At 39.8% G+C, this 56,973-nt stretch carries 60 protein-coding genes and 3 tRNA genes (1 of these 63 running past the window's edge); 11 read left to right on the forward strand and 52 right to left on the reverse strand.

What is annotated here, in order from left to right:
• The 6 genes from secA to ACYSNO_RS02940 all read right to left on the reverse strand — a co-directional run.
• Positions 1-991 carry the start of a preprotein translocase subunit SecA gene (secA, locus tag ACYSNO_RS02915; protein WP_461729559.1) on the reverse strand. Its footprint begins 1,502 nt before the window's first position, so only the first 991 of its 2,493 coding nucleotides appear in the window; it begins with the start codon at positions 989-991; its stop codon lies beyond the left edge, outside the window.
• A 170-nt stretch (positions 992-1,161) separates the two neighbouring features.
• Positions 1,162-1,716 (reverse strand): ribosome hibernation-promoting factor, HPF/YfiA family, encoded by a 555-nt coding sequence (gene hpf / locus ACYSNO_RS02920; RefSeq protein WP_461729560.1) that lies wholly within the window; start codon positions 1,714-1,716, stop codon positions 1,162-1,164.
• Positions 1,717-1,849: 133 nt separating this feature from the next.
• On the reverse strand, positions 1,850-2,530 hold the full coding sequence (locus tag ACYSNO_RS02925; RefSeq protein ID WP_461729561.1) for a ComF family protein: 681 nt from the start codon (positions 2,528-2,530) through the stop codon (positions 1,850-1,852).
• Positions 2,527-3,843, reverse strand: a complete 1,317-nt coding sequence (locus ACYSNO_RS02930) for a DEAD/DEAH box helicase (protein WP_461729562.1) — start codon at positions 3,841-3,843, stop codon at positions 2,527-2,529. The genes ACYSNO_RS02925 and ACYSNO_RS02930 overlap by 4 nt, the downstream gene beginning before the upstream one ends.
• A gap of 67 nt (positions 3,844-3,910) precedes the next feature.
• Positions 3,911-4,237, reverse strand: coding sequence for a PTS sugar transporter subunit IIB (locus ACYSNO_RS02935; protein ID WP_461729563.1), 327 nt, complete (start codon positions 4,235-4,237; stop codon positions 3,911-3,913).
• 94 nt (positions 4,238-4,331) lie between these two features.
• Positions 4,332-4,613: a DUF7662 domain-containing protein gene (locus tag ACYSNO_RS02940; protein ID WP_461729564.1), complete on the reverse strand. Its 282-nt coding sequence runs from the start codon at positions 4,611-4,613 to the stop codon at positions 4,332-4,334.
• Between the two features lie 122 nt (positions 4,614-4,735).
• On the opposite strand from ACYSNO_RS02940, the gene ACYSNO_RS02945 reads away from it, so the two are divergent.
• On the forward strand, positions 4,736-5,374 hold the full coding sequence (locus ACYSNO_RS02945) for a YigZ family protein (protein ID WP_461729565.1): 639 nt from the start codon (positions 4,736-4,738) through the stop codon (positions 5,372-5,374).
• A gap of 53 nt (positions 5,375-5,427) precedes the next feature.
• Here ACYSNO_RS02945 and ACYSNO_RS02950 read toward each other — a convergent pair whose 3' ends face one another.
• The 29 genes from ACYSNO_RS02950 to ACYSNO_RS03090 form a co-directional block, all read right to left on the reverse strand.
• Positions 5,428-5,592 carry a hypothetical protein gene (locus ACYSNO_RS02950; RefSeq protein WP_461729566.1) on the reverse strand — a complete coding sequence of 55 codons (165 nt, stop codon included), beginning with the start codon at positions 5,590-5,592 and terminating at the stop codon, positions 5,428-5,430.
• A 98-nt stretch (positions 5,593-5,690) separates the two neighbouring features.
• Positions 5,691-5,762, reverse strand: a tRNA-Gln gene (locus ACYSNO_RS02955).
• A 1-nt stretch (position 5,763) separates the two neighbouring features.
• A tRNA-Tyr gene (locus ACYSNO_RS02960) sits at positions 5,764-5,847 on the reverse strand.
• 84 nt (positions 5,848-5,931) lie between these two features.
• Positions 5,932-6,162: a DUF2969 domain-containing protein gene (locus ACYSNO_RS02965; RefSeq protein WP_461729567.1), complete on the reverse strand. Its 231-nt coding sequence runs from the start codon at positions 6,160-6,162 to the stop codon at positions 5,932-5,934.
• Positions 6,163-6,237: 75 nt separating this feature from the next.
• The gene (locus ACYSNO_RS02970) at positions 6,238-6,741 is read right to left on the reverse strand and encodes a GNAT family N-acetyltransferase (RefSeq protein WP_461729568.1); all 504 of its coding nucleotides are present in this window, start codon (positions 6,739-6,741) and stop codon (positions 6,238-6,240) included.
• A gap of 58 nt (positions 6,742-6,799) precedes the next feature.
• Positions 6,800-7,444, reverse strand: coding sequence for a CBS and ACT domain-containing protein (locus tag ACYSNO_RS02975; RefSeq protein ID WP_461729569.1), 645 nt, complete (start codon positions 7,442-7,444; stop codon positions 6,800-6,802).
• Positions 7,445-7,447: 3 nt separating this feature from the next.
• Positions 7,448-8,149 carry an ABC transporter ATP-binding protein gene (locus tag ACYSNO_RS02980; RefSeq protein ID WP_461729570.1) on the reverse strand — a complete coding sequence of 234 codons (702 nt, stop codon included), beginning with the start codon at positions 8,147-8,149 and terminating at the stop codon, positions 7,448-7,450.
• Positions 8,149-8,925 (reverse strand): ABC transporter ATP-binding protein, encoded by a 777-nt coding sequence (locus tag ACYSNO_RS02985; RefSeq protein ID WP_461729571.1) that lies wholly within the window; start codon positions 8,923-8,925, stop codon positions 8,149-8,151. Before ACYSNO_RS02985 ends, ACYSNO_RS02980 begins: the two co-directional genes overlap by 1 nt.
• On the reverse strand, positions 8,906-9,883 hold the full coding sequence (locus tag ACYSNO_RS02990) for a branched-chain amino acid ABC transporter permease (RefSeq protein WP_461729572.1): 978 nt from the start codon (positions 9,881-9,883) through the stop codon (positions 8,906-8,908). Before ACYSNO_RS02990 ends, ACYSNO_RS02985 begins: the two co-directional genes overlap by 20 nt.
• 10 nt (positions 9,884-9,893) lie before the next feature.
• A complete protein-coding gene (locus ACYSNO_RS02995) occupies positions 9,894-10,796 on the reverse strand; it encodes a branched-chain amino acid ABC transporter permease (protein WP_461729573.1) in 903 nt (300 codons plus the stop codon).
• 88 nt (positions 10,797-10,884) lie between these two features.
• The gene (locus tag ACYSNO_RS03000) at positions 10,885-12,069 is read right to left on the reverse strand and encodes an ABC transporter substrate-binding protein (RefSeq protein WP_461729574.1); all 1,185 of its coding nucleotides are present in this window, start codon (positions 12,067-12,069) and stop codon (positions 10,885-10,887) included.
• 230 nt (positions 12,070-12,299) lie between these two features.
• Entirely contained in the window at positions 12,300-12,587 is a 288-nt protein-coding gene (gene yidD / locus ACYSNO_RS03005) for a membrane protein insertion efficiency factor YidD (RefSeq protein WP_461729575.1), read from the reverse strand.
• 121 nt (positions 12,588-12,708) lie between these two features.
• On the reverse strand, positions 12,709-13,392 hold the full coding sequence (locus tag ACYSNO_RS03010) for a 3D domain-containing protein (RefSeq protein WP_461729576.1): 684 nt from the start codon (positions 13,390-13,392) through the stop codon (positions 12,709-12,711).
• 339 nt (positions 13,393-13,731) lie between these two features.
• Positions 13,732-13,908 (reverse strand): DNA-directed RNA polymerase subunit beta, encoded by a 177-nt coding sequence (locus ACYSNO_RS03015; RefSeq protein ID WP_461729577.1) that lies wholly within the window; start codon positions 13,906-13,908, stop codon positions 13,732-13,734.
• A gap of 16 nt (positions 13,909-13,924) precedes the next feature.
• Positions 13,925-15,226 (reverse strand): UDP-N-acetylglucosamine 1-carboxyvinyltransferase, encoded by a 1,302-nt coding sequence (gene murA / locus ACYSNO_RS03020; RefSeq protein WP_461729578.1) that lies wholly within the window; start codon positions 15,224-15,226, stop codon positions 13,925-13,927.
• Between the two features lie 92 nt (positions 15,227-15,318).
• Positions 15,319-15,552 carry a DUF1146 family protein gene (locus ACYSNO_RS03025; protein ID WP_461729579.1) on the reverse strand — a complete coding sequence of 78 codons (234 nt, stop codon included), beginning with the start codon at positions 15,550-15,552 and terminating at the stop codon, positions 15,319-15,321.
• A gap of 168 nt (positions 15,553-15,720) precedes the next feature.
• The gene (locus ACYSNO_RS03030; protein ID WP_461729580.1) at positions 15,721-16,143 is read right to left on the reverse strand and encodes a F0F1 ATP synthase subunit epsilon; all 423 of its coding nucleotides are present in this window, start codon (positions 16,141-16,143) and stop codon (positions 15,721-15,723) included.
• Between the two features lie 14 nt (positions 16,144-16,157).
• Complete coding sequence (gene atpD / locus ACYSNO_RS03035; RefSeq protein ID WP_461729581.1) at positions 16,158-17,564, reverse strand: F0F1 ATP synthase subunit beta; 1,407 nt, start codon at positions 17,562-17,564, stop codon at positions 16,158-16,160.
• Between the two features lie 26 nt (positions 17,565-17,590).
• Entirely contained in the window at positions 17,591-18,502 is a 912-nt protein-coding gene (locus ACYSNO_RS03040; RefSeq protein WP_461729582.1) for a F0F1 ATP synthase subunit gamma, read from the reverse strand.
• A gap of 16 nt (positions 18,503-18,518) precedes the next feature.
• Positions 18,519-20,075 carry a F0F1 ATP synthase subunit alpha gene (gene atpA, locus ACYSNO_RS03045; protein ID WP_461729583.1) on the reverse strand — a complete coding sequence of 519 codons (1,557 nt, stop codon included), beginning with the start codon at positions 20,073-20,075 and terminating at the stop codon, positions 18,519-18,521.
• Positions 20,076-20,099: 24 nt separating this feature from the next.
• A complete protein-coding gene (gene atpH / locus ACYSNO_RS03050; RefSeq protein ID WP_461729584.1) occupies positions 20,100-20,642 on the reverse strand; it encodes an ATP synthase F1 subunit delta in 543 nt (180 codons plus the stop codon).
• The gene (atpF, locus tag ACYSNO_RS03055; protein WP_461729585.1) at positions 20,632-21,159 is read right to left on the reverse strand and encodes a F0F1 ATP synthase subunit B; all 528 of its coding nucleotides are present in this window, start codon (positions 21,157-21,159) and stop codon (positions 20,632-20,634) included. Before atpF ends, atpH begins: the two co-directional genes overlap by 11 nt.
• A 126-nt stretch (positions 21,160-21,285) precedes the next feature.
• A complete protein-coding gene (gene atpE, locus ACYSNO_RS03060) occupies positions 21,286-21,498 on the reverse strand; it encodes an ATP synthase F0 subunit C (RefSeq protein ID WP_461729586.1) in 213 nt (70 codons plus the stop codon).
• A 33-nt stretch (positions 21,499-21,531) separates the two neighbouring features.
• Positions 21,532-22,254: a F0F1 ATP synthase subunit A gene (gene atpB, locus ACYSNO_RS03065; protein ID WP_461729587.1), complete on the reverse strand. Its 723-nt coding sequence runs from the start codon at positions 22,252-22,254 to the stop codon at positions 21,532-21,534.
• Positions 22,255-22,522: 268 nt separating this feature from the next.
• On the reverse strand, positions 22,523-22,981 hold the full coding sequence (smpB, locus tag ACYSNO_RS03070; protein ID WP_461729588.1) for an SsrA-binding protein SmpB: 459 nt from the start codon (positions 22,979-22,981) through the stop codon (positions 22,523-22,525).
• 29 nt (positions 22,982-23,010) lie between these two features.
• Positions 23,011-25,392, reverse strand: coding sequence for a ribonuclease R (gene rnr, locus ACYSNO_RS03075; RefSeq protein WP_461729589.1), 2,382 nt, complete (start codon positions 25,390-25,392; stop codon positions 23,011-23,013).
• A complete protein-coding gene (locus ACYSNO_RS03080; protein WP_461729590.1) occupies positions 25,393-26,136 on the reverse strand; it encodes an alpha/beta hydrolase in 744 nt (247 codons plus the stop codon). It lies immediately after the preceding gene.
• 111 nt (positions 26,137-26,247) lie between these two features.
• Entirely contained in the window at positions 26,248-26,487 is a 240-nt protein-coding gene (gene secG / locus ACYSNO_RS03085; RefSeq protein ID WP_461729591.1) for a preprotein translocase subunit SecG, read from the reverse strand.
• A gap of 100 nt (positions 26,488-26,587) precedes the next feature.
• A complete protein-coding gene (locus ACYSNO_RS03090) occupies positions 26,588-27,607 on the reverse strand; it encodes a Gfo/Idh/MocA family oxidoreductase (protein ID WP_461729592.1) in 1,020 nt (339 codons plus the stop codon).
• A 397-nt stretch (positions 27,608-28,004) separates the two neighbouring features.
• Here ACYSNO_RS03090 and ACYSNO_RS03095 point away from each other — a divergent pair, with 397 nt between their 5' ends.
• Together ACYSNO_RS03095 and ACYSNO_RS03100 are read left to right on the forward strand one after the other, a co-directional pair.
• Entirely contained in the window at positions 28,005-29,501 is a 1,497-nt protein-coding gene (locus ACYSNO_RS03095) for a YfcC family protein (protein ID WP_461729593.1), read from the forward strand.
• A 29-nt stretch (positions 29,502-29,530) separates the two neighbouring features.
• On the forward strand, positions 29,531-30,868 hold the full coding sequence (locus tag ACYSNO_RS03100) for a M20 family metallopeptidase (protein WP_461729594.1): 1,338 nt from the start codon (positions 29,531-29,533) through the stop codon (positions 30,866-30,868).
• Positions 30,869-31,602: 734 nt separating this feature from the next.
• Here ACYSNO_RS03100 and eno read toward each other — a convergent pair.
• The 6 genes from eno to rpoN all read right to left on the reverse strand — a co-directional run bounded on the left by eno (position 31,603) and on the right by rpoN (position 38,670).
• On the reverse strand, positions 31,603-32,904 hold the full coding sequence (gene eno, locus ACYSNO_RS03105; protein WP_461729595.1) for a phosphopyruvate hydratase: 1,302 nt from the start codon (positions 32,902-32,904) through the stop codon (positions 31,603-31,605).
• A gap of 101 nt (positions 32,905-33,005) precedes the next feature.
• Positions 33,006-33,761 (reverse strand): triose-phosphate isomerase, encoded by a 756-nt coding sequence (tpiA, locus tag ACYSNO_RS03110; protein ID WP_461729596.1) that lies wholly within the window; start codon positions 33,759-33,761, stop codon positions 33,006-33,008.
• A 19-nt stretch (positions 33,762-33,780) separates the two neighbouring features.
• Positions 33,781-34,971 carry a phosphoglycerate kinase gene (locus ACYSNO_RS03115; protein ID WP_461729597.1) on the reverse strand — a complete coding sequence of 397 codons (1,191 nt, stop codon included), beginning with the start codon at positions 34,969-34,971 and terminating at the stop codon, positions 33,781-33,783.
• A 100-nt stretch (positions 34,972-35,071) separates the two neighbouring features.
• The gene (gene gap, locus ACYSNO_RS03120) at positions 35,072-36,073 is read right to left on the reverse strand and encodes a type I glyceraldehyde-3-phosphate dehydrogenase (RefSeq protein ID WP_461729598.1); all 1,002 of its coding nucleotides are present in this window, start codon (positions 36,071-36,073) and stop codon (positions 35,072-35,074) included.
• Between the two features lie 40 nt (positions 36,074-36,113).
• Positions 36,114-37,151, reverse strand: a complete 1,038-nt coding sequence (locus ACYSNO_RS03125) for a sugar-binding transcriptional regulator (protein ID WP_461729599.1) — start codon at positions 37,149-37,151, stop codon at positions 36,114-36,116.
• Between the two features lie 193 nt (positions 37,152-37,344).
• Positions 37,345-38,670 carry an RNA polymerase factor sigma-54 gene (gene rpoN, locus ACYSNO_RS03130; RefSeq protein ID WP_461729600.1) on the reverse strand — a complete coding sequence of 442 codons (1,326 nt, stop codon included), beginning with the start codon at positions 38,668-38,670 and terminating at the stop codon, positions 37,345-37,347.
• A 55-nt stretch (positions 38,671-38,725) separates the two neighbouring features.
• Between rpoN and ACYSNO_RS03135 the strand changes: the two genes are divergently transcribed.
• Positions 38,726-38,797, forward strand: a tRNA-Arg gene (locus tag ACYSNO_RS03135).
• Between the two features lie 194 nt (positions 38,798-38,991).
• Here ACYSNO_RS03135 and rpoE read toward each other — a convergent pair.
• Together rpoE and ACYSNO_RS03145 are read right to left on the reverse strand one after the other, a co-directional pair.
• Positions 38,992-39,606 carry a DNA-directed RNA polymerase subunit delta gene (gene rpoE, locus ACYSNO_RS03140; protein ID WP_461729601.1) on the reverse strand — a complete coding sequence of 205 codons (615 nt, stop codon included), beginning with the start codon at positions 39,604-39,606 and terminating at the stop codon, positions 38,992-38,994.
• Between the two features lie 83 nt (positions 39,607-39,689).
• Positions 39,690-40,130, reverse strand: a complete 441-nt coding sequence (locus ACYSNO_RS03145; RefSeq protein ID WP_461729602.1) for a YwiB family protein — start codon at positions 40,128-40,130, stop codon at positions 39,690-39,692.
• Positions 40,131-40,238: 108 nt separating this feature from the next.
• Between ACYSNO_RS03145 and ACYSNO_RS03150 the strand changes: the two genes are divergently transcribed.
• The 3 genes from ACYSNO_RS03150 to yidA are packed head-to-tail and all read left to right on the forward strand — an operon-like array spanning position 40,239 to position 43,243.
• Positions 40,239-41,081, forward strand: coding sequence for a lipoate--protein ligase family protein (locus ACYSNO_RS03150; protein ID WP_461729603.1), 843 nt, complete (start codon positions 40,239-40,241; stop codon positions 41,079-41,081).
• The gene (locus ACYSNO_RS03155; RefSeq protein WP_461729604.1) at positions 41,044-42,405 is read left to right on the forward strand and encodes an HD domain-containing protein; all 1,362 of its coding nucleotides are present in this window, start codon (positions 41,044-41,046) and stop codon (positions 42,403-42,405) included. Before ACYSNO_RS03150 ends, ACYSNO_RS03155 begins: the two co-directional genes overlap by 38 nt.
• Before the next feature lie 22 nt (positions 42,406-42,427).
• Positions 42,428-43,243 (forward strand): sugar-phosphatase, encoded by an 816-nt coding sequence (gene yidA, locus ACYSNO_RS03160; RefSeq protein WP_461729605.1) that lies wholly within the window; start codon positions 42,428-42,430, stop codon positions 43,241-43,243.
• A gap of 180 nt (positions 43,244-43,423) precedes the next feature.
• On the opposite strand, the gene ACYSNO_RS03165 is transcribed toward yidA, so the two are convergent.
• Positions 43,424-43,879 (reverse strand): NUDIX hydrolase, encoded by a 456-nt coding sequence (locus ACYSNO_RS03165; protein ID WP_461729606.1) that lies wholly within the window; start codon positions 43,877-43,879, stop codon positions 43,424-43,426.
• A gap of 163 nt (positions 43,880-44,042) precedes the next feature.
• On the opposite strand from ACYSNO_RS03165, the gene gloA reads away from it, so the two are divergent.
• Positions 44,043-44,417 (forward strand): lactoylglutathione lyase, encoded by a 375-nt coding sequence (gene gloA, locus ACYSNO_RS03170; protein WP_461729607.1) that lies wholly within the window; start codon positions 44,043-44,045, stop codon positions 44,415-44,417.
• A gap of 66 nt (positions 44,418-44,483) precedes the next feature.
• A complete protein-coding gene (locus ACYSNO_RS03175) occupies positions 44,484-45,194 on the forward strand; it encodes a gamma-glutamyl-gamma-aminobutyrate hydrolase family protein (RefSeq protein WP_461729608.1) in 711 nt (236 codons plus the stop codon).
• A gap of 96 nt (positions 45,195-45,290) precedes the next feature.
• Here ACYSNO_RS03175 and ACYSNO_RS03180 read toward each other — a convergent pair whose 3' ends face one another.
• The 8 genes from ACYSNO_RS03180 to zapA form a co-directional block, all read right to left on the reverse strand.
• Positions 45,291-46,322 carry an alpha/beta fold hydrolase gene (locus tag ACYSNO_RS03180; RefSeq protein WP_461729609.1) on the reverse strand — a complete coding sequence of 344 codons (1,032 nt, stop codon included), beginning with the start codon at positions 46,320-46,322 and terminating at the stop codon, positions 45,291-45,293.
• 12 nt (positions 46,323-46,334) lie between these two features.
• Positions 46,335-47,600, reverse strand: coding sequence for an ABC transporter permease (locus ACYSNO_RS03185; protein WP_461729610.1), 1,266 nt, complete (start codon positions 47,598-47,600; stop codon positions 46,335-46,337).
• On the reverse strand, positions 47,593-48,492 hold the full coding sequence (locus ACYSNO_RS03190; RefSeq protein ID WP_461729611.1) for an ABC transporter ATP-binding protein: 900 nt from the start codon (positions 48,490-48,492) through the stop codon (positions 47,593-47,595). The genes ACYSNO_RS03185 and ACYSNO_RS03190 overlap by 8 nt, the downstream gene beginning before the upstream one ends.
• A gap of 60 nt (positions 48,493-48,552) precedes the next feature.
• Positions 48,553-50,367, reverse strand: coding sequence for an excinuclease ABC subunit UvrC (uvrC, locus tag ACYSNO_RS03195; protein ID WP_461729612.1), 1,815 nt, complete (start codon positions 50,365-50,367; stop codon positions 48,553-48,555).
• A gap of 112 nt (positions 50,368-50,479) precedes the next feature.
• Entirely contained in the window at positions 50,480-50,794 is a 315-nt protein-coding gene (gene trxA, locus ACYSNO_RS03200; RefSeq protein WP_461729613.1) for a thioredoxin, read from the reverse strand.
• A gap of 77 nt (positions 50,795-50,871) precedes the next feature.
• A complete protein-coding gene (locus tag ACYSNO_RS03205; protein WP_461729614.1) occupies positions 50,872-53,235 on the reverse strand; it encodes an endonuclease MutS2 in 2,364 nt (787 codons plus the stop codon).
• A gap of 76 nt (positions 53,236-53,311) precedes the next feature.
• Positions 53,312-53,860: a CvpA family protein gene (locus ACYSNO_RS03210; RefSeq protein WP_461729615.1), complete on the reverse strand. Its 549-nt coding sequence runs from the start codon at positions 53,858-53,860 to the stop codon at positions 53,312-53,314.
• Positions 53,861-53,880: 20 nt separating this feature from the next.
• Positions 53,881-54,321, reverse strand: coding sequence for a cell division protein ZapA (zapA, locus tag ACYSNO_RS03215; protein WP_461729616.1), 441 nt, complete (start codon positions 54,319-54,321; stop codon positions 53,881-53,883).
• Between the two features lie 438 nt (positions 54,322-54,759).
• On the opposite strand from zapA, the gene rnhC reads away from it, so the two are divergent.
• Positions 54,760-55,686, forward strand: a complete 927-nt coding sequence (gene rnhC / locus ACYSNO_RS03220; RefSeq protein ID WP_461729617.1) for a ribonuclease HIII — start codon at positions 54,760-54,762, stop codon at positions 55,684-55,686.
• The gene (locus ACYSNO_RS03225; RefSeq protein ID WP_461729618.1) at positions 55,683-56,789 is read left to right on the forward strand and encodes an NAD(P)/FAD-dependent oxidoreductase; all 1,107 of its coding nucleotides are present in this window, start codon (positions 55,683-55,685) and stop codon (positions 56,787-56,789) included. The genes rnhC and ACYSNO_RS03225 overlap by 4 nt, the downstream gene beginning before the upstream one ends.
• Positions 56,790-56,973 lie beyond the last annotated feature (184 nt).

A 56,973-nucleotide genomic window follows, 5' to 3' on the forward strand; every position in this document is an offset into this window, starting at 1 on the left:
CAGAGTAACGACGACCATCCATAATCCGACCCGTAAACTGGTCCACGATCAATACTTTACCTTCTTGAATCACATAATCGATATCGCGTAACATAATATAATTCGCACGTAAGGATTGATCTAAGTGATGTGTTAACGCCGTATTTTCAATATCATATAAGTTTTCTAAAGAGAATGTTTCTTCTGCTTTTTCAATTCCAGCTTCCGTTAACGTAATTGTTTTTGATTGCACATCAATCTTATAATCTTCTTCTGCTTTCAAACGTTTAACAAAGTTATCCGCTCGAGTATAAAGAGCCGTCGACTTTTCTGCTTGGCCTGAAATAATTAAGGGTGTTCTTGCCTCATCAATTAAAATAGAATCGACCTCATCGACAATCGCATAATTCAACGGGCGTTGCACCATTTGATTGCGGTAGACTACCATGTTGTCTCTCAAATAGTCAAAGCCTAACTCATTATTTGTGCTATAAGTAATATCAGCAGCATACGCTTCACGTTTTTCCTCAGAAGATTTTGAGTTTATATTCAAACCAACTGTTAAACCTAAAAATTCATATAAATCGCCCATCTCTGTCGAGTCACGTGTCGCTAAGTACTCATTCACCGTTACAACGTGAACACCCAATCCTGTAATTGCGTTTAAATAAACAGGCATTGTCGCTGTCAAGGTTTTTCCTTCCCCTGTCCGCATTTCGGGAATGTTTCCGTCATGTAAAACAATTCCGCCCATTAATTGGACATGGTAAGGATAGAGACCTAAGACCCGTTTCGCTGCTTCACGAACCACCGCAAAGGCTTCCGTTAATAACTCATCTAAAGTTTCACCATTTTTATAACGACGACGAAATTCTTCTGTCTTTCCTTGAAGTTCCGCATCCGATAACGCACTCATTTGATCAGCTAACAAATCAATTTTCTTTGCCATTTGATCTAGACGTTTTAATTCTTTTTTATCATTTTCAATTAAGTTCTTTAAAAAATTCGCCATTACAACGCTAGTCTCCTTTTATTTCAATTCTTCTTAAGTTTAAGTATTCAAAAAGTCTTCAATCCATTTTATCATTTGTTCTCGTTGATTGCTACATTTTATAGTGAAACTATTGAAGAAAACAAAAGAGACAAAAGCCTCCAAGGACCCTTGTCTCTTTTGTTTTCTTTTTAGTTGGTTTCAATTAGACCATATTTTCCATCTTTACGACGGTAAACGATGCTCGTGCCGTTTGTTTCACCGTCTTCAAAAATGAAGAAGTTATGCCCTAGCATATTCATTTGTAAAACTGCTTCTTCACTATCCATTGGTTTCAACGATAAACGTTTCGTACGAACGATTTCTAATTCTGAACCATTCTCTTCTTCTGTTTCATCATGAATGAAGATTGAGCCTGCGTTCAAATCAGGAATTGCCGTTTCACGAGATTTTCGGTTAATTTTTGTTTTAAATTTGCGAATTTGACGTTCTAACTTATCAACAACCAAATCAACACTTGCGTATAAATCTGGTGAAGTCTCTTCAGCTCGCAACACAAGGTACGGTAGCGGGATTGTCACTTCTACTTTCGCAGTTTTTTCCGTATACACTTTTAAGTTGATATGTGCAGTTGCATCTGGAACATCTGTAAAGTAACGTTCTAGTTTACCAACTTTCTTTTCTACATAGTTACGAATTGCTTCTGTGACCTCGATATTTTCTCCACGTACATTATATCTAAACATAACAATTGCCCCTTTCGTCTACCAATTAAAGAGAGAGAAGGACCACTCTTTCCCTCTTCTTACTTCTATTATATCGAACTTTATGAGAAATGCAAAAGAAATCGTTACCATTCTTCATTTATTTTCCAGTCTTTTATCTGGCCAATGAGACCGTGCAAATTTCTTTGGCTCCATGCGCTTTCAATAATATCGCGGCATGAAACAAGGTGCGCCCGGTCGTATACACGTCATCGACAAGTATCACTTTCTGTCCTCTTATTTGTTCTATCGCAATTGTCGCTTGAAAAGGTTGCTTTGTCGCCAGTCGTTCATGGCGCTTTTTTTGAGCTTGCGGTGTCGTATCTTGCTCCTTTTTCAACAATGAAACCCAAGGTATATTCGCTGCACTTAAGAAGGCTTCCGTTTGATTAAATCCTCGGGAAGCCAATCGCTCCTCAGAAAGCGGGATGGGGCAAATGAAATCTGCCCGCTGCCTCTTCAAATAATTGCGAATTTCTGGGACAAACGTTTGACGTAAACGGTAGTCACCTAAAAATTTGTACTGATGAATCCACTCTTGAAAGGCCTCATCATACACAAAAAAGGCATGGTGAGAAAAAGAATAGTCGGGAAATATTCGCTGCCAGCGTAAACAATCTTGACATTGCTTGTTCCCTCCAATTTTGCAACAAGTCGGACAAGCCTGATCTAAAGGAATCTTTTGCAATCGCGCTTGACAAAATGAACAACGATTGTTTCTGACCGTTAAGGGAAAGAGTATTTCCTTCATACTTAAATTATGAATCATTGACTTTTGACACCAGGTACATCTCATTTTTCCAACCACCTCACAGCCAAGTGATTCATCGTCTGAACTTCTTGACAAGCTTGTTTCATCGCTTTGGTCATTTGACTGTAAAAAAAGAGCACCCGCCCTTTCGAGTAAGGTCCCTTTCGATCGACTCGACCCGCAATTTGAACGAGTGCCGATTTCGTAAAAACAGGATGGTTTGCTCCCATAACAATCACAGATACCTTTTCAAAAGTCACCCCACGCTCTAAAATCGTGCTGGTTAATAAAATCCGATATTGTTTGGCACGCATGTTTTCGATTTTCACTTTGCGATTTACGTCTTCTGAATGCACGCTTGCCATCACCTTTTCTGGAAAATAATGAATCAATTGATGATAAAGTCTTTCCATATAAAGAATACTCGGACAAAAAACAAGAACATCATTATCAATTAACAAGGCATTCAAGTACTTCACGAGTTTTCTTAACAAATGTTTGCTTTTCGCGCATTTTTCCCAAGAACCATACCAAAGACATTCAGGTACAATCAAGGGTCTTTGATGAAAACGCAAAGGGGATTTTTCAATCATGAAGCTGGATCCGAGTTCTTTGAGCAATTGATTCGATGGGGTGGCTGTCAAATAAACTTGGCGACCATTCAAGCGTCGCGCTTGTTTTAGGGCATGGCGTAACATCGGATTTCCTTCATAAGGAAAGGCATCAATTTCATCAACAATAATTAAATCAAACGCCTGATAAAAATGCAGCAATTGATGCGTCGTACAAACCAACAATGGACAATAACGATACTTTTCCTCTGATTCACCGTAGAGTAATAAGACTGGTTCAGAGGAAAAGGCAGCTTGAATCCGCGGATGCAACTCTCGACAGACGTCAATTCGTGGAGAGGTGACACAAACTCTCCCACCATTTTTTAAAACATGATGGATTAAGGGGAAAATCATTTCCGTTTTCCCCGAACCTGTGACGGCCCATAAAAGGCAATCTTTTTCCTGTTCGAAATGATGAAGCAAACGTTCGGCAATTTCCCTTTGTAAAGAAGTCAACACGCCATTCCAACTGAAACAGACCTCTCTTGGAAGACGGCCATTTTTCGTTTCATGTTTAGAAACGAGGAAATCCGCACTGGTTAAACGACCGTAATGCAAGCAGACCGAACAAAAATAAGCCCCATTTGGTAAACAGTGTGATTCTTTTTCCAGTACACTCGAACACCTTTGGCAATCGATGTTTTCTGCAAGCAATAAAGCAGGGCGGACTAAAAAATCTGGAGAAGCATAAGTTTTCATTTTTTGACTAGACATCACGACTTGACGACCGATTAATTCTTCCACTCTCCTCACCTCAATGAGAAGATACGAAAAAAGAGCGGGGGATTTTCCTCGCTCCTTACTAAAATGATTATTGATTTTCTTCAATTAAACGCAATGCTTGTTCTAAAACTTTGTCGCCCTTCATCATTCCATAATCGGCCATGTTGATGATCTCTAATGGGATTTTTTTTGATTCTAGCCGCTTTTCAAAATCCGCCTTCATAAAACGAACTTGTGGGCCCAGTAATAAAACGTTCACATCTTTTGTTGCAAGATGATGATCGGCTTCTGAGGCAGACACTGCAAAAATATCAGTATCTAATCCTTGTACCTCTGCTGATTTTTGCATTTTTGAAACAAGTAAACTGGTACTCATACCAGCAGAACAAACTAACATGATTGTTTTTTTTGCCATCAATTTTTCCCCCATACATTAAAATAATTGTTGTTTCCATGATTTTTCCACTCAATTAAATTATAAAACAATTGAACGCTTTGTCAATTAATGATTACGAAAGCCATGTTTCTTTTAGTAACGGTCGAAAAACAACGTATTCCTTTTTTAAATCAACATGGATAACTTCATAATTGGCATTCAACCAAGCATAAGCCCCTTTTTCAGGGTACAAATAATCGTTCGCCCACCAATCCAAACTCGTTCTGGCTGTCTTTGGTAAACCGCTAGCAGGAAAAAGCAACTCGTCCATTTGAGTAAAAGTCAAAGTCACTTGTGTTCCCCCATTATTTCGAAGGTATGTGGTAATAATATCGTATTTTTTTCTACGCCCCACTCGCTTTCACCCTTTTCTTCTTATTATCTAGCTTCTTACCCAAAAAAGCAACTAACATGAAATTGCTATCTGATGATTTATTGCCTATACTAGGAGAAGTATCACATGGAAAGGAGCCGTTTATGTTAGCCAGTTATCGAACAATCAGCCAAAACGGGCAAGTTGAAATTGAAATAAAAAAATCACGGTTTATTTGCTTTTTGCAACGTGTCAAAACAGAAGAGGAAGCAAGAGATTTTATTCAAACGATCAAAAAAGAACATTGGAAGGCCAATCATAACTGTAGCGCCTTCATTATTGGAACAGATGGTCATGTCTTGCGTTCCAGCGATGACGGCGAACCTAGTGGCACTGCTGGCGTTCCCATGCTTGAAGTCCTAAAACAAAATGCATTAGTTGATGTTGTAGCCGTCGTTACTCGTTACTTTGGTGGAGTCAAACTAGGTGCCGGAGGACTAATTCGAGCATATTCCTCTTGCGTTTCCGCTGCCGTTAAAGAAATTGGCATCGTTGATGTGAAACCTCAACAAGAAATTTTTGTCAGCATTGATTACGCTTTGCTTGGAAAAATGCAACATTTCTTAGAGCACAATCACTACCATATCAAAGAAACGGTTTTTACTGATTCCGTCAACCTGTGTGTGATGGTTGATCAAGCAAACAGCGAGCCATTTAAAAACGAGGTGATCGAGCACTTAAACAATCAAGTCACATTCCAAGAAGGGAACGTACTTCCTATTGAAATGCCAGTCATCGACTAAAAAGCGCCAATGAAAGGACTTTTCTTCGAGTCCTTTCATTGGCGTTTCTTCCATTATCGATTCTTCATCCGCCATTTAATCGTTTGTTTCGTTGGACGTTTTTCTGTTACTCGGATTCCTTTTTTAGTGATGTTCACAATGACATCTTTTTTAGAAATATCATAAAGATGTTCGACTGCTTCAATGACTTGTTCTTTTATACGAAAATCAAATTTCATCTTTTCCACTCCTGTCTTTGTTGATACTTTTAGATTAGCGCAAACGCTTGGAATTTTCAAATAAAAAAAGAGCAACGAATGCATCGCTGCTCTAAAAACTGGGGTAGCTGGATTCGAACCAACGCATGAGGGAGTCAAAGTCCCTTGCCTTACCGCTTGGCTATACCCCAATGGTGGAGGAGAGTGGATTCGAACCACTGAACCCGAAGGAACGGATTTACAGTCCGTCGCGTTTAGCCACTTCGCTACTCCTCCCAAAGGTTGAATAAGTTATGTTTAACAACTCAACTTCTTTATAATACACAACTTTTCAAGAAAAGGCAAGCCTTTTTTCAAAAATTATTCATGTAAATTCCATTGACGAATAATTGCTTCAACCGCTAGCTCAAAAGTCTTATTTGAACCGATGGATTCGTCGTCCATAAAAGCTTGAAAGTCTTTCGGGCCATACTCTAAGATCTCGCCCATCTTCTTTTTACCGATAAAAAGAGCCGTCACATCGTAGGACTTTCCTTGAAGCGTCCGCTTGGATTCTTCCAGCTGGATTTGAATCTCTTTGTTCTTTTTCATCCTTTTTCACCTCGAGTTCTATCTTACCACATTTTTTAAAATTTACGAGTACTTTTTGTTATTAAATCATTTTTTTTAGACTGCTCGAATCATTTGTAGTGAATCGTATTTTTCATCAATTGTTTCAAAAGAAACCTTCTTCTTTCCAATCTGTTTAAACCCGTGTTTTTGATAAAAAGGCAAACCCATTTCATTTTTTTCGGTGACCGAAACCTTTTGTTTCTTTATTTGATACATTTTTTTTTGCCAACTCGTAAATTCAGCCAACAAGATCGAGCCGTAGCCTTTGTTCTTTTTTTTAGGATCTAAGTATAAAACGTAGATTGCGCCTATTTCGCTTTCTTCGATTCCACCACCAATACAACCAACTAATTGTCCATCCTCTTCTAATACATAATAACCTGACCACGCTTGCGAAATTTCCGTTACTTCATTGATTAATCGTTCTTGATTGTAAAACGCTTGAATCACGTGGTTGATATAGCCTGATGTATACAGATTTTTATAGGTAACTTGCCAAGCTTCCGTTAAGATGGCTTGTAGCTTAGGGACGTCCTCTACTTGCGCTCGACGAAACATTTTGGTCCTCCTCCTTAAAAAAAGCTAGAAAGGAAATCTTGCCTTCTAGCTTTTTTCCTTATTGATTTGTTAGTACAGCACTCACCACGGCAAACCCTGCTGCAGTTAAAATAGCTTTCACTTTCTCTGTTTCTTTTGTTTCTACTTGAATTTCAACAATCGTTTGAGTCGCTTGACGATCGACAACGACCGTCAAAATACTCAGTTCTTTCTCTGCTAACACTTTTGTAATTTCAGCTAAGATACCTGGATGATCCTTTTCGACTGCTAGTGAGATCCGGGTTCCTCCGGCATAGTAACCTGTAATTTTTAAGAAAGCATCAAAAATATCATTATTAGTAATAATCCCAACGAGTTTTTCGCCCTCAATCACAGGTAGCACACCGACATTGTTTTTACGCATTTGGGCGATCGCATCTTCGAGGAGCGCTTTTGGACCAATGGTTTCTACTTTTTTAATCATAATGTCTTTGACAATGGTTTTATTCAGTAAATAATTTACTTCATAAACACTTAAACTCGTGGCTTTTGAAGGAAGAGCCTCTTGAATAACTCCTTCCGTAATCAACCCCACCAACTGATCCCCTTCAACCACAGGTAAGCGGTGAATTTTATGTTGCTTCATTAGGTCAACTGCATCAAAAATTGGTGTTGTGGGACTCACCGTAATTAACTGGGTTGACATAAAATCTTTTACACTCATGGTTTACCCTCCTAAGTATGCTTTCTTCACAGATTCACTCGTTAACAGTTCTTGACCGGTACCTTCTAAAACGATTTTCCCTGTTTCTAAAACATAGCCGCGATCTGCAATTGATAGTGCCATGTTTGCATTTTGTTCAATGAGTAAGACCGTCGTCCCTTGAGATTTTATCTCTTCGATAATTGAAAAAATCTCACGAATAAAAATCGGGGCTAGCCCCATCGATGGCTCATCAAGTAATAATAGTTTGGGACGAGACATCAAGGCACGACCCATCGCTAACATTTGTTGTTCTCCGCCCGATAAGGTGGCAGAATCTTGTTTTTTCCGTTCTTTTAAAACAGGGAAACGCTGATACACGGCTTCATAGTCTTGCTTTAATTCGCTATCCTTTCTTAAAAAGGCGCCCATTTCTAAATTTTCTTGAACCGTTAAACCTGAGAAAACATGACGGCCCTCGGGAACTTGCGAAAGGCCTTGCATCACGATTTTTTGAGGGGCTTCTTTTTCAATTGCCTTTCCTTCAAAAGTAATCGTACCACTTGCTGGGCGAACCAAGCCTGAAATCGTACGTAAAATGGACGTCTTTCCAGCACCATTTGCTCCAATTAAAGACACAATTTCTCCTTGATTGACGTGGAAAGAAACATCATGAATCGCTTCAATTAATCCGTATTTTACGAATAAGTTTTCAACTTTTAACATTAGAGTTCCCCTCCTAAATAAGCTTCAATCACCCGAGGATTCCCCTTAATCTCTTCTGGTGTTCCTTCTGCAATGACTTGTCCATATTCTAACACATAAATTCGTTCACACACATCCATGACTAAATTCATATCATGTTCAATCAAGATAATGGTTATTTGAAACTCTTTTTGAATGCGGTAAATGAGATCCGTCAACTCGGTAGTTTCTTGAGGATTCATACCAGCTGCCGGCTCATCTAAGAAAAGAATTTTAGGTTGAGTCGCCAAAGCCCGGACAATTTCAAGTCGTCGCTGTTCACCATAAGGAAGATTGCGAGCCAATGTCTCCAACTTGTCTTCTAATTGGAAAATAGCCAACAGTTTTGTTGCTTCTTCCTTTAATTTTGCTTCCGTTTGATAAAATTGAGGCAGGCGAAAAATATTGGCCACAAAAGAAGCTTGCTCTTCTTCTCTCATAGCAATTAACACATTTTCTAAAACGGTGAGCTCTTTAAATAGACGAATGTTTTGAAACGTACGCCCCAAACCAATTTCCGCAATTTTATAAGGTTTCATCCCATTTAAACGGGTCATTTTCGTGCCTTCATTAAATAAAACATCGCCAGAAGTCGGCTCATAGACACCCGTTAGTAAGTTAAACAAGGTTGTTTTTCCCGCACCATTTGGTCCGATTAAACCAACAAGCTCATTCTCCTTAAGTTCGAGGTTCACATGTGAGACAGCGGTTAACCCACCAAAGTTTTTTGTTAATTTATTAACGGTTAGTAGTGCCATCTTTTGCGCCTCCTTTTTTTCCAAATCGTTGATAAAGTCGTTTCACTGAAATCTCTCTACTTCCAAGTAATCCGCTTGGTTTAAAAATCATAATTAAGATGATTGCTAGAGCGTAGAATATCATCCGTAAGTTCCCCAAATCTTGTAAATACATATTTAAGAATCCCAAAACAACGGCTGAAACGACGGCACCTGTTGTACTACCAATTCCACCAAAAACAACAATGATTAAAATATCAATCGATTTCATAAAGGTAAAGTCGCTTGGAAAAACAGATTGTTGATAGCTCGCATAGAGGCTTCCACCGACACTTGCAAAGATCCCACCAATCACAAAGGCCAAAACTTTAAACTTCGTCGTATTCACACCCATTGCTTCCGCTGCAATTTCATCTTCTCGCACTGACAAGGTTCGACGTCCATAACTACTATTCATATAGTTTGAAATAAAGACAATCGTAATCACCATAAAAATAAAGATTACTTGCCAGTTACTAAAAAGTGGTAACCCAAAGATACCTGAAGGACCATTCGTTAGATCGCTAAAATTAATAATCAAAATTCGAATAATTTCAGATACGCCCAAGGTTGCTATCGCTAAGTAATCGCCTTTTAAACGAAGGGTTGGAATCCCAACGATTAATGCAATCACACCTGAGAGCAGCATCCCCACAAACATACTTAAGAAAAAACTACCAATTGTTGGACTTTTCGCTGTCATAATCGCTGTCGCATAAGCGCCGATAGCCATAAAACCTGCATGACCTAAAGAAAATTGACCACCAAACCCAATAATCAAATTCAAACTGACCGCCAAAATAATATTAATGCCGATATTTGCAATGATGGCATCGGTAAAAATATTGATTTTGCCTGAGTGATAGAGGAAGAATAAGATGAAATAGAAAATCACCGTGCTAGCAGTCCAAGTTAAATGATATTTAAGATTTTTTTTCATTTGTTTCCACCTACACTTTCTCTTTCACATTTTTGCCTAAAATACCTGCTGGTCGAATAATTAAAATTACAATTAACACGCCGTAAACAAGTGCGTCTTTGTAATCAGAAAACCCGAGTGCCGTTGACAAGGTTTCAATTAGTCCAATAACAAAGCCACCCAAAGCTGCACCTGGAATAATACCAATTCCCCCTAAAACCGCGGCTACAAAGGATTTTAATCCCGGAGCAACACCCATCATTGGATCAATCGAATTGTAATATAGCCCAATTAACATCCCACCAGCGGCAGCCAAAGCAGAGCCTAAAGCAAAGGTGAATGAAATCGTACGATTCACGTTAATTCCCATTAATTGCGCAGCGTCTGGATCGACACTTACCGCACGCATGGCTTTTCCCATTTTTGTTCCTTTAACAATTAATTGTAAGAGCAACATCAGGCTTACCGAAACACCTAAAATTAACAGTTGAATGTTACTTACGCTTATTCCCCCAAGTGTATAAAGTTGACGTTCAATCGCTTGCGGAAAAGGTCTGGTATCTGGTGTAAAGAAATAAATCATCAAATTTTGCAGCAAATAGGACACACCGATTGCTGTAATTAATGCAGAGATACGCGTCGCACCTCGTAAGGGCCGATAGGCAAAAATCTCAATCATAACACCTAAGGCCGCACTTACTACCATTGAGATAAGCATTGAAATAAAGAATCCCCAGCCACCTGGAAAGATGCCTAAGTCATTGAATTGATGAATGAAAAAATACCCGATAAAACTACCGATCATATAAATTTCCCCGTGGGCGAAGTTGATTAATTTAATTATTCCATAGACCATTGTATAGCCTAAAGCCATCAAGGCATAAATACTTCCTAGAAATAACCCGTTAATCAACTGTTGGATAATCATTTCCATATAATATCACTTCCGAATCATTGATTTTCTGAAAAAAACTGCGGCAAAACCTCTAATTGATTTTGCCACAGCCTCGGTTTCCTTAAAATTAAGGATTAATTACTTCTGCAGAGCTTTCTTTTCCATCGGTAAATCCAACAACCACCAATGATTTTTCTGGGTTATGTTGGGCATCCATTGTAATATTACCTGTTACGCCTACAAAATCTTTTAACTCTGATAATCCTTTTGTGATTGCTGCAGAATCTGCAGCACCTTCCGCCTCGATCGCATGTTTAATCATGTACATTGCATCATAAGCCAAAGCATTAAAGGTCGAAGGTTCTTTGCTAAATTTCTCTTTGAAATCAGCAATAAATGGTTCAACGGTTTCATTTGATGGTGCTAAAGTCGAAAAGTGTCCCGTATAAAAGACATTCGAAACATTTTCAGCACCTGCTAATTGAACCATCTTCTCATCGCCAAAACCATCTGCTCCAATAATTGGTTGCTCAATACCCAATTCTCTGGCTTGTTTAATGATTAAGCCTGCTTCTTCATAATAACCTGGGATATATAGAACATCAAAATCAGCATTTTTAACCTTTGTTAAAATCGCTTGGAAATCTTTGTCGCCTTTTGTAAAGTTTTCTTCTAACACAACTTCTCCTTGATACTCACTCTTAAAGGCTTTCGTTAAACCCTTCGCATAGTCACTTGAGTTGTCACCTAGAATGACTGCTTTTTCTGCTGCTAATTGTTCTTGAGCGTATTTGGCTAAAATAACTCCTTGGAAACTATCCTGGAAACAAGAACGGAATAAAAACTCTTGGACTTTGTCGCCATTCATTGTAACCGAATCATCGGTTGCAGACGGCGTAATAACTGGAACTTGAGCCTTTGTCACATTTGGAATCGTTGCCTTGGTCGCACCTGATGTTGCGGGTCCAATAATCGCAACGACCTGATCATTCGTTGCTAAGTTAGCTGCTGCTGTTGCAGCTTCGCTCGTTTCTGATTTATTATCTTTAACGACTAATTCTACTTGTTTGCCTAAAATACCACCATCGGCATTGATTTTTTCAACCGCTAGCTCTACGCCATCTCGTTCTTGTGTACCATAACCGGCTACGGCACCAGATAGCTCTAAGTTTAAACCAATTTTAATTGTGTCCGCATCCGAACCCCCTGCTGCACTCGAACCTTTCGTCGCATTTCCGCCACCAGTCGGCCCTGCACTACAGGCTCCTAATAAAAAGACACTTGCAAATAAAAAGACCATTTTTTTTCTCATTTTATTTCCCCCTCTTCAACTAACTGCTTGAATATGTTTCTCAATATACCCAATTTTTGTTTCTTTGTCAATGAATTTTCTGAATATTTCATCAATTCGGACGATTTTGGATATATTTCGAATCAAACCTTTGATTTTAAAGGGATTTCCTGCTAAAAGATTGAGCAATACTCCTCCTAAATCGATTCAAAAAACAAAAAAAGAACTGGCACATTTGACTGTCCAGTCCCTTAAAATTCTTGTGATTTTTTTCGATAAGTATAAATCGGTTCCTCTTTATCTATTTTATTTCGTGTCAAACGAAATTTTTTTGGAACATAATCGAGACCACCTGGAGTAAAAGGATGGCAACGTAAAATACGCATGATTCCCATCAGACTCCCTTTAAGCCCTCCGTGTACCTGTAGCGCACGAATCGTATAACTCGAACAAGTGGGATAATAGCGACAACTTGGTGGAAACAACGGAGAGATAAACTTTTGATAACCTCGTACGAATTTAATTAAGATTCCTTGCATTTCAACCCCTCACTTTACACTGTAAATATACCTTTGATTTGGTTGAATGACAAGTAAAAAAGATGAAAGAAAAGGATTTTAAAAAGTGATTCCCTTATACTTTCATCTTATGCTTGATTCTTTAACCTAAAATCGTTACTTTCACTTGACGGCGTCCCCATTGAACACATTGCTCATATGTTGGAAAATGCACATCAACGATATTCCCCTTAATTGCACCACCGGTATCACTTGCAATCGCTTCACCATATCCTTCGACATATAAGCGTGTGCCTAACGGAATCACATTGGGATCGACTGCGACAGCCATAGGGTTAGTTAAAAGATTTTGACCCGTTGCTGTTACCGTTCCACCACCTAGTGCATCTGCTGGATCAGAGCTGTAAGCTGTTGATTCCATGATAAAGGTTTGTCCTGCAGGTTGACTGCTTGCTGCAGCCGCTTCTTGTTCTGCTTGTTCTTGGGCTGCTTGCTCAGCAGCTGCTCTTTCCGCTGCTTCTTTTTCCGCTTGTTCTTTGGCTGCCTTTTCTTTTGCTGCTTTTTCTGCTGCTTCTTTCGCTGCCTTTTCTTTTGCTGCCTGAATGGCTTTTTCCTTAGCTTCAATTTTTTCTTTCGCTGACTGAATGGCATCGCCTTTCGTTGCGAGTGTTAAAAATGAACTTGAAATATCCTGAACTGATTCCTCAGTCATCACTTCTTGGCTGATCGTTACTTCTTCTTGATTTTCCGCCGCATAAACAGGCAGTACCGCTCCAATCAACAGCATCGTTGTTATCATCGCGACAGGTAAAAAATGAATCTTCATTAATTAAATTCCTCCTATTTGTTACAAACCGTATCTTAGCACGTAGCCAAACCAATTAGGTTACGAGTTTGTTAAGGAAAGGGGGAAAAAAGAGACGTTTCCTTCTTTTTTGTTACATTCGCAATATACTTTACATAAAATAAGGAACGAAGCTTCATTTAATAACCTTTTAAAAAAGACACTTTGAACAAAAAAAGAGTTTCTTTTCGAATCTAAAAGAAAAGAAAACACTTTCTTAGTCGTTTGTTACGCCAAAAAACGGGATACTTTACAGCTGTGTAACAATTACGACAAAAAAAACGCCCTTTTCCTTAGTTGAAAAAGGGACGTTTTGACTACTTATTTCAAAAAACGTAAAAGATTTCCCCACAAATCACTGTGGAAAACAGCCATTGGTGAACCATCACCGATCACGCCGTACCCAATCATCAGACCTACAAAGAATAAAATAAACGCAATGAAAAAAACCGCCATAATTTTGAGGAGTGTATATAAAATATAGTGACTTGTTTTCATTCGATTCAATCCTTTCTTAGCTCTTCACCGTTTGTATTTCTTTCGTTGAAACGGCTGAATCAGAGCTTCGTTCAATGTCTGCTCCTAATGCTTGCAGCTTTTCATGGAATTTATAATAACCACGATCTAAGTATTTCAAGTTACGTACGCGTGTTCTTCCATTTGCTCGAAGTCCAACTAAAATAAGGGCTGCTGCAGCTCGTAGATCCGTTGCATGGACAATCGCTCCTTGAAGTGCTTTGCCGCCTTCAATCATCGCGACGTTCCCTTCAATTTTAACTTGTGCATTCATTCGGCGCATCTCTTCTAAATGTTGAAACCGATTTTCAAAAACCGTTTCATTGACTAGGTTAACCCCTGGTGCCATCGCTTGAATCGCCGTCATTTGTGCTTGTAAATCGGTTGGGAATCCAGGGTGTGGCATGGTTTTAATGTCTGTTGGTTTTAGATGCTCTGGACCAATCACACGAAGTCCCTCTTCTTCTTCAATAATTTCTGCGCCCATTTCAACCAATTTAGAAATTAATGGGCGATTATGTTCAGATATCGCATCTTGGATAAGCACATTCCCTTGTGTCATCGCGGCAGCTACCATAAAGGTTCCTGCCTCAATACGGTCTTGTACAATATTGTGTGCGACACCAAAGAGCCTTTTCACCCCTTCAATTCGCATGGTTTCCGTCCCTGCGCCGTAAATACGCGCACCCATTTTATTCAAAACGTTCGCAAGGTCAACAATTTCCGGTTCTCTTGCAACGTTATCAATGGTTGTCGTGCCTTTTGCTTTGACTGCAGCCATCATAATATTTTGTGTTGCACCAACACTTGGAAAATCTAAGTAAATATGGCTACCAATTAATTCCTCTGCGATTGCTTCAATATAGCCATCTTTTTGAATAATCTTCGCTCCTAGTGCTTGGAAACCTTTCAAATGCAAATCAATAGGACGCTTGCCAATGGCACAGCCTCCTGGCATTGCCACTTTTGCATGCCCATTACGAGCCAATAACGGCCCCATCACAACGATAGAAGCCCGCATTTTACTGACATATTCATAAGGTGCTTCAATTTCTAAATCTTTTTGCGCATCAATAGTAACCGTATTTTCTTCTTGATTAAAGTCAATTTCTACATTTAAATGATGAATCACTTGGTTCATCGTAAAAACATCCGACAAAATAGGAACATTCTTTAAAACTGAAGTTCCCTCTTCTGCTAATAAACTGGCTGCTAAAATTGGTAATACTGCATTTTTTGCCCCTTCAATTTTAACCGAACCTTGTAGTTTATTACCGCTTCGAACGATAATTTCTTCCATTATGTACCCTCCAAATAGAACGATAAGTGCTTTTTAAAAATCTTTTTTATTATACCACAGTTTTCAACGAGATAGTTTAAAGTTTCCTTAAGCTAAAATCCAACGAGGAAAAGATTCTTAGATAAAACGATTAGCTCTAAGAAAAAAGTGCTTGCCAAGTAGCCAATTCCTATCGAAAAAAGCGTTAGTAACATTCGAATTTGTGGCACATGGTTGGTTTTAAAAAACATTTCTAAACGCAAAGCATTTAGCGACCAAAAAGCAAGATAAATAAAGAGAAAATGTGTGACGATGCGAATGACTGCATCTACGCCATATACATTCATTAAAAACGCCTCAATCCTTTATTTTTATACTCTTATCATAGCATAAATGAACAGACTTTTAAAAAGTTTTCTTGTCGCAAGCCTTCTTCCTTTTCGTTTGTAGAAAGAAAAAAGTGCCGAGGACAAGAGTCTCAGGCACTTCTTTCTCTTTTTTATAGGCATCTTTACTTACAGATGTTTGGCAACGTTGATTCGATTAATTGCACGGTGTAACGCAACCGTCGCACGTCTTAATTCATCAATATCTTCATGTTCTTTTGCCTCTTGAATCAAGGCTTCCGCTCGACGTTTCGCACGTTCTGCTCGGGGTACGTCAATGTCTCTTTCACGCTCCGCACTATCTGCAATAATCGTTACCACATTATCGCGCACCTCAATCACACCACCGTTAATTGCAATCCAATCTACGTGTTCATCGGAATCCGTTCGTTTAATTCGAACTTCATCAATCGCTAATGGCGCAATAATTGGCGCATGTCGTGGCAAGATACCTAAATCGCCTTCTGGTGTTTTTGCTACCACCATCTCGGCATGATGCTCATAGACGACGCCATTTGGTGTGACAACCTTTACCTCTAAATATCGAGTCATAAGCTCCCTCTTTTCTAGTAGCCTAATTGTTTCGCTTTCGCTACAACATCCTCAATTGTTCCTACACTACGAAATGCTTCTTCTGGCACATGATCGTGTAAGCCGTCTAAAATTTCTTGGAAACCTCGAATGGTCTCTTGAACTGGCACGTAAGACCCTGGCTGCCCAGTGAATTGTTCAGCAACATTGAAGTTTTGTGACAAGAAGAACTGAATTCTTCTTGCACGAGCAACCAATACTTTTTCTTGATCGGATAATTCATCCATCCCTAAAATGGCAATAATGTCTTGGAGTTCACGATAACGTTGTAACGTGCGCTGTACTTCTGTCGCCACCTGGTAATGTGCTTCACCAACGATTTCAGGTGCAAGCGCACTGGATGAAGACGCTAGTGGATCAACTGCAGGGTAGATTCCTTGTTCCGTTAATTTACGCTCTAAGTTCGTCGTTGCATCCAAATGGGCAAAAGCCGTAGCTGGCGCTGGATCGGTATAGTCATCTGCTGGCACATAGATGGCTTGAATGGATGTAATCGAGCCTTTCTTGGTTGAAGTGATACGTTCTTGCAGTTGTCCCATTTCTGTTGCAAGCGTTGGTTGGTAACCAACTGCTGAAGGCATTCGTCCAAGCAAGGCAGAAACTTCAGAACCCGCTTGCGTGAATCGGAAAATATTGTCAATAAACAACAAGACATCTTGACCTTCCACGTCACGGAAATATTCTGCAATGGTCAATCCCGTCAAAGCGACACGCATCCGAGCACCGGGTGGTTCATTCATTTGACCAAAAACCATCGCCGTTTTTTCAATTACCCCGGAATCTTTCATTTCAAAATACAAGTCGTTCCCTTCACGTGTTCGCTCCCCAACACCGGTAAAGACTGAAATCCCCCCATGTTCTTGTGCGATATTATGAATCAGCTCTTGAATTAAAACCGTTTTTCCGACACCGGCTCCTCCAAATAATCCAACTTTCCCACCCTTTAAATAAGGTGCTAAAAGATCAATCACTTTGATACCTGTTTCCAAAATTTCTGTACTGGTACTTAGCTCATCAAATTTTGGTGCATTTTTATGGATACCTTCCCGAACCGCGTCTTCAGGAAAAGGAGCTTCTAGATCAATTGTCTCTCCTAAAACGTTAAAAACACGACCAAGTGTCTCTTTTCCCACTGGAACAGTGATTGCTTGCCCAGTGTCGATGACTTCCATCCCACGTTGCAAGCCATCTGTTGACTCCATGGCAATTGCTCGAATGACGCCATCACCTAATTCTAGCGCCACCTCAAGTACCACTTTTGTTTTTGCTTCGTTATTTTTGTAAACAATCAAGGCATTATTTATATCGGGTAATGTTTGATCGGATGCAAATCCCACATCGACTACAGGACCGACAACTTGAACAATTTTGCCTGCGCTCATTTGTTTTCCTCCATTCATTCAAGAAATTATTCGAGAGCAGCTGCTCCTCCAACAATTTCGGTAATCTCTTGTGTAATCGCTCCTTGCCTTGCGCGATTATATGAGATCGTTAAATCATCAATCATTGTTTTTGCGTTATCTGTTGCCATTTTCATCGCCGACATTCCCGCCGCATGTTCCGCTGTTTTCGCGTCAACAATCGCACCATAGATCAAACTCTCAGCATACTGCGGTAACAATTGCTGTAGAATTTCTTCTCTAGAAGGTTCAAAGATATATTCTTGTTCATAAGTAACGGCTTCATTATAGTTAATATCATTGATTGGCAACATTTTTTCTACACGAAATTGACTCGTCAATGAATTTACATGATGATTATAGCAAACGTATAATTCATCAAAGACTTCATTTTGAAACATGGAAGTCGTTAAAGAGACAATTTTACGAACTTCATCAAAACTCGGCTGATCTGAAAGGTGTCGTAATTCATAAGCAACATGTATTCCTCGGTTTTTAAAAAATTCGGCACCTGTGCCACCAATCGCTAAGATGACGTACTCTTCTGGTGAAGGATGATCTTCTTCAATAATGGTCATCACTTGCTTTAAAATGGCACTATTGTAACCACCCACCAGACCTCCATCCGAAGTAATAACAATGTAAGCCGTCCGTTTGATTGGACGACGAATCAACATACTTTTATAGTTGATTTCCGTCTCATCCCCACTATTGGGTTTTAGTTCTAAATCTTCAGGAAGTGTCGCAGTAATATGGGTAACTAACTCACGAACTTTCGAGGCATAAATCTGAAAACTATTGGAATGTTCCTCAGAGCGAGAAAGTTTTGAGGCAGAAACCATTTGCATGGCACGTGTAATCTGACTTGTTTTTTTCGTAGAAACAATCCGTTGTTTAATCTCATTCAGGGATGCTCCCATGTCTACTCACCTCTTCTTACGCATTTTCCAATGCAGCTAATTTCGCTTGCGTGGATCCTGCATTTTCACTGGTTGCTAAAAATTGCGTCCGGTACGTTTCAATTGCTTGATCCATTAATTCTGGTGCGGGTAAATCTTTGGTTGTCCGAATTGTTTCAAGTAAATCTGCATGCATGCCTTCAACAAATTCAAATAAACCTGCCTCAAACTCTAATACCCGATTAACCGGTACGGTATCTAGAAAACCGTGCGTCAAAGCATATAGTATCAGTACTTGTTTTTCTACGGGTAAAGGTGCATGTAATTTTTGTTTTAAAATTTCAACCGTTCGACGGCCTCGATTTAGTTTCGCCTGGGTGGCAGTGTCTAAGTCTGACCCAAATTGCGTAAAGGCTTCGAGTTCTCGATAACTCGCCAAATCCAGACGCAAAGTACCGGCCACTTTTTTCATCGCTTTAATTTGCGCCGATCCACCTACACGTGACACGGAAAGCCCCGCGGCAACAGCTGGACGCACACCGGAATAAAACAAATCGCTTTCTAAGAAAATTTGACCGTCCGTAATGGAAATAACGTTTGTTGGAATATAAGCGGAAATATCACCCGCTTGCGTTTCAACAAAAGGCAAGGCTGTCATTGAGCCACCACCTAATTCGTCACTTAATTTCGCTGCTCGTTCCAATAAACGAGAGTGCAAGTAAAAGACATCACCAGGATACGCCTCACGACCCGGTGGACGACGTAAAAGTAACGACAGTTCACGATAAGCCACCGCTTGTTTGGATAAATCATCAAAAACAATGAGCACGTGTTTCCCATTATACATAAATTCTTCCCCCATTGCTGTTCCAGCGTAAGGAGCAATGTACAAGAGTGGTGCTGGCTGTGAAGCACCGGCAGAAACAATAATTGTATAGTCTAGAGCTCCATGTGCGCGTAATGTCTCTACTTGGGTACGAACAGTAGAATCTTTTTGTCCAATCGCTACGTAAATACAAATCATGTCTTGCCCTTTTTGATTAATAATCGTGTCAATCGCAATCGATGTTTTCCCTGTTTTTCGATCGCCGATGACTAATTCCCGTTGACCACGACCGATTGGAACAAGTGCATCGATTGCTTTTGAACCTGTTTGCATCGGTTCAGAGACTGATTGACGCTCCATGACTCCAGGAGCTGCCGCTTCAACTGGACGATATTTATCCGTTTTGATTGGCCCCAGTCCATCAATCGGTTGGCCTAACGGATTGACCACGCGACCGATTAACGCTTCACCAACGGGTACATCCATAATTTTCCCCGTTCTTTTCACTTGGTCGCCTTCACGAATCGTTTCAAAATCACCTAAAACGATAATCCCTACATCATTTGCTTCTAAGTTTTGAGCCATCCCAAAGGCACCGTTTGAAAATTCAAGGAGTTCCCCACTCATTGCATTTTCAAGCCCATATGCCCGTGCAATACCATCACCGACATAAGTGACGGTCCCTGTTTCTTCTACCGTTATTTTGTTTTTATAATTTTTAATTTGCTCTTTAATTAAGGTACTGATTTCATCTGCCTTAATGGACATTCGTTTCACCTCTTCTACCAAGTCCTATTTACTTAATGCTCTTCGAATGGATTCTAAGCGTTTCTTGACACTGCCATCCATGATTTGATTATGCGTCTCTAAAATGACACCACCTAAAATACTTGGATCGATGACCTCATCTAATTCGACTTCTTTATAGTGAAATTGTTTTTGTAATTTCTTCGCTAATTGTTCCTTTTGCTGTACCGTTAACGGAACAACCGTCGTCGCGGTTGCTTTTAAGATGCTTTTTTCTTCGTAATATGCTTCTTCAAAGGATTTTAAAATGATTTGTAGTTCCGTTAGGCGATGATTGCTCATCACGACGAACACCGTTTGTTGTAGGATTTCTTCCATCCCTTGTAAAAGCGTCCCTAGCAATGCTTCTTTTTCAACTAGTGGCACTTTGGGATTACTCAATATCCCCTCTAACTCAGGCGTCGCTTGATACCTTTCACCTAGTTTTACGACATCTTGAAAAACGTTATCTAGAATCTGCTCTTCCTCCGCCAATTCAAACAGCGCTCTACCATAACGTCTTCCAACGGTATACTTATTACTTGCCATCTTCAGAACCTAAATCTTCAATGTATTGATTAATAAGCAATTCTTGATTTTCCAGCGAAAGTTCGTGGGCTAAGATTTTTTCAGCTAACTGAATCGATAATTTCGCCACTTCTTCTTTCACTTCAACAAGGGCTTGCTCTTTTTCTGTCAGAAGTGTTTCTTCTGCCTTCGCTTTCATTCGAGCCACTTCTTCTTTCGTCTGATCGAGTAATGCTTGGCGGTTTGACTCTCCGACTTGCTTCGCATCTTTCACAATAGCTGTTGCTTCTTCTCTGGAATTTGCTAAACGTTGGATAATCGCTTCTTCGTGTTTTTTTGCATTGATTCGTGCTTCTTCTGCGGAGTCTAAATCATGATTGATTTGATCTTCTCTTTTTTGAAAGACTTCGACGATTTGGCCCCAAGCAAAATGCTTAATTAAAACAAGTAACAAAACGAAGGACCCTGTGACCACCACAATACTACTAATTGTCGTTTGGTATCCTCCAGCATTTAATAATATTAAGTGATTTAGCATCTGCTAGACACTCCTATCTCTTTTATTCTACATCTTTATCAATGGATAAAAAAAAGAACCTACTATTTTTTATTGAAAAAAAGCAGAAGGATTCTTAGCTTTAATCACTTCTGCTTTTCTTGTTTATTAATTTAAAACAAGCAGTAATGCGACAACTACCCCTAAAATCGGCACAGCCTCGATAAACGCCATCCCAATGATCATTGTTGAACGTAATTCACCTGAAATTTCTGGTTGACGAGCCATTGACTCCAATGTTTTTGAAACAACTTTTGAGTTACCATATGCTGCTCCTAAAGCGGAACCGACAATTGCTAATCCTGCTGCGATAAAATTCATAATAAAATTCCTCCTATATAATGACAATTATTTTTAATGATCGACTTCAATTTTGTGACTTAAAAATACCATAGTTAGTGTAACAAAAACATAGGCTTGGATTCCGCCAATAAAGAGTGAAAAACCAATCCATACCATTTCTAATGGTATCGCCAATGGCAAGGCAATCCAACCAATCGAGCTAACCATTGAAACAATCAATCCTAAAAGAACTTCTCCTGCAAAGATATTACCATATAGACGTAAACCTAGACTAATCACGTTGGTAAACTCTTCCATTAATTTAATTGGTAAAATAAAACTGACAGGTTTCAAATAGGAATTAACAAAATATTGCTTTAATCCAAAACGTTTGACACCCATATAATGGGTAAAGGCAATGACCATCATCGCTAGTCCTAAAGTAACAATCGGATCGGCTGTCGGGCTTTTCCACAAAAGCACCTCGTCAGGCGTGACGATTTTTGTCATTAAACCAATTTCGTTTGAGACTAAAATAAATAAAAATAATGTAAATCCTAATAAATGATAAGTATTCACTGCTTGTTTATTGGGCAATTGACTACTCAAAATCCCTCGAACAAAGTCTATTAAATATTCGAGTACATTTTGCTTTCCTTTCGGCCGGACTTGCATGTTTCTTGAACAAATATAAACGAAAGAAAAAATAATCAGACAAGTTAACAAAGTCATTAATAGAATCGTGCCGTCAAACCAAACAGGTCCTATTTGAAACAGGAGTGAACGTTCTTCCAAAATCTTCACCTCTTTTCCAAAATCTCTTAATACGAAATCGCTTGTTCGTTTTTTCTCATGAAGCAGATGACAATGCGTATCATACCACCTTGCAAGAAAAATTTCAAAACTTTTTCAGTAAAAACCTTGGTTCTATCCATTTAAAATTGTAATCGTAAATGTGAGAAACGACAATTTTGATAATAGTTCCAAGGTTCTAACCAACGCGAGGTCTCTTCTGATAGTATCAAACCTTTTGAAATTGTGCAAAAATTTCATTATCAGTGGGCTAGTAGTTCTTTAAAACACGTTGGATTTGACGTTCTTGATCCTTACGCTTTAGACTTTCACGTTTGTCATATTCTTTTTTCCCTTTCGCAAGACCAATTAAGACCTTCGCAAAGCCATCCTTTAAATATACACGCAAAGGAACAATCGTCATTCCCGAATTTTTCACTTCTGTTTCGAGTTTTCGAATCTGTTTTTTATGAAGCAGCAGTTTTCTCGTTCGTAAGGGGTCATGGTTAAAAATATTCCCTTGCTCATACGGACTGATATGTACGTTATACAAATACGCTTCGCCATTTCGAATACGAACAAACCCATCTTTTAAGTTGATCCGACTATTGCGAATGGACTTAATTTCTGTTCCTTGTAAAACAACACCTGCCTCAATTGCTTCTACAATCGTATAATCATGACTGGCTCTTCGATTTTGCGCAATCACATTTCCTTTACCTTTTGGCATCTTAGACCCTCCAAAAGAGGTGGTTAACCTCATTTCTTTCTATCGGTTTTTTTTCGGTTTTTTTTAATAGCCGACGCATAAAAGGGCTTCTTCTTCCCCTTTTTCTTTCCATTTTTCTTTCCACTTTTTTGTTCTTTTTCGATGTTTTTTTGAGCTTTTTTCCCTTCCTTTATTTCGAACTTCGGTTTTTTTTCATTTGCTTTACGACGATGTTTGCGATTTTTATTTTGCATTAAAAGCGGTGCAACGTCTTCTGCTTCCACAAGTTCAAAATCAATTTCTCGAGTTTCCGGATCTGATTTTATCACTTTTATTCGGACTTTTTGGCCAATTTTAAATGTCTGACCGGTTCTTTCACCCACCAGCGCTAAATGATTTTCAATATAATGGAAATAATCTTGTTGCAAAGTCGATAGATGAATTAAACCTTCAATCGTGTTTGGCAGTTCCACGAAGAACCCAAACTTCATGACTGAACTAATTACACCGTCAAATTCTTCATCAATATGGTCTGCCATAAACTCCGCTTTTTTCAAAGCATCCACTTCACGTTCGGTATTGACCGCACGACGTTCCATTTGCGAACTATGTACGGCAATTTCTGGTAATTCTTCTGACCAGTATGTTTGATTTTCCTCCGAAAGATCTGCTTGATAGGAACGAATTAAACGATGAACAATCAAGTCGGGATAGCGACGAATTGGAGAAGTGAAATGGGTGTAATATTCAGCTGCTAAGCCATAGTGTCCATCATTATTCTCACTGTATTTTGCTTGTTGCATGCTTCGAAGTAACATGGTGTTAATGACTAGTGCTTCGGGTTTATCGGCAACCTCTTCTACCACTGCTTGTAAATCTTTTGGCGTTACGGAACCTTTATTGTTTTTGACTACAATCCCAAGTATTGAAGCAAAGTCCATAAAACGACGCATTTTTTCTTCTTTTGGTTCTTCGTGAATCCGATAAATAAATGGTACATTTCGTTGATTAAAGTGTTGTGCCACGGTTTCATTTGCAGCTAACATAAAGGATTCAATGAGTCGTTCACCGACCCCTCGTTTACGAAAGACAATATCAAGCGGATGTCCTGCTTCATCAACCACGACTTGTGCTTCATTGTCTTCAAACGTGACCGCACCACGGCGAGTACGCTTGGCCTCTAAAAGATGATGCAAGTCGGCCATGTCTTGGAACATTGGTACGAGTGTTTCATAGGCCATCATTGTTTCAGGATTTTGCTCTTCCAAAATTTCATTGAGCGCCGTATAAGTCATCCGTTCCACCGATTGGATGACACTTTCATAAATCGCGTAATCAACCACATTTCCCAATGAATCAATCGTCATCTCACAACTCATTGCTAAACGAGGAACGTGTGGATTTAAAGAACAAATCCCATTTGATAACCGTTGAGGTAGCATTGGAATGACGCGATCGGTTAGATAAACACTCGTCCCACGTTCAAATGCTTCTTGGTCAATTGGACTGCCTTGGGGCGCATAGTAAGAGACATCGGCAATATGAACACCCAAATAATAGTTGCCATTAGGTAATTTTCGAACCGTAATCGCATCGTCTAAATCTTTAGCATCCTCGCCATCAATCGTCACGATTGGCTCCCCAATGAGATTGCGACGATTTGGAAAATCAGTCGGATCAATTTCATCAGGCACTTGATTGGCCTGTTCAATTACTTCTTCTGGGAATTTTGTAGGGATACCGTTAGCAACCACGATGGATAAGATATCCATGCCTGGGTCGCCTTTGTACCCAATCACTTGCTTGACAAGCCCTTCAAAAGTGGTCGGGTACTCTGCGTCCGGATAATGTGTCACCTCAACAACGACAATGCTGCCATCCATCGGGCGAATTCCTTCTGCTGCAACAAAGAGCTTGAAGCCTGTTAGTTTTTTGTCTTTTGGCTTTACCACACCGTAGAGGTCGGATTCTCGGATTTCTTCATCGGAAAACAGTGTAAACTCGCCTACAATTTGTGTCAATTGACGTTGTTTGATCTCGACAACTTTTCCTTCTGCTCCTTTGTCTTGAAAAGGGTCCGCTGGTTGCGTAATATCAATCGCAACGATGTCCCCCTCAAGTGCCATCATCGTTTGCTCTTTAGGGATGTAAATGTCCTCTTCTTCGGGATCAATTGTAACGAAACCAAAACCTCTTTCATTGCGGCGAAAGGTCCCCTCGATGAAGTATTGTTTTGGAGGTAACTTTACTTTCCCTTTTTTCGTAAAGACCACACTTTTTTCTTTTTCTAAGATTGCAACCGTCTGAACCAACTCTTTAAAATCGATCCCTTTTTGCAACCCTAAGCCCCCAGCGATTTCTTCCAATGAAAAGCTTTTCTTCTTACTTTCTGCCATAAAGTGAAGTACTTTTGTTTTAATTGTTTCTTTCATTTATTCATCCTCATTCCAAGATAGGCTCTCAATAAAACAAAGCACATCTTTTTCTAATTCTTTTCGATCCGGTCCGACAGTGATGACATGACCACTTTTTGGATACCATTCAATCGTACAACGTGTCTGTTTTAACGCCTGAGCTGCTTGAAAAACGGTCTTTGGATCGATTAATTGATCCTGACCTGCCTGTGCCAAAAAGACGGGTACTTCGATTTTTTCAAGCACTTGTTGTAGCTGACTTGAGTATTTCTCGATGCTTGCTAATTGGTGATAGGCATCTTTTGAAAGCTGCTCAAAAGACGCTTCATCAATGGTTTCTTTTAGCAGGTGTTTCGCATACAATAAAAAATTCTTATGAATCGCATTTGGTGCAGGGTGTAAGGGTGAGCAAAAAGCACCACCGCCAATGACATTGGCCTCTGCTAATGTGGCCATGCTATAAAGACCACCCATAGAAAGACCGAAAACGGCAATTTGTTGATAGCCTTTTTCCCTTAAAAAGGTTAAAGCATCTAGTGTATCCTGCCACCAAATCGATGGTGATTGTGCTAAAATTGCTCGTGGATCCTTCGTTCCGTGACCACTAAATAATGGAGCATAGACGGTATAGCCTTTGCTTTCCAATCCACGCGCCAACATCCTGACGTCATTATAACTTCCTGTATATGCATGTAATAACAAAATCGCTCGCTTACCTTGCGGAAAGAATAGCGCTTCTGGTAATTGTTTTGTCTGTTCCATAAAAAACCTCACCTCATTTTCCATTTTAACATAGAAAAACAGGAATTACTCCTACGAGCGAATCTTGAAGTCAAAAAAAGAACCTAGGCACTGGCCTAAGTTCTTTTTCGTTTATTTTCCAGATGATAATAATACTAAAACAAAAAGTAGTACAATCCAAACACCACTTAAAACAGCTGTGACCCGCTGCATCACCGCCTCAAATCCACGCGCTTTTTGCTTTCCAAATAAAGAATCTGCTCCACCTGAAAAAGCACTTGCCGCACTATTTTGTTTACTTGGCTGCATCATAATTGTAATAATTAAAACAATCGATAAAACAATTACTGTCCCTAAAATAAAATTATACACGTAAAATCCTCCCTTGCCTTTGTATCCATCCCTTATACTTTAGCACAAGTCTTTTTCTTTGACTAGAGGAAATCTCTTGCTTAAATGAAAAAGACAGAACTTACGCCTCGTTTAATTGACTTGCGGCCTCAAGTATTTCAAGTTGACGAATGGTTTCTTCATCTTTTACCAATTTGTCTTTTCCTAAAATAATCGTATCATATAAAGCTTCATAAAAACGACTATAGTCTCCTACTTCCGAAATGACCTTCTCCTCATGGTACACTCCCGCATCATCCATATAGGTCAACGTACCATAATGTTCTGGTAGGTCAATGCCAAAGTCTGGGTTTTCTGGCATATGGAAAAGTTTCAAATGTTCTTCTTGACGATCTTTGGTCGCTTTGACAAAACAACCTTTTTTCCCATAAACAATAAAACTTGGGCGTTCTTTCAAACGAAAATAACTGGATTTAATCGAAACTTTCATCCCGTCGTAATCAAAATCCAAATCAAAATAATCGTTCATCCGACCTTTTCCAAGCAATTGCCGCACATCGTAGTGCGTACGATCGGGATTTCCGAAATAAGACAAAACTTGGTCAACGGTGTGGCAAGCATGGGCGTACAAATAACTATCCATTCTTGAATAACTTTGTGTCTTTTCTGGGACTTCTGGACGGAAGTAATCAAAATGCATCTCAAGCTCTAAAAGATCACCTAATACGCCACTTTCGATCACCTTTTGGACTGTTAAGAAATCAGAGTCAAAGCGACGATTCTGGTAGCACTGAAGAAATAAACCTTTTTCTTTTGCTAAAGCAAATAACTCCTTCGCTTCAGCTGCTGTTTCCGTAAATGGTTTTTCAATCAAGGCATTTTTGCCGTTTTCTAACAGCAACTTCGCGTACTCATAATGCATCTGACCTGGTGTCGTCACCACGACGAGCTGGATTTCCTCATCCTTTAAAATCGCATCTAAATCTGTTGTATAGTGGATGCCCTCAATGGGTGCCCACTCCTCTTTATGGGTCCGAGAATAAATCGTCTTCACCTTAATTTTATCTTGTAATTTTAATGCAAAGGGTAAGTGATAACGATTCGTACTCTTTCCATTAGCAATATAAGCAATTGTTAACATGCTGATTCCTCCCTCTTATCGTTCTCTTCATTATATAAGACTGGTCTTACGAAGAACAGGTTTTTCCCTTTTTCTTCTACAAAAATCATCTTGGCGTGTCTGATAAGCTTCTTCCCCCTTCATCAAAATGAATGACATAGCTGAATTTACCATCCTTTTTTGTTCATTTTTAATAATAAGAAAAGAATTCATTCTTTGCACCTAGCAGTCTCGACTTGACTCATCCAAAAAAAGCCATCGGTTATTTGGCTGCATCCGAAAATACGACCTTTCTCATTAGCAATCTCTAAGAATCGTAATAATTAGATAAAAGTTCAAAGAATTCTTCTTTTTTAGATTTTTTTTGTTATACACTGTAGATGTAACGGTTTTCAGACAAATACGAGGAGGGGAAATAATGAAGAAAAAATCTTTTGAAATGCCAACTGCCTACACCGTGCTTTTTCTAATTATTATGGCAGTTGCAGTCTTAACTTGGATTGTTCCTGCAGGTACTTATCAAGTCAATCCTGAAACGGGAAATTTTATCGCTGGTACTTATGAACAAATTCCAAGACAACCACAGGGGCTTTGGGATGTCTTTATGGCTCCGGTTAAAGGGATGATTGGTGATGCCAATACTGGAGGAGCCATCGACATCTCCTTATTTATCTTATTCATTGGTGGTTTATTAGGAATTGTCAATAAAACGGGCGCCTTTGATGCTGGCGTCGCTTCAATTATTAAGAGCCGCAAAGGGAAGGAAAAATCCTTAATTCCTATTTTGATGATTCTCTTTGCTATTGGAGGAACGACTTTCGGACTAGCAGAAGAAACGTTAGCCTTTTTTCCAATCCTTATCCCTGTCATGTTAGCAGTAGGTTTTGATTCAATTGTCGCGATTGCCATTCCATTAATTGGTTCTCAAATTGGCTGTCTCGCCTCGACCGTCAATCCTTTTTCAACTGGCGTGGCTTCCGGTATGCTCGACATCAGCCCTGGGGAAGGTTTATTTTCAAGGTTCTTTCTACTTATCATTCTTTTGACCGTGAGTATTTGGTACGTTTATCAATATGCGAGTAAAGTAGAAAAAGATCCAAGCCATTCACTCCTATATGAGCAACGAAAAGAGGATTTGGAACGTTTTAAAATCAACATGAATGATATCCAAGACATTACAAAAAAACAAAAACAAGTTTTATTCCTGTTCGTACTAACTTTTGTTATCTTAGTTTTAGGCCTCGTTCCCTGGTCAGCTATTAACGCTCATTGGACTTTCTTTGAATCGTTTACCGCTTGGTTCGTCAACATCCCCATTTTAGGCGCTTTTTTCGGAAAAAATATGGCGCCATTTGGTACATGGTATTTTTCAGAAATTACCATGTTAATGTTGGTGATGTCCATTGTGATTGCCTATTTCTATGGCATGAGTGAAAAAGAGTTCATTCAAACCTTTTTAGAAGGGACCGCTGATTTTGTTGGGGTCGCAATCGTTGTAGCTGTTGCAAAAGGGATCCAGGTCGTTATGAATGACGGCGCGATTACTGCAACCATTCTTCACTTAGGAGAAAAAGGCTTAGAAAATGTTTCTTCTAGTTTATTTGCTATTTTAGCTTACTTATTTTATATTCCCATGTCCTTTTTCATTCCTTCGACCTCTGGACTTGCTGCTGCTACCATGGGGATTATTGGGCCAATGGGTGAGTTTTCCGGAGTAGCAAAAGACGTGATTATTACTGCCTACCAAGCTGCTTCTGGTTGGGCAAACTTGATTACCCCAACTTCTGCGATTGTAATGGGAGCGGTAACGATTGCTCACACCGACTTAAGGGTTTGGTTCAAGTTTGTTGGAAAATTAATGGTGATTATTTTTGTAGTTACGGTTGTCTATTTAGGCATACTCGCAGTATTATAAAAAAGAACGGAAAAAAGAAAGGTGATTAAATGAACTCATTTATTACAGAAACACACAAAAAACAAGCAATTCAATCCCTCCAAAGAATCCTTCAAGTACCCTCTTATCTACAAGACGCCGTGGAAGGTGCCCCCTTTGGACAAGATATCTTAGACGCACTGAAAGAAACTTTGACTCTTTTTAACGAAGAAGGGTTTACCACTTTCATTGATCCAGATGGCTACTACGGATATGCAGAAATCGGTGAAGGCGAGGAAACGTTTGGAGTTCTTTGCCACTTAGACGTGGTCCCTGCCGGTGATTTGTCTTTATGGCACAGCCCCGCTTTTTCAGGTACCATAAAAGACGGCATCCTCTATGGTCGTGGCGTACAAGATGATAAAGGACCAACCATTGCGGCCCTTTACGCCGTGAAAGCCATTCAAGATGCTGGCTATCGATTCAATAAAAAAATTCGATTTATTTTTGGTACCGATGAAGAAAATTTGTGGCGCTGCATGGAACAGTATCATCAAAAAGAAGAAGGCGTCGATTTTGGAATTGCACCAGACGCCCAGTTCCCTGTCATTTATGCAGAAAAAGGCTTGCTACAAGTCTACTTAACAGGAAAAGGAAGCGATGAATTTACACTCCATGGCGGTACAGCTTTGAATGTAGTCTCAGATGCAGCAACTTATAAGGGCCCACATGCCAACGAGATCGCTAAAGAATTGACCAGACTTTCCTATGAATTCACACAAAATGAGCAAGAAATCATCGTCAAAGGAAAAGCCATTCATTCAAAAGATGCGCCTCGAGGTATCAACGCTAACACTCGATTAGCCGAAGCCATGACCCCTTACTTCGACCATGACGGTCTAAACTTCTTAGGCAAACTCGTGAAAGGTGACGCCAATGGTACAAGCGTCCTAGGAAAAATCGAAGACGAAGCTTCAGGTGTATTAACCTTTAATGTTGCTACTGTATCGATTGATACTCAAGAAACAAAGATTGGCATTGACTTACGTATCCCCGTGACGATTGATAAAGAAGAACTCGTCGCACAGCTCAAAGAAAAAGCGCAAGCATTCGGCCTTTCCTACGAAGAATTTGATTTCCTAGATTCCCTTTATGTTCCAGTCGATTCTGAACTAGTAACAACTTTATTAGGAGCGTATCGTGACATCACAGGTGACATGCGCCCTCCTCAAGTCTCAGGTGGTGCGACCTACGCACGAACAATGAAAAACTGTGTCGCTTTTGGTGCCATGTTCGAAGATACCAAAGATACCATGCATCAACCGAACGAAGCTTGGCCTTTATCTGAGATGGAAAAAACAATGACCATCTATGCGGAAGCCATTTATCGGTTATGTTGTAAATACTAAGAAAATGTCGTATCCCCTAAAAGTTAGGGTTTCAAGGAGTGGAGAAATCCACTCCTTTTTATGTAAAAATTGAAAAGAATCAAATAAATTTTTCCTGTTTTTCAGTCTTTTAAAGAGTCCTTCCTCATCCAAATCTCTGTACGCATTCACCCATAACTGTATTTATTTGCCTTTTTTCACCCTGCTTTTTGTTAGATCGGCAACGCACCTTCACTCTCAAGGTATTTCAGAACGAGGTCTTTTAGCAGTTTGACTTTCACATGAAATTAAACAACTCAGTTACTCCCATTCTGTGCCTATCTTCACTTTTCCTAAACTGTCTATCGAATACTTACTTGATGAACCTTTTATCCAATCAGGTATTTTATCATACACATTCTGTTGCTCTAATCATTGACAACTTACAGTTTTTAGCATGAATCGCAATCGTATCAAAACCATAACCCATATTTTCTTATTTTGAATAATACTTTTTTATATGCCTTATCCCTATTTTGATTCCCTTGTAAGCCTCTACTAAAGAAATATAACTCAATGTAATTGATTTCAATAAGTTCTCGAAAAAAAACACTCGCTAGTTTCTCAGAGAGTGAATCATCATTCTAAAATTTATTTGATTTTTAGATTGCAGAAAGCGTCTAAACTTTTATAGACTGCTAGATTACACCAATATCGGGCGCACAACAAAAAAACCACCCGCTAGTTTCCCAGAGAGTGGTTAATCATCCTAAAAATTATTTATTTTTTAAGTTATAGAAAGCGTCTAAACCTTTGTAGACTGCTACTTCACCTAATTGGTCTTCGATACGTAATAATTGGTTGTATTTAGCGATACGGTCAGTACGGCTTAATGAACCTGTTTTGATTTGACCAGCGTTCGTTGCAACAGCGATGTCAGCGATTGTTGAATCTTCTGTTTCACCAGAACGGTGAGAAACAACTGCAGTGTAGCCAGCTTCTTTCGCCATTTCGATTGCTTCAAAAGTTTCAGTTAAAGTACCGATTTGGTTTACTTTAATTAAGATTGAGTTTGCTGTATCTTCTGCGATTCCGCGAGATAAGATTTCAGTGTTTGTAACAAATAAATCGTCACCAACTAATTGAACTTTATCGCCTAAACGCTCAGTTAATAATTTCCAACCAGCCCAGTCATTTTGGTCCATACCGTCTTCGATTGAGATAATTGGGTATTTGTTAACTAATTCTTCTAAGTAGTCTACTTGTTCTGCTGCAGTACGTTTTGCACCTTTTTCGCCTTCAAATTTTGCGTAGTTGTAGATGCCATCTTCGTAGAATTCAGCTGCCGCACAGTCGAATCCTAAGTAAACGTCTTTACCTGGCTCTAAACCAGCTGCTTTGATTGCTTCTAAGATTGTTTCAACACCGTCTTCTGTTCCTTCAAAACGAGGAGCAAAGCCACCTTCGTCACCGACAGATGTTTCTAGACCGCGAGATTTAAGGATTTTAGCTAGGGCGTGGAATACTTCTGCTCCCCAACGTAAAGCTTCTTTAAATGTTGGTGCACCTGTTGGTAAAATCATGAACTCTTGGAAAGCAATTGGTGCGTCTGAGTGAGAACCACCGTTTACAATGTTCATCATTGGTGTTGGTAATACTTTTGTATTAAATCCGCCTAAGTAGTGGTATAACGGTACTTCTAGGTAGTCAGCAGCTGCACGAGCAACGGCAATCGAAACACCTAAAATTGCGTTTGCGCCTAATTTCCCTTTGTTTGGAGTTCCATCTAAAGCGATCATCGCTTTATCGATTGCCATTTGATCACGTACGTCGTAGCCGATGATTGCTTCTGCAATTGTGTTATTTACGTTATCAACCGCTTTGGCAACACCTTTACCTAAATAACGAGCAGCATCGCCATCACGTAATTCAACGGCTTCGTGTTCGCCAGTTGAAGCTCCTGATGGAACCATTCCGCGACCGAATGCACCTGATTCAGTATAAACTTCTACTTCGATTGTTGGGTTACCACGAGAGTCTAAGACTTCGCGTGCGTAAATATCAGTAATAATTGACATATTATGTCTCTCCTTTAATAATGTTTTATCTTAAGGGGATTTCCCTTGCGATTAGTTTTATTGTAATGAATTTTCTTCAATACTGCAAATGAAACTTGAAACTATTTAACAGCTTCTAATAATGCTAAGAATGAATCTGGCACTAAGCTTGCTCCACCCACTAATGCACCATCAACGTTTTCTTTTGCCATGTATTCAGCGATGTTATCAGGATTTACTGAACCACCGTATTGGATACGAACCGCTTCTGATACTTTGTTACCGTAGATTTTTTCTACCGTTTTACGTACCACGCCACAAATTTCGTCAGCGATGTTTGCATCTGCTGATTTACCTGTACCGATTGCCCAGATTGGTTCATAAGCAATCACTAAGTTTGAAACTTGTTCTTCCGTTAAGCCTTCTAAACCAGCTGTGATTTGTCCTTCAATCCATTCAGCTGTTTTACCAGCTTCGTAAGTTTCAAGCGTTTCACCACAACATAAAATTGGTGTCATGCCATTTGCAAAAATAGCTTTTGCTTTTTTGTTAATATCAGCATCTGTTTCGTGGAAGTACTCACGACGCTCAGAGTGACCAATAATCACATATTGTACACCTAAATCAGCAATTGCTGCTGGTGAGTTTTCACCAGTAAATGCACCAGTATTTTCCCAGTAAGCATTTTGAGCGGCAATTTTCACGTCTGATCCTTTTAATTCCTCTGCTAAAGAAGCTAGGAATAACGCTGGTGAGCCAATCACTGAATCAACCGCATCATTTGATGGGACTGCTCCTTTAACTGCTTTCGCAAAATCAACTGCTTCTGCTAATGTTTTATTCATTTTCCAGTTTCCTGCAATAATTGGTTTACGCATAGATTTTGACACTCCTTAATTATTTATCGTTGATTGCCGCTAGTCCTGGTAAAGTTTTACCTTCTAGCAACTCTAAGCTTGCACCGCCACCAGTTGAGATATGGGTGAATTTGTCAGCAAAGCCCAGTTGTTCTGCGGCTGCTGCAGAATCTCCTCCACCAATGATGGTTGTTGCATCTGTCAAGTTCGCAATCGCTTCACAAACGCCGATTGTCCCTTTTGCAAAGTTCGACATTTCGAACACGCCCATTGGACCGTTCCAAACAACTGTTTTTGCATCTTTTAAGATATCCGCAAATAATTTCACTGAATCTGGACCAATGTCTAAGCCCATTTGTCCAGCTGGAACATCGCCTGTATGGATTTCTGTCGGTGCGTCATTTGAAAATTCCGCACAAGTAACAGAATCCACTGGTAAAACAAGTTTGTCGCCAGCTTTTTCGATTAATTCTTTTGCTAATTCTACTTTATCAGCTTCAACTAAAGAATTTCCAATTTCCATTCCTTTTGCTTTGTAGAATGTATAAGTCATTCCACCGCCGATTAAAATTTTATCTGCTTTTGGAATTAAGTTTTCAATCACACCAATTTTATCTGAAACTTTTGCACCACCAAGAATCGCAACCATTGGACGTTTTGGTTCTGCAACAGCTTCACCAATAAATTTGATTTCTTTTTCCATTAAGAATCCAGCAACTGTTGGAATGCCAGTTGAAGCAATTCCAACGTTTGATGCATGGGCACGGTGAGCCGTTCCAAAGGCGTCATTCACAAATACGTCGCCTAAAGATGCCCAATATTTGCCTAAATCCGCATCATTTTTACTTTCTTTTTTACCATCGATGTCTTCAAAACGAGTGTTTTCAAAAACTACGACATCACCATCAGTCATGTTTGCAATCGCAGTTTCTAACGCTTCACCACGTGTTTCAGGTACAAAAGTAACTTCTTTTTCTAATAATTCACCTAAACGTTTTGCAACAGGTGCTAATGATTTACCTGCTTTATCTTCTTCAGCCTTCACGCGACCTAAGTGAGAAAATAAAATTGCTTTGCCGCCATTTTCTAACACATAGTTGATTGTTGGTAACGCTGCTTTAATACGAGTATCGTCTGTAATGACACCTTCTTTTAAAGGAACGTTAAAATCTACACGTACTAGGACTTTTTTATCTTTTAAATCGATATCTTTCACTGTTTTCTTTGCCATGAATGATAGCCTCCTAGGAAATTGTCTGTCTCATAAAAAAAGCGGGGAAGCGCGCGCCTCCCCGCTTATTAGTATGTTTTATGCGATTCAGTTGAGAATCTTATAAGTTAGCGAAGTATTCTAAAGTACGAACTAATTGAGCTGTATAAGACATTTCGTTATCGTACCAAGAAACAGTTTTAACTAATTGTTTGTCGCCGACAGTCATTACACGCGTTTGAGTTGCGTCAAATAATGAGCCGTAAGTGATACCAACGATATCAGAAGAAACAATTTCATCTTCCGTATAACCGTAAGACTCATCTGCTGCTGCTTTCATTGCTGCGTTGATTTCGTCAGCTGTAACTGTTTTATCTAAAACTGTTACTAATTCTGTTAATGAACCAGTTGGAACTGGAACACGTTGAGCTGCACCATCTAATTTACCATTTAACTCAGGAATAACTAAACCGATTGCTTTTGCTGCTCCTGTTGAGTTTGGTACGATGTTTGCTGCTGCTGCACGCGCACGACGGAAGTCACCTTTTGGATGAGGACCATCTAATGTCATTTGGTCACCTGTGTAAGCGTGGATTGTTGTCATTAATCCTTCAACCACACCAAATTGATCATTTAAAACTTTAGCCATTGGTGCTAAACAGTTTGTCGTACATGATGCACCTGAAATAACTGTTTCTTTACCAGTTAAGATGTCATGGTTAACGTTGTAAACGATTGTTGGAACGTCGTCTCCACCTGGAGCAGAAATTACAACACGTTTTGCACCTGCTGTTAAGTGTTTTTCAGCTGCAGTTTTAGAAGTGAAGAATCCAGTACACTCTAAAACGATATCTACGCCTAATTCACCCCATGGTAATTCTTCAGGGTTACGGTTTGCTAAAACCTTAACCTCTTTACCATTTACATTGAATGAACCTTCGTGAACTTCAACTGTTCCATCGAAACGTCCTTGAGTTGTATCATATTTTAATAAATGAGCCAACATATTTGCGTCTGTCAAGTCGTTAATTGCAACAACCTCAATACCTGCTACATCTTGGATACGACGGAAAGCTAAGCGTCCGATACGTCCAAATCCGTTAATACCTACTTTAATTGTCATTTAAGATTTCCTCCTTATGAAAATCATAAAAATTTTATTTTTAAAGGGATACCCCTTTTAAAATCTCATTTGCAGCAGCTTCATCTGTGATGAGCCACGTTTGTTTTGGTGCATTTTTCATATAGGCATGAATCGCCTTGGCTTTGCTACGCCCACCCGCAATGGCAAAAATATAAGGGATGTTGGAAATATCCTTTAATTGAAGCCCAATGCGTGGAATACGATACACAATTTCGCCTGTTTCGTCAAAGAAATAGCCAAAAGACTCTGCGACGGCATTTTTTTGCTTAAGCATCAGCAATTCCTCTTCCGTCATTTTTCGTCTGGCTGCCATATGAATGGCCCTTCCAATACTATGAATAACACAATTTGCGCCACTTATCAAGTTCAAAACTTCTAAAATCGAAGGTTCTTGTAAAAGCGAATCGTAGGTCGCCGAACTTAACTGTTCTGGTACAAATAATGAACGGTAACTTCCATGAGTTTTCATTGCCATAGCTGCACTCACCGAATTGGCCTGTACATTTACTGCTTCACCAATGCCACCTCTCGCTGGTACAAATAAATTTTGTCGATTCACAGTTTCTAAAACAGAAAGACTTTCTGCGACGCGTGCCATTGTTGTTCCGCCCATCACGGCAATCGTGTTCTCACCAAGAGGCAATTGCTTATTCAGCGCATCCGATAACAAATGCCCGAACTCTTCAATAACTTTTTCTTGTTGATCACTATTACCTGGTGTAATCAAGCAACGACTGATACCAAAGTAACTCGCTAATCGGCGTTCTAGTTGATCCATCCCAAACAATTGATCCATTAGATGTCCCAACTGGTGGTAAATCTCTTCTCCTCTGACCGTTAGTTTCATACCGCTCTTTGAAGTATCCAGGAGTTCTAACTTTCTTAACAAATCGGTTTCTGTTCTGAGCACCCGTTCAGTTACGTCCAAGGTATCTGCTAAAACTCTTCTTCCTACTGGTTGCATCCAGTAAATATTTTGTAAAATTTGATACCGTTCTTGAATGGTCATTAATAGATCTGGAGCAATGGCTTCCATTACTCTTAAATCTTCAAGCATCTGCAACCCCTCCGTTGGACAGTTTTAGTCCCATATAGACTTAACATGACCCAGATAGAGCAAAAAAAAGATTCATAAGTTTTTTTGTTATCCCTCACAAGACCAATACTACCACAACCCTCTCTTTCACGCAACTGATATTCACGATAAAAAGAAAACGGTCAAAAGGACCTTTTTCGTCCCTCCAACCATTTTAATCATATCTTTTTCGTTTGGTCGAACCCGGTATCCCTAGTTGTTCTCGATACTTTGCCACCGTTCGACGGGAAATTTTGAATCCCTTTTCACCAAGTAAGTCAACAATTTTTTGATCTGATAATGGTTTTTGCTTGTTTTCTTCTTGAATCATTCGTTGAATCCAGTTTTTGACTTCATCTGTTGAACTTTCTTCTCCATCTTTTGAAACAATTTTGGAGCGAAAGAAATGCTTTAATTCAAAAACACCAAAATCAGTCGCAAGATACTTGCCATTTACTGCCCGGCTAATCGTCGACTCATGTAAGTCTAAGCTTTGAGCAACTTCCTTCAAAATTAATGGCTTCAGTGGCCGCCTTCCATCTAAAAAGAAATCCTCTTGATGCGTTAAAATAAATTGACCCACACGATAAATTGTATTCCCTCGTTGTTCAATCATTTTTTTCAACATTTCAAAATTTTGTTGTTTTTCTTTTAAATATTGCGTCACTTCTTCGTCGCCACTTTGCGCCATTTGATTAAAATAATGTGTTTGAAACTTTATCTCTGGCATGCTTCGTTTGTTTGACACCAGTAAGAGCTTGCCTGCCACTTCTTTTACAGTCAAGTCAGGGACAATATATAAATCACGGGTATCTGAAAAAATGGCTCCCGGAGTCGGCGACAAATGTTGAATATAGTCAAATACTTTTTGAATTTCTTGTAAAGAAACACCGATTCGCTTACTGATATCCTCCCACTTTCGATCGACCAACGCATCAAAAGACTCTTCTAAAATTAGATAGGCGAGCGCTGGCGCATGATTATCTCTTTCCGTTTGCAACATCAAAGATTCTTGCAAATTCCTCGCACCAACTCCCGCTGGATCTAATTGCTGAATCAGTGTCAAGGCATCGAGCATCTGAATCAAACTGCCACCCGTTTGCTCAGCAGCTTCCTCTAAAGAAATCGTTAAAAAGCCATTTAAATCAATATATTCGACGAGATATAAGACTAATGTGCGCAGATAAGTCGCTCGATAATTCAAATGAATTTGTTCGATTAATGACTCAAAAAGCGATTGACTCGTATCTGGAATCTGAGTCAAATAGTCTGATTCTTCTCCTTGGTAGTTTTGGGTTCGTTCGTTAGGCGCTAGGTCGTGAACTTCAACGAGTTCAATTAAGGGATTTTCTAGTGCCTCATTTTCAATATAGATGCGCAGTTCCTCGGTAGAATATTGTAGAATTTGAATCGACTGTTGCAACTGTTGCGTTAAAACAAACTTTTGTACCTGCTTTTGCGTTTGTTCTTGTCGTTGTGAAAAACCTTGTTGAAATTTCATTTAAATTCCCCTTGTAATTTTTCTAAATGTTTGCTAATCTATTAAGAGTGTTCCTGCGCCCTTAGTGTAGTGGATATCATACAAGATTCCGGTTCTTGTGACGGGGGTTCGACTCCCTCAGGGCGCATTTCGTTTTATCTATTTCAGTATACTTCACTTTGTCTGCTTTGACAAAGTGAAGTTTTTTCTTTTTGTAACGCTCTTTTAACAAGCCCTTATTAAAGTTCGACTTATTCGATAAACGAATAGCCACTAGCGAAGGAACAACAAAAAAGGACAATAGCTCCTGCCATCGTCCTTTTTTCTTTTCTTCTTTTTAGTTTAGTCACCAAACTCTTCGTCGTCTTCCTCATCATCCACTTCTAAATCGTCTTCGTCAATGATCGTCAACTCGTCTTCAAGTCCACCACTGATTTCATCTTCGTCTGCATCTTTATCTGCACCGATTTCTTGTAAATCAGAGTTGTATGCTTTGATTTCTACATCTTCTTCATCATCTTCATCTTCAAACACTTCATCGTCATCATCTGACAAGTCTGCATCTTCTGGATCATCATCGTTATAGTCGATTGCATCATCATCACCTGTGATAAATGCATTCACTTTTTTACGTTTTTTACGACGTGGTTTGTCTTCATCGTCTTCGTCTTCTAAGCCATGGTTGATTTCCTCATCAATTGAATCAATCGCGTACCATGAACGTAAGCCCCAACGATTGTCTCCTAATGAGATAAAGCTACCATTAATATTCAGATCTGTATAAAATTGTGCTAAAGAATCACGAATTTCACTATCCGATTTTCCTAGATAATTTTGAATCTGATTCACCAAGTCTGAAAAATCCATGACATCCGCCTTTTGCTCCAAAATTGCATGAGCTACTTCAATCATCGATAGTTCATCTTTATTTACACCTTCAAATACATTAATTTCCACTCGGGACACGTCCTTTCACAGTCTACTCCTAATCATACAAAAATGTTTTAGAAAAAGCAATTTATTCTTGCATTTTATTTACACTATTCGCTAGAAAATTTTAAGTAAAGTTCATAATCTCCAATTTTCTCATTCCCCATTAATAAATCATAGTCAACACGGATGCTTCCTGCAATCGGGGAGTCCTTCAAACTTACATGTAAATGTTTGGTATAGACATGGAATAACATCTTGCCATAAGGCGTTGGATACATTGTTTCGGTGATTTCTTCATAACGAAATTGAAAGCGCAAGCGTTGTTCGGTTGCTCTTGTTAACTGAACGCTCTCATCGGGGGCAATTTTTATTGTGACTGGTACTTCAGGCACTCCGTCTTCTTGCGGTTCTTGATAACGGATATATAAATTGTTTCCCACACGAACGACTTGACCAACTAGCTCAAAGAGAAACTCTTCGACCGTTTCTTGTTGCTTAATTTTTGTTTTTAAATAAATATTGACCTTCATGCCTTTTTTTAAATCCATGGTGAACTCCTTTATTTCTATTTTCCTTTTCATTTCAACAGATTTTCTAGTCTCTTTCGTATATAATAAGACTCAAGAATAAAAATCATGTAAAAAAGAGGGTTTATCATGCAACGACTTATTTTCAATCAAATGACACCTAGCAAAGAAATGACAGCTCTTCCCTTTGCTTTGACCGATATCTTTACGGAATATGTTCATTCAAATCATATAGAAATTATTCACTTTTGGCAATTAGAAAAGACTTTTATTTTAGGTATGAAAGATACTCGAACCCCTTTTTTCAAAAAGGGTGTCCAAGAGATTTTAAACACCCCTTACTTTCCGATCGTGCGAAATTCCGGTGGCTTAGGGGTCATCGCGGATGCAGGCATTCTCAATATTACTTATCTCTTTCCAAAAACGAGTCAAACCGCCTCAACAGATCAAGCCTATGAAAAAATGTTTCAGTTGACGCAAGACGCGTTTCCCGAACTAACGATTGACGCTTATGAGATTGTCGATTCCTACTGTCCTGGAACGTATGATTTAAGTGTTAACGGGCAAAAAATCGCCGGGATTGCTCAACGACGAATCAAAGAAGGCATCGCCGTGATGATGTACCTTAGTGTGAACGGGGACCAAGCGGCTCGTGGGCAACTGGTTCGTCACTTTTATGACCAAAGTCTGGATGCAACAAAAAAAGAGGCAGGGTATCCTACCGTCAATCCAGCTAGCATGGTGACGCTTGAAACACTCCTAGGGCAACCTTTATCCATCCATGCAGTGAAACAGCGCTTTGAACAGCTGTTTGAACCAACCCATACAAGCACAAGCCCTGTTGCCTGGGTCAAAAGTCAACAACTCGTTGAAAAACTCGAACAAAAAGCAGCGGGGATGCAAAAACGCAATCAAGTCATTCAGGAGGTGCAAAATGAATTTACCTTACAAACAACAAATTTTACCGATTGAAAAAGTCTTTCGCGACCCCGTTCATCAATATATTCACGTCCAACACCAGGTCATCCTCGATTTGATTGATTCAAAAGAATTTCAACGCTTGCGTCGAATCAAGCAACTTGGAACCGCCTCACTCACTTTTCATGGCGCGGAACACAGTCGTTTTTCTCATTCTTTAGGTGTGTATGAAATCACTCGCCGTATCTGTGACATTTTCCAACGCAATTATTCGATTGAACGAATGGGAGCAGGAGGCTGGGATGACAACGAACGTTTAGTGACTTTATGTGCGGCCCTCCTACACGATGTCGGGCATGGCCCGTATTCACATACCTTCGAACATATTTTTCACACGAACCATGAAGAATTTACCGTTGCCATTCTTTGTTCCCCAACAACAGAGATTTACCAAATTTTAAATCAAGTCGAAGCCGGTTTCCCCGAAAAAGTAGCTAGCGTCATTCAAAAAACGTATCCGAACCCACAAGTGATTCAAATGATTTCCAGTCAAATTGATGCCGACCGAATGGATTATCTGTTGCGCGATGCTTATTTCACAGGCACCGAGTATGGGACGTTTGATTTGACTCGGATCCTACAAGTCATTCGCCCTTACCAAGGCGGGATTACTTTTGCCATGAATGGGATGCACGCCGTGGAAGATTATATCGTGAGTCGTTATCAAATGTATGTTCAAGTCTATTTCCACCCGACCTCACGGAGCATGGAGGTGCTTTTGGAGCACTTATTAAAACGAGCGCGAGAATACTATGTCCTTGATAAAAAGACTTTCAAAAATCATTCCCCTCTGCTCATTCCGTTTTTAGAAGAAAACTTTACACTGGAAGATTATTTACGCTTGGATGACGGGGTTTTAAATACCTATTTTAATCATTGGCTCGATGAACCGGATATTTTATTGAAAGATTTAGCGTATCGTTTTTTAACACGAAAACCGCTTAAATCTTGTCGTTTTGACAAACAAACACCGCAAAAGCTCTTACATCAAATGGAACAACTGGTTGAAAAAGTAGGCTATAATCCACTTTATTACACAGCGGTTCACTCTAGTTTTGATTTGCCCTATGATTTTTATCGTCCGGAGTCAAACAAACACCGAACACAAATTGAATTGCAAGAAAATGATGGGACGCTCGTCGAACTTTCGCAAGTGAGCCAACTAGTAGAAGCCTTGGCTGGTCAAGGTCAAGGCGATCAACGCTTCTATTTTCCAAAAGAGATGGTTGATTTCTCTTTGCAAGACAACTATGATTTGTTTGGAGAGACTTACCAACAGTTTAAAGCCCATATTCATAACGGAGCTTTAATTGAATAATTATATTGGAGGAAACAAAAACATGTCGATTAAATTAATTGCCATTGATATTGATGGTACCTTATTAAATAGTCATCACCATTTGACGGATGAAGTCAAATCCGCTTTAAAACAAGCAGAAGAAAAAGGAGTGAAGATTGTCCTTTGTACTGGACGTCCGCTAACTGGAGTCCAAGATTTAATTACGGAATTGGAATTGTTTAGTGACAATGATTACGTTGTGACTTACAATGGCTCCCTCATCCAAAAACCGAAAACAAAAGAAATCGTTTCAAAATTTGAGTTGACTTACGAGGATTATTTAGCCATTGACACTCTGGCTCGCCAATTAAACATCCATCTTCATACAGAAACAGAAGACACCATGTTCACTTCCAATCGTGACATTAGTCGTTATACCGTTCTAGAATCCTATCTAGTCGATATGCCATTAAAATATCGGACACAAGAAGAAATGACAGAAGAACTCAATATCTTAAAAATGATGATGGTAGGAGACCCTACGGAACTGGATGCGGCTATTGAAAAAATCCCCGCCGAGTTTTATGAAAAATATACCATTGTTAAAAGTACGCCTTACTTCTTAGAGTTTTTAAATAAAAAAGTCGACAAAGGGGCGGCTGTCAAACGCTTAGCCGAACACTTAGGTCTGGACGCCAGCCAAGTGATGGCCTTAGGTGACAACGAAAATGATTTGCCAATGATTGAATATGCAGGGCTTGGAATTGCGATGGAAAATGCCACTGACAATATTAAAAAGGCAGCCAGCTTCGTTACCACCTCTAACGATGAGCATGGTGTCGCAATCGCAATTCAAAAATTTGTGCTAGATGCTTAAGCGAATTCTGAGTAAGCGACATTCATCTAGCCTGTCTAGGTCATTTCCATCTGGACAAACGTTTTTAAAAGAGTGACTTGACGGAAAGACTTGCAAATCTTTATAAAAAAAGCACCGAACAGGTTTGAGGGAGCCTTTGTCCCAGTAAGCCCGTTCGGTGCCTTTTCTTTTATCTTGTAATCAACGACAAGGAGGATGCTTTTGAAGCCACTGCTCGACTGCCCAACGATGACTCCCTCTTTTTAGGAGTTTCTTTGCTTCTATTGGTGTCACCCAAACCAATTGATTGGTCGTTTCTGTCGGAGCTGCAACGCTTTTCCAGTCGGTTACTTCATAGAAATAACCGGGGTGATAATAGTGTGTCTTTCGATGACGTGAATAAAAATATTCGACTGCCTCCCCAAAGTAACTGCCAATCGTTACTTCAAACCCTAGTTCCTCTAACATTTCACGGTGGATGGCTTCGAGATGCGTTTCACCCGCTTCAATTCCTCCACCGGGCAAGAAATAGGCGCCATTTGGTGCTTGCACAAGAATCATTTTTTTATGATCTTTTTGAGGGACGACGACGTATGCCCCATATCTTCCTTTGTACTGACAATTTGGTTGTTTTTCTCCAAAAATCGGCAAATCCATACGTTTTCCTCCTCAAGCCCTTTCTTTTATTCTAACGAAATGCTAATCATTAAACAAGAGAAATCTCACTGTTTTCTCACCTCTTTTTTTTAGGCAAATTCCTTACAGTAATAATAGGCTTATGTTATGATTAAGTTATTAAATGTGAAAGGATGATTCATCGATGAAAATGGCTCACACTTGTGTCCGTGTCAAAGATTTAGAAGCATCAATTGAATTTTATCAAACCGCATTTGGTTTTGAAGAAAGTCGTCGTCGTGACTTTCCAGATGCAAAATTTACTTTAGTTTACTTAACGTTACCTGGAGACGGCTATGAATTAGAACTAACCTATAACTACGACCACCCCGGTTACGACTTAGGAAATGGCTATGGCCATATCGCTATCTCAACAGATGATGTGGCGGCACTCCACGCTAAACATCAAGCAGCAGGCTTTAACGTGACTGACTTAAAAGGTCTTCCTGGCGTTCCTCCTTCATACTACTTTATTATCGATCCAGACGGTTACAAGGTCGAAGTGATTCGTGCACGTTAAAAACAAAGACAAAAAGGGATTGACCGACCGTGGCATCCCTTTTTTATTTTCAGGGGGAAGCAAAATATGAAGCCAAAAATCGGCATTGTCGGAAATGAAAAATTTATCTCAACAGAAAAAATTGATTTTTGGATGTCTTACACAACAAAAGGATATATCGACGGCATTCAACAAGCAGGTGGCCTACCATTTATACTACCGATTGGTGAGCCGACGGATGCAAAAGCGGCTATCGACACCCTGGATCGTCTGATCATTGCCGGTGGCCAAGATATTCAACCACAACTCTATCAACAAGAACCCTCTCGTTTTTTAGGAGAGACGAATCCTGCCAGAGATGAGTTCGAACTCGCATTAATTTTAGAAGCTGCCAAACAAGAAAAGCCCATTTTAGGGATTTGTCGTGGCATGCAATTGCTAAATGTCGCTTTTGGAGGATCACTTTGCCAAGATCTATCGCTTCATCCAAGCGCGACATTGCCCCACGTACAAGAACAAAGTATGAACGAACCTAGTCATCTAATTTCAATTGCTCCAAAAAGTTGGTTAGATTCTTTCTTACCTTCAACGTACCTTGTCAACTCAGCACATCATCAGGCCATTGATCAATTGGCGAGTACTTTTAAAATCAGTGCAACAGCGGCAGATGGCGTCATTGAAAGTATCGAAGCAAAAGATAGTCAGAAGAAAATACTTGGTGTGCAGTGGCATCCTGAATTAACACGTGACAAAATTGCACGCGAACAAGCCATCTTTGATTATTTTATTCACTTCTAACAAAAGCATTCAAAAACTGGTCCCTTGCCACAATTTTTGCACAAAAAAGTAGAATCGAAAAAGGAGCCGATGACTTGTTGTCGTCGACTCCTTTTTTTATTCGGATTCAAAGAAGGATAAAATTCTTTGATAGACCAAATGCTTCTCTATTTCATTTAGGACCTCGTGTTTCATATTTGGATACTCAATCACTTCAATATTCTGATATCCGATGGCTGCTAGCGTTGCCTTTGTATCCGCCAACCCTTTTTCTCCGCCGGTAATTTTTATATCTTCGGCGCCACTTAGGCTCAATATCGGGAGGGCGGGATTCTGGCAAGCAAAATGTTTCAATTGCTTCAACTCGTAATCTGCTTCCCAAATGGTTCGAACGCCAAGGTTGTCATAGCCAGGAATCATTTGTGGATCTGTTTTCACTTTTTCAAGCTCTTCCAAATCATTGGTCAACCAACTGCTATCTTCGTTGCCATAACCGGAAAGTTTTTTCAATAACCAAGAGTGCTGATCTTCGCCAACAAACTTATTGGCAAAATCGGCTAATTTTAAGCCGACGGGAGCTAATTTTTGATAAGAAACCGTTCCGGTTAAGAGTAATTTTTCAATTTTTTCGTCATGTTTTTGCAAATAATTCCGCGCTAAAATGGAACCGAAGGAATGCCCGTATAAATAAACAGGAATTTCTGGAAATTGCGTCTGGATAAAGTCCGTAATCGCGACTTGATCAGCGACCATACGTTGAATCCCAGGCATATGTCCCAGAGGATTTTGTGCATTGGTTGATTCTCCATGTCCACGGTTATCACTCGTAACGACGAGATAGCCTGCTTGAGCTAGGTAGTTGGCAAAATCTTGATAACGATTTTTATGCTCTAAAATCCCATGAATCACTTGAACGATTCCTTTTGGCGAACGTCCTTCTTTTTGTGTGAGCGTCAAAGCCAAAGGCAGGCCATCATCGGTCACTAAAAAGCAATCCCTTTGCCTTAATTCACCCGGACGCCCCGTGCGGTTTTTTGCGACTCCCAACTTTTTTTCTTCTGGTTGATTGCGAAATAAGAAATAAGTCAACCCGACACTTGCACCGACGACACTCAAGGGGATGAGTGTTTTTTTCCATTTCTTATGCATTCTTGTGACCTCCTAAGCCATTTTTTTCTTTTGATTTTTCATCAAGGTAATCGATTGTTTTAAAGCTGCCCAAATGCCATTGTCATTGTAAATCAGAACATTGGCTTTATACATTCTAGCCGAGAACATGATTAAGGTGAAAATACTCAAAATTAAAATACCAAGTGACATCAAAACTTCACCTGTGGAAGCTAAATCATTCGCCAAGCGAATTGGCATCGAATAGGAAGATAAGAACGGAATATAAGATGTCACGCGAACGACTAAGTGATCGGGATTTGCCATGCCTAATGACAGACCAATCATATAACCAGCTAAGGAGAGGTAGGTGACGGGCAAGATGGCCTTGCTAACGTCTTCAACCTTACTCACCAATGAGCCACAAAGTGCGGCCAAGACTGCATAAATTAAAATACCTAAGAGTAAATAAAGAATCGTGTAAGCAAAGAATTCACCGAGAACTTGACGAATGGAAAACTCTGCTAGAAAGGCTTTGACTGTTTCATTTGACTTCAGCCAATAAAAACTAACACCGAAACTCACCGCGTAGACAACAACTTGCGTGAGGGCGACAAGCAAAATACCTGCTAGTTTGCCATAAAAATGACTGCGCGAGGAGACGCTCGATAAAATGACTTCCATGATACGAGTACCTTTTTCTGAAGCGACTTCTTGAGCGATAATACTGGCATAAGTAATAATAAAGATAAAGAGCAAAATTGTTGTACCCATACCCAAAATCAACCGGATTCCAGTAAAATCCTCTTCTAACTGGATTTCGCCACCCTCTGAAATCGAAATCTTTTGAACAGCTAAGACTGCTGGTTCATTCAACGAAGCGACTTCTTCTGGAGCCAATCCGAGTGCGGTTGCCCTTAACGAAGATTGCAACTGATTGAGTTGTTGGTTTAGTTCCATCGTTAACTGGGAAAGGCTATCGGGGCTAAGTAATTCACCTGATACATGGTCTTGTGCGACCGAAAGGAATAATAAACCATCAATTTCTTCCGCTTTCAGTTCCTCTTCCCCTTTTTCTTTCGAATCAAAAACCACAAATTGGTCCTTTAACAGCGAAACTGCTGGTGAGGCTAAGACAGAAGATTCTCCTTGTAAGACAAGACCAATTGTATCTTTTTCTTCAAGCGCATCGTCGGTTATTTTCCCAATAAAGTAAATCGCGGCAGCCGCAAGAAAGGGAATCACTAACATGACTAAGAAGGAAACCGACTTGACATTCTTTTTATACACATCTTTGGTAATAATCCAAAACTTATTCATTGCCTTCACCTACTTTCTGTTTGAATATTTCTTCTAAAGTCGGTGGTTGTTGATTAAACATTGGGATGTACCCCTCTTGGGTTGCTAAACGGAAAATTTCTTTTCCAACCTCTGGATTCGTTAAGGTGATTTCGAGTGAACCATCTTCTCTTGTCTGAACGGCCCGGACACCTTCTAATTCTACGAGCTCTTCCAATTTCAGATGAGACTCTAAGAAAACTTTGGTTCGACCAAAAGACTCACGAATCTCATGAACGACGCCATTGAGCGCTGTCTTTCCATTATTTAACATCAATAAATGATCACAAATTTTTTCGACGTGATCCATGTTATGACTTGAAAAGATAACACAAGAACCTTTTTCTTTCAGCGATAAAATCCCTTCTTTTAAAAGTTCGGCATTAACCGGATCCAACCCGCTAAAAGGTTCATCTAATATGATTAATTCCGGTTCGTGAATTAATGTCGCAATGAGTTGGACCTTTTGCTGATTTCCTTTTGACAAGGTTTTAACTTTATCCGTTTTTTTCCCTTTCACTTGGAAACGTTCCATCCATTCATCGATTTTCGGTTCAATTTCTTTTTTACTTTTCCCTCTAAGTTCTGCAAAATAAATCAATTGATCGCGAATCGATACTTTGGGATATAAGCCCCTTTCTTCTGGTAAATAACCGATTATATTATAGGCTTCTTTCCCAATTTTTTTGCCTTTCCATAACACTTCTCCTTGATCGGCTTCCAAAAAATCTAAAATCAAGCGAAAAGTTGTTGTTTTTCCTGCACCATTTTGACCAATCAGTCCCATGATGGTACCGGGTTCTATTTTAAAAGATAGTTGATCGACGGCACAGTATTCCCCAAACGTTTTCGTTAATGCTTTTACTTCTAACATCTTTTCCCTCCTCTTTCGTTCTCATTCAAAAATGCCTACTTCAAGGATAACATACTCTTTTTATTCTGTACTACTGCTTTCGGCTGATTTTTCCGTTTCTTCGGCATGAACTTTTTCATAAACCTGAACTGCTGTTTTTTGCGGAATCCCCGCAGCGACTAATTCTTCTACCGTTGCCTGCTGAATTTTCTTAAAAGACTTAAATTTCTTTAACAATAATTGTTTCCGCTTTGGCCCTAACCCTTCGATACCATCTAAACGAGAAGCAAAGCTAGTCTTACTACGCAATTGTCGATGGAAAGTAATGGCAAAGCGATGCACTTCATCTTGAATTCTTTGCAACAAAAAGAATTCAGGTGATTGACGTTTCAGACCGACAACTTCCAATGGTTCGCCAAATAATAATTCACTGGTTTTATGTTTATCGTTTTTGGCTAATCCTGCAACAGGAAGGTCAATTCCTAATTGATTGACTAGGACATCTTTCGCAATTTCCACTTGCCCTTTCCCACCATCAATCACGACTAAATCAGGTAAAGGCAGTCCTTCTTTAAGCACCCTGGCATACCGTCGATAAATGACCTCCTGCATAGAGGCATAGTCATCTGGTCCAACGACGGTTTTAATCTTATATTTACGATACTCCTTGCGAGCCGGTTTCCCATCAATAAAGACCACCATTGCCGAAACTGGATCGGTTCCCATAATATTTGAGTTATCAAACGCTTCGATACGAATGGGTGTTGGGATATTTAAGGCTTCCCCTAATTTTTCAATGGCTCCAATCGTTCGTTCTTCTTTTCTTTCAATCAGATCAAATTTTTCCGTCAGTGCGATTTGGGCATTTTTACTTGCCAAAGCGACCAGTTTTTTCTTTGCCCCACGTTGCGGCTGTAGAACTTTTGTCTTTACAACTGCTTCGACGCTTAATTGATCAATATCTTGTGGAATCAACACTTCTTTGGGAGTAAAATGTTCTGCTTTTTGATAAAATTGCCCAATAAAGGTTAAAAAATCTTCCGCCCCCTCATTGTAAAAAGGGAATATGGAAACATCTCGTTCAATGAGCTTGCCTTGACGAACAAAGAAGACTTGGACGCACATCCAGCCTTTATCGACGGCGTAACCAAAGACATCACGGTCGATCAAATCGGTTTGTGTCATTTTTTGTTTTTCCATCACCGTTTCAATCGCCCGAATTTGGTCTCGATATTCTGCCGCCTGTTCAAAAGCCATCTCCTCCGCAGCTTTTTGCATTTTAGCGGTTAAATCGGCTTCAATTTGTTGATAATTGCCACCAAAAAATTGTTTAATTGCCTCTTTGATTTCTTGATACACAGCCGGCTCAACCTGAAAATAATAAGGACAGAGGCATTGCCCCATATGATAGTACAAGCAAGGACGTTTCGTATTCCCTTTCCCGCATTTAACGAGCGGAAAAAGCCGATCAAGCAATTTCTTAATCTCATTAGCTGCCCCGACATCCGGATAAGGACCAAAATATAAAGCTTTATCTTTTAAAACCTTACGAGTAATTACTAGACGAGGATAGGTTTCGTTCGTAATTTTAATAAAAGGGTAGGTTTTATCATCTTTTAGCATGATATTGTATTTGGGATCATTTTGCTTGATTAAGTTAATTTCTAGCAACAAGGCTTCGACATTTGATTCTGTCACGATGTACTCGAAATCAACAATTTCACTTACTAAACGCGTCGTTTTTGTATCATGACTTCCAGTAAAATACGAACGAACACGATTTTTTAGAATTTTAGCCTTCCCGACATAAATAATCGTCCCATTTTTATCTTTCATCAAATAACAACCGGGCTGATCGGGGAGTAAAGCAAGTTTATGTTGGATTTGTTCATTCATTGCGTTCATCCTTCTTTGAATTTTCTTCTATTTTATTATACCACGAAGTCTCTTCTGACGAAAAAAAGAGCCTAGCATCTTAGGATACTAAACTCTTTTTGGATTGCTCAGCTTATAAATAAGGCGCAATCATTGCTTTTAATTGTTCTTTATTTTGTACACCAATGGCTTTTTCAACAACTTCGCCGTCTTTTTTCAAAATTAATGTTGGGATACTCATCACGCCAAAAGAAGCGGGTGTTGCCGGATTGGCATCGACATCCATTTTTGTAATTTTAAAAATGTCTTCATCGTATTCTTCACTTAATTGATCTAAGATTGGTCCTTGCATCCGACAAGGGCCACACCATTCTGCCCAAAAATCAATTAACACTAAGCCTTGGTCTGTTTCTTGTGCGAAAGTCGCATCTGTAATTTCTTTTGCCATGTTATAACCTCCATTTACTGTAAAAAGTATAGCACCTAATTCTCTTTTTGCCTACCCACATGCTTGTTTTTAAAGGGTTACTTAAAAGTCACAATCGTCGCACCATTTCCGCCTTGATTCCCTGGCGCAAATTCAAATTGCTTGACGTTCCGATGATTTTTTAAATAATCAACGATCCCTTGACGTAAGACTCCCGTGCCTTTCCCATGAACAATCGTCACTTGCGGATAATTCGCTAACAGCGCGCTGTCAATGTATTGATCGACTTCTGCTAAGGCTTCCTCAAAACGTTTGCCTCGTAAATCTAGTTGTGGCGAAACGTGCGATGCTTGACTCGAACGAACAGTTGAAAGTACTTGACGAGGCGCTTTGGCTGGCGCTAGTGGTTGAATATCTGCTTCAGCAACCTGCATTTTCAAGATCCCCAACTGTACCTGCCATTGATCATCTCCCATTTTCTTCAATAGCTCCCCACGTTGCCCAAATGATGTGACCATGACTTCATCGCCAATCTTAAGTTTTTTCGCTGCTTTTGCTTTTTTCAGCACTTTATTTTTTTGCAAGTGATCTTCCGGATGACTCAACTGGCTTAATTTACTTTTTGCGTCGATTAATTCGTGTTCTTTCACCGGGACTTGGCTGCCAAATCGTTGCATTTGACGAATTTCCGCAATAATTTTTTCAGCTTCTTCTTTTGCTGCTTCAATCAAAGCATTCGCTTCTTTGCGTCCTTTTGCGAGCTCTTTTTCACGTTCCTCGTAAAAATGACGGTGCGCAACTTCTAAATCCGCTTGAATCTTTTCGGCTTCTTCTAACGATTGACGAAGTTCCAGGTATTCGGTTTCCGCCATTTTACGCCGATTTTCTAAATCACCAATCATTTCATTCAAATCTTGGCTTTCCCCGTCAATGATTTGCTTGGCTGATTGGATGATTAAAGGACTTAACCCTAACCGACTAGAAATCTCAAATGCGTTACTCCGTCCAGGTACGCCAATCAGTAAGCGATAGGTTGGGCTTAAGGTATCCACGTCAAACTCCATCGAAGCATTGATTGTATTTGGTCGATTATACCCATACACTTTAAGTTCTGGGTAATGCGTGGTTGCCATCACATAGGTTGATCGCGCGCCCATCTCATCCAAAATTGCAATTGCAAGCGCCGCCCCTTCTTGTGGGTCCGTTCCGGCACCTAGTTCATCGAATAAGACTAAACTTTTTTCATTCGCCTGTCTTAAAATATCAACAATATTTGTCATATGCGAAGAAAACGTCGATAAGTTTTGCTCGATCGATTGCTCATCACCAATATCGGCAAAAATTTCTTCGAAGATGCCCATTTGACTTTCTTCAGCCACTGGAATGGGTAAGCCTGATTGGCCCATCAGTTGTAACAAGCCTAAGGTTTTTAACGTAATGGTTTTCCCGCCTGTATTTGGACCAGTAATGACAATTGCTTGATAGTCTTCCCCTATAACAATGTCATTAGCTACTACGCGTTCAGCCGGAATCAATGGGTGTCGCGCCTGCTTAAAGGTTACCTGATTGTGAACGTTCACTTCTGGTACCAGGCTCTTCGTTTCTTTTGCAAAACGTGCTTTCCCGTTCATAAAGTCAAACTTCCCAATCACATAAGCGTTATGAATAATTTCTTTTCGTGAAGGAACCAACTCTGCAGAAAGTTCCGATAAAATTCGTGCCACTTCATTTTTTTCTGCTATTTGATGCTGCCGTAAACGATTGTTTAATTCCACAATTTGTTTGGGCTCGACAAAGAGGGTTTGTCCCGAAGCGCTTTGATCGTGGACCACGCCCCCAAAAACACTACGATACTCTGCCTTAACAGGGATTACATAGCGTTCATTTCGCATCGTCACAATTGCGTCACTTAAATAGCGCGCATTCTTACCGCGAATCAAACCATCAAGTGCTTCTCTGATGCTTTGTTCACTACGACGCACTTGATTTCGAATTTGGCGCAACGTATCGGACGCCTCGTCTGTCACTCGCCCCTCTTCATCAATCGCTGTTTTTAAGCGACGAGTTAAGACAGGTAAGTGCGTTAGTTGCTTGGCCCAATCATATAAACGTGTAAACGTAATTTCACTATCCGCTAACTCTTCAATAAAACGGCTAACCTCACGAGTCGTGGTCAATACGCGAGTGACTTGAGCGAGCTCAAGACCATTTAAATCAGCGCCAATTTCAATTCGTTTCATATGCGGTCGGATATTTTCAATTTTAGGAATGGGAATGCCACCACGTAAACGTTGCACTTTTAAAGCATCCGCTGTTTCTTCCAAACCGGCACGTATTATCGTCTCATCACTCACTGGTACGAGTGCTGCGAGTTCTTCTTGTCCTTGGGCCGTTGCTAAATACGGCACAAGCATTTGTTTGACTTGTTCATACTCAAGTGTTTTTAAAATACGTGAATTCAAGTCTCTCATCTCTCTCTCTTTCTAAAATTAAAAAGAGTAGTCGTCAGTTAAAGCAAGCGAGCTACTCTTGATTCGACTACTTTAATAAGTCAACAATCCACATCTGATGAAAATAATTTGATAAAATAGGACTTTTTTCCACAATCCAACGCGGCAAGCTTCCGGCTTTAAATAATCCTTGAATCCCCTCAATCGGAATGAGCGTTAACAATTGGAAAAATAAAAAAATCCAAACATAGGCAATCATTAGATTGAGCACACCCGCAACCAACCAATCAACGGAAGGTATCAGATGCACATAACGCAGGCCACTTGCAAAGATGCCCACTAGTTTGGTTACTAAATAGCCTAGAATTAAAAAGCCGATAAAAGCAACCGCGGCATAGTAAGGTTTATCTAAATCAAACGACTGTTCTTGCGTGAAGAAAACCATTTTTGTGTCTGGTGAAACGGATAAATAAGGTAACAATAAAGCGATTTTTTCGCCCCACGAAACAAACAGGCTTTGGGCAATTAAAAAAGACAATAAAAATCCGCCAGAATACACTAATTGTAAGGCCACTCCCCTACGACTTCCGCTGTAAAATGCCACTAATAAAATCAATAAGATGATTAGGCCAATCATTGCTCAACTCCTCTTTTCTGCTAACGTTTTGCGCTTTTATTTTGAATGGTTCTTTTACGTTCTTCATTTAAAATTTGCTGTGCCTCTACGTGATTACGAATCTCGACCTCACCACGTCCTGTCCGTTCTAACACTTCTTTTGCTTCAACTTCGATTGCCTCAATTCGTTTTAAGCGATTCTCAAGTTCTAACGATTTGATAGCTTGTTCTCTTAGTTCCACCATCTTTTCTCGCAATTGTAACAACTCTTCTTGTTTCTTCAATTGATCCGAAATGGCATTGATTGCTAATAAAATGGCGGCTTCTTCTTGACTTGTTTGGGGAGCCATTTGACGAATTTCTTGCAATTGATCATTGACCAATTTGGTGACTCGATTCATATGCTGGTTCGTTTCTTGCCCAATAATCGTATAGGATTGATTTGCAATGACTGCTTTATATCTTGTTTTTTCTTTTGCCATTGAAGCTATTCCGTCGCCAAAAATCTATAAATCTTTCAAATCTGACGAGACATGCGGTCAGATGGGGATTGATTGCTGCGCTTGCGCTGCATCTATCAAATTTTTTGTTCGTCTTTATAGATATTACATGTTTTGGCGAAACGGGTTCCCTCCTTGTTCCTCTCATATTTACGAGAACGTCAATGTTGTAACCGACATTGACGTTTCTCAATTTCTTCTTTTTATTTTGTCGATCACTTCTATTTATAAGACGAACCGACTACTGATGTCATGGATTGATTTTTTACAAACTTTGCCTACTTGTTACCAACTTCCTCAAAACTACTCCTAGACATTATAAAAGAAATTTTGCTTTTTTGCTACGTGCTTTCCCCTTTTCTTTGATTATTCTTCATTTTTGTATGGTAAACTAGAAAAAAACAGAGAAAGAGGATGTCTATGAGTCACGTTGTTATCCAATTACCAAAAAATCAACTTGCAAACATGCAAAGTTTTTATGAAAAGGAACGCTTAAACAAAAACGTTCCATATACCCAATTTATTGCCAAAAAAAACGGCACGACGATTACGGCCTATACTTCGGGCAAGGTCCTGTTCCAAGGTTCCCAAGCAGAAGCAGAAGCGAGTCGTTGGCAAAACCTGGATCGGACATCAGATGAGAGAAAAGCCAAACCGACAAGTGCCTTACCAAAAGATCTCGCGTCACAAAGTTGGGTTGGCAGTGATGAAGTAGGAAATGGCAGTTATTTTGGTCCGCTCATCGTCTGCGCAGTTTATGCATCCGCTGCAAACTTGCCACAATTAAAAAAACTTGGAGTAAAAGATTCAAAAATGCTAACCGATCACGATATTCGCGCTTTAGCACCCAAAATAAAAGAAATCGTACCTTATCGCTTGCTTGAGGTCACGCCAACCAAGTATAACGAAATTCAACCGAAATACAATGCCGTTCATATGAAAGTTGCCTTGCACAATCAAGCCATCCAATTGCTATTGAAGCAAATTGCACCTGAAAAACCCGAAGGTATTCTAATTGATCAATTCACGCCGGAGGGGAACTATCGGAAATATTTAAAAGGTGAAAAAACACCAGTAACCGATAAGCTTTACTTTGTTACACAAGGGGAACAGTATCATTTGGCCGTCGCAGCCGCCTCTATCTTATGTCGGGCGCAATTTTTAGAAAGTTTACAAAGTGCTTCAAAAAAAGTTGGCCATCTCTTGCCTTCAGGTGCAGGAGCGAAATCAGACCAAGTTGCTGCTAAACTCTTACGCGAAGGAGGCATGGCCTTATTGGCGCAACATGCCAAACTACATTTTGCCAATACCAAAAAAGCACAAAAATTAATGGAGGGCGCTATATGAAAAAAATCGCCATTATTGGAGGTGGCATTATCGGTCTGACCCTTGCCAATTATCTCGACAACACACAATTTCAAGTTACTCTTTTTGATGATGAAGTTGGGCAAGCCACCAAAGCGAGTGCGGGGATCATCTCCCCTTGGGTTTCAAAGCGCCGGAATAAAAAATGGTATGAACTTGCAAAAGACGGTGCCGCTTTTTTACCCAAGCTCGTTTCTGATTTCCAACTAGATACAACCATCTATCGACCGTCAGGCAGTCTCATCCTTCGAAAGGAACAGGAGTTAGACGCTTTATACGCTCTTGCGGAAACAAGAAAGAGCGATGCACCTGAAATGGGTGATTTGACACTTTTAACGAAAGAGGAGACGCACCAAGCACTCCCCTTACTAAAAGCAGTCCCTGCCTTAAGAATTAGCGGTGGCGGTCGACTCGACGGTCAAGCCTACTTGCAACACTTAAAAAAAAGAGCGACTGCACGCGGTGTTCAAACGATAACAGCACGTGCCTCACTGACGAAAAAACAAAATGCCTGGCAAGTAACCACAACCTCTCAAAACAAGCACTTTGATCAAATCGTCATCACAGCCGGTCCTGCCTTGAAACCATTACTCGAACCACTCGATTACCAAGTCGATATTCGCCCGCAAAAAGGGCAATTGCTAGAGTTTCAAACCGATCTCCATGCTAGCACGCATTGGCCGGTCGCGATGCTTGACGGGGAGGCCGATCTGATTCCCTTTGAAAACGGAAAAATCTTAATTGGTGCTACCCACGAAAATGAAGGCATGTGGGACTTAACACCGACCAAAGCTGCCTTCGAGCAACTGTGGCAACATAGTCAAACCTTTTTGACCAATCCCGAACAATGGTTGCAGTTTCCCTATCGTTATCGTGTCGGAACCAGAGCTTATACCTCTGATTTTGCGCCCTTTTTTGGTGCTGTTCCCAATGACCCCACACTCCTTGTCGCAAGTGGTCTTGGTTCTTCAGGCCTCACCGTTGGCCCACTTATTGGCTACTTACTTGCCCAAAAGCTCAATCAAGATCTTTGGGACGTGGCGCATTATCAAAAACCGATTGAAACATACATTCAACCGACTTAACTCTCGTACGACGCTTTGCTTAATTCAAAAAAAGGCGATAGAAGTCTAAGTACTGAAGCGCCCCTAGAAAGTTCGATTTTCAATCTTACTTTTTAGGGGCGCTGTCTAGGCTTCTATAACCTTTTTTTATTTGTCATTTAAGTAGGAGAACTTCCTACCTTTTTATTGTTCACCCTTTTTAGGC

This window comes from Enterococcus sp. LJL98, assembly GCF_054871745.1.

What these genes read in the sequence shown, in the direction of transcription:
- ACYSNO_RS02945 (WP_461729565.1), top strand. Translation starts at nt 4,736, where the DNA reads ATGTTAGCCAGTTATCGAACAATCAGCCAAAACGGGCAAGTTGAAATT.
- atpD (WP_461729581.1), bottom strand. Translation starts at nt 17,564, where the DNA reads ATGAGCGCAGGCAAAATTGTTCAAGTTGTCGGTCCTGTAGTCGATGTG.
- ACYSNO_RS03165 (WP_461729606.1), bottom strand. Translation starts at nt 43,879, where the DNA reads ATGGATTTGCCGATTTTTGGAGAAAAACAACCAAATTGTCAGTACAAA.
- rpoN (WP_461729600.1), bottom strand. Translation starts at nt 38,670, where the DNA reads ATGAAATTTCAACAAGGTTTTTCACAACGACAAGAACAAACGCAAAAG.
- ACYSNO_RS03100 (WP_461729594.1), top strand. Translation starts at nt 29,531, where the DNA reads ATGAACTCATTTATTACAGAAACACACAAAAAACAAGCAATTCAATCC.
- ACYSNO_RS03115 (WP_461729597.1), bottom strand. Translation starts at nt 34,971, where the DNA reads ATGGCAAAGAAAACAGTGAAAGATATCGATTTAAAAGATAAAAAAGTC.
- ACYSNO_RS03155 (WP_461729604.1), top strand. Translation starts at nt 41,044, where the DNA reads ATGAATTTACCTTACAAACAACAAATTTTACCGATTGAAAAAGTCTTT.
- ACYSNO_RS03190 (WP_461729611.1), bottom strand. Translation starts at nt 48,492, where the DNA reads ATGTTAGAAGTAAAAGCATTAACGAAAACGTTTGGGGAATACTGTGCC.
- ACYSNO_RS03000 (WP_461729574.1), bottom strand. Translation starts at nt 12,069, where the DNA reads ATGAGAAAAAAAATGGTCTTTTTATTTGCAAGTGTCTTTTTATTAGGA.
- ACYSNO_RS02975 (WP_461729569.1), bottom strand. Translation starts at nt 7,444, where the DNA reads ATGAGTGTAAAAGATTTTATGTCAACCCAGTTAATTACGGTGAGTCCC.
- ACYSNO_RS02925 (WP_461729561.1), bottom strand. Translation starts at nt 2,530, where the DNA reads ATGAGATGTACCTGGTGTCAAAAGTCAATGATTCATAATTTAAGTATG.
- murA (WP_461729578.1), bottom strand. Translation starts at nt 15,226, where the DNA reads ATGGAAGAAATTATCGTTCGAAGCGGTAATAAACTACAAGGTTCGGTT.
- eno (WP_461729595.1), bottom strand. Translation starts at nt 32,904, where the DNA reads ATGTCAATTATTACTGATATTTACGCACGCGAAGTCTTAGACTCTCGT.
- ACYSNO_RS03180 (WP_461729609.1), bottom strand. Translation starts at nt 46,322, where the DNA reads ATGCATAAGAAATGGAAAAAAACACTCATCCCCTTGAGTGTCGTCGGT.
- ACYSNO_RS02970 (WP_461729568.1), bottom strand. Translation starts at nt 6,741, where the DNA reads ATGTTTCGTCGAGCGCAAGTAGAGGACGTCCCTAAGCTACAAGCCATC.
- ACYSNO_RS02965 (WP_461729567.1), bottom strand. Translation starts at nt 6,162, where the DNA reads ATGAAAAAGAACAAAGAGATTCAAATCCAGCTGGAAGAATCCAAGCGG.
- rnr (WP_461729589.1), bottom strand. Translation starts at nt 25,392, where the DNA reads ATGAAAGAAACAATTAAAACAAAAGTACTTCACTTTATGGCAGAAAGT.
- ACYSNO_RS02950 (WP_461729566.1), bottom strand. Translation starts at nt 5,592, where the DNA reads ATGAAATTTGATTTTCGTATAAAAGAACAAGTCATTGAAGCAGTCGAA.
- yidD (WP_461729575.1), bottom strand. Translation starts at nt 12,587, where the DNA reads ATGCAAGGAATCTTAATTAAATTCGTACGAGGTTATCAAAAGTTTATC.
- hpf (WP_461729560.1), bottom strand. Translation starts at nt 1,716, where the DNA reads ATGTTTAGATATAATGTACGTGGAGAAAATATCGAGGTCACAGAAGCA.
- gap (WP_461729598.1), bottom strand. Translation starts at nt 36,073, where the DNA reads ATGACAATTAAAGTAGGTATTAACGGATTTGGACGTATCGGACGCTTA.
- ACYSNO_RS02985 (WP_461729571.1), bottom strand. Translation starts at nt 8,925, where the DNA reads ATGGCACTACTAACCGTTAATAAATTAACAAAAAACTTTGGTGGGTTA.
- ACYSNO_RS03175 (WP_461729608.1), top strand. Translation starts at nt 44,484, where the DNA reads ATGAAGCCAAAAATCGGCATTGTCGGAAATGAAAAATTTATCTCAACA.
- atpH (WP_461729584.1), bottom strand. Translation starts at nt 20,642, where the DNA reads ATGGCAAGTAATAAGTATACCGTTGGAAGACGTTATGGTAGAGCGCTG.
- ACYSNO_RS02980 (WP_461729570.1), bottom strand. Translation starts at nt 8,149, where the DNA reads ATGTTAAAAGTTGAAAACTTATTCGTAAAATACGGATTAATTGAAGCG.
- rnhC (WP_461729617.1), top strand. Translation starts at nt 54,760, where the DNA reads ATGAGTCACGTTGTTATCCAATTACCAAAAAATCAACTTGCAAACATG.
- ACYSNO_RS02995 (WP_461729573.1), bottom strand. Translation starts at nt 10,796, where the DNA reads ATGGAAATGATTATCCAACAGTTGATTAACGGGTTATTTCTAGGAAGT.
- ACYSNO_RS03185 (WP_461729610.1), bottom strand. Translation starts at nt 47,600, where the DNA reads ATGAATAAGTTTTGGATTATTACCAAAGATGTGTATAAAAAGAATGTC.
- smpB (WP_461729588.1), bottom strand. Translation starts at nt 22,981, where the DNA reads ATGCCAAAAGGTAAAGGAAATGTGATTGCGCAAAATCGAAGAGCCAGT.
- gloA (WP_461729607.1), top strand. Translation starts at nt 44,043, where the DNA reads ATGAAAATGGCTCACACTTGTGTCCGTGTCAAAGATTTAGAAGCATCA.
- uvrC (WP_461729612.1), bottom strand. Translation starts at nt 50,367, where the DNA reads ATGAATGAACAAATCCAACATAAACTTGCTTTACTCCCCGATCAGCCC.
- ACYSNO_RS03080 (WP_461729590.1), bottom strand. Translation starts at nt 26,136, where the DNA reads ATGGAACAGACAAAACAATTACCAGAAGCGCTATTCTTTCCGCAAGGT.
- ACYSNO_RS03150 (WP_461729603.1), top strand. Translation starts at nt 40,239, where the DNA reads ATGCAACGACTTATTTTCAATCAAATGACACCTAGCAAAGAAATGACA.
- atpE (WP_461729586.1), bottom strand. Translation starts at nt 21,498, where the DNA reads ATGAATTTTATCGCAGCAGGATTAGCAATTGTCGGTTCCGCTTTAGGA.
- yidA (WP_461729605.1), top strand. Translation starts at nt 42,428, where the DNA reads ATGTCGATTAAATTAATTGCCATTGATATTGATGGTACCTTATTAAAT.
- ACYSNO_RS03090 (WP_461729592.1), bottom strand. Translation starts at nt 27,607, where the DNA reads ATGTTAACAATTGCTTATATTGCTAATGGAAAGAGTACGAATCGTTAT.
- ACYSNO_RS02990 (WP_461729572.1), bottom strand. Translation starts at nt 9,883, where the DNA reads ATGAAAAAAAATCTTAAATATCATTTAACTTGGACTGCTAGCACGGTG.
- ACYSNO_RS03210 (WP_461729615.1), bottom strand. Translation starts at nt 53,860, where the DNA reads ATGATTGGCCTAATCATCTTATTGATTTTATTAGTGGCATTTTACAGC.
- ACYSNO_RS03015 (WP_461729577.1), bottom strand. Translation starts at nt 13,908, where the DNA reads ATGAAAACAAGTCACTATATTTTATATACACTCCTCAAAATTATGGCG.
- trxA (WP_461729613.1), bottom strand. Translation starts at nt 50,794, where the DNA reads ATGGCAAAAGAAATTACAGATGCGACTTTCGCACAAGAAACAGACCAA.
- atpF (WP_461729585.1), bottom strand. Translation starts at nt 21,159, where the DNA reads ATGCTAAATCACTTAATATTATTAAATGCTGGAGGATACCAAACGACA.
- ACYSNO_RS03095 (WP_461729593.1), top strand. Translation starts at nt 28,005, where the DNA reads ATGAAGAAAAAATCTTTTGAAATGCCAACTGCCTACACCGTGCTTTTT.
- ACYSNO_RS03010 (WP_461729576.1), bottom strand. Translation starts at nt 13,392, where the DNA reads ATGAAGATTCATTTTTTACCTGTCGCGATGATAACAACGATGCTGTTG.
- ACYSNO_RS03040 (WP_461729582.1), bottom strand. Translation starts at nt 18,502, where the DNA reads ATGGGAGCATCCCTGAATGAGATTAAACAACGGATTGTTTCTACGAAA.
- ACYSNO_RS03145 (WP_461729602.1), bottom strand. Translation starts at nt 40,130, where the DNA reads ATGGATTTAAAAAAAGGCATGAAGGTCAATATTTATTTAAAAACAAAA.
- ACYSNO_RS03025 (WP_461729579.1), bottom strand. Translation starts at nt 15,552, where the DNA reads ATGAATGTATATGGCGTAGATGCAGTCATTCGCATCGTCACACATTTT.
- zapA (WP_461729616.1), bottom strand. Translation starts at nt 54,321, where the DNA reads ATGGCAAAAGAAAAAACAAGATATAAAGCAGTCATTGCAAATCAATCC.
- ACYSNO_RS03125 (WP_461729599.1), bottom strand. Translation starts at nt 37,151, where the DNA reads ATGCTTGAAGATTTAAGAGTAATGGAAGCCATTGCTCCAGATCTATTA.
- ACYSNO_RS02935 (WP_461729563.1), bottom strand. Translation starts at nt 4,237, where the DNA reads ATGGCAAAAAAAACAATCATGTTAGTTTGTTCTGCTGGTATGAGTACC.
- tpiA (WP_461729596.1), bottom strand. Translation starts at nt 33,761, where the DNA reads ATGCGTAAACCAATTATTGCAGGAAACTGGAAAATGAATAAAACATTA.
- ACYSNO_RS03225 (WP_461729618.1), top strand. Translation starts at nt 55,683, where the DNA reads ATGAAAAAAATCGCCATTATTGGAGGTGGCATTATCGGTCTGACCCTT.
- ACYSNO_RS03030 (WP_461729580.1), bottom strand. Translation starts at nt 16,143, where the DNA reads ATGACTCGATATTTAGAGGTAAAGGTTGTCACACCAAATGGCGTCGTC.
- atpA (WP_461729583.1), bottom strand. Translation starts at nt 20,075, where the DNA reads ATGTCCATTAAGGCAGATGAAATCAGTACCTTAATTAAAGAGCAAATT.